We start from the raw sequence: 57,671 nt of genomic DNA on the forward strand, positions 1-57,671 counted from the left end.
CCATTATCACTGGATTAATCCTTGTTAGTTTATCTTCAATACTTATCATCATAGAGTCACAATTTTACACGATTTTATTCATTAGAATATTTATGGCCATTGGTAATGGTCTAGTACTTATTGGCACTTTATCTTTAATTCATAATAAAACCACTAAAAATATGAAAGCTAAACTAATTGCTTATTGGAGTTTTTTTGCGGGGTTAGGGATGATTATCGCACCATTATTAACACCAATCCTTGTTGATGCAACTCACTGGAAAAGCATCTTTTTTATCACATCGTTAACTGCAATTATAACTGCATTATTACTTAAACTGACCCCTTCTATTTATAATCAAACAACTATAGTAAAAACTACAAAAGTAAATAATCTACTTTATCTAACTGTCTTTTTCTGGGCAATCATTTCACTGATAGTTTTAGCCTCATTGAAGCTTGGTTTTATATTAATAAACACCTATTTTATTATAATTATTCTATTTATAGTCACTATTTTCTTAACTGTTTTTTTATATAAAATAGTAAAAAAATATACAAAAGATTACCCTATATCGTACTTTATTGCTATTTTTATTGGTAGCTTTGGCTACTTTGCAGGCGGTGTAAGTATTGCTAGTTGCTCTTTATGTTTTTGGATGATTAGTATTGATGGCTATAGTCTTAATAAAACAAGTACAATAATGCTTGCATTTACATTAGCTTATACGCTGTCACCTATTATATCAGCTAAATTTTTAAGATACTTAAGTATAAAACAATTCGTCTATATCGGCCTTAGCTTACTCCTATTTGGTATGGTTAGTTTTTTCATCCTAAGCACCATAAAATCTTCAGCCTACTATTACATGATTAGCTATGTATTTTTAGGTAGTGGCTGTGGTTTAGTTAATCCATATTCAGCAGCATTAGCACTCGAAAAAATTGGCCATTTAACAACAGGCGGTGCTTCAGGAATGCTATTGACATGTAAATGGCTATCTTCTGCGATGGGTGTTGCAATTACTTCAATTATTTGGACAAGTTTTTCAAACCCTATTTTACCTTTATTAGTAATGTTTATTTTCTTATTTTGTATCTCTATTTATTTATTGAAAAAGCTATCTTAAAACCTAAGCTATAATAGTTACTTTCTATGGAAATTTAAAATTTTGGTTAGTAGTAAACCCTAAAACTTTATTTTCAGTCAATTCAAGCTCTTCCTCTTCAATTAACTCCAAACCTTTCTCCTTAGCAAACAAGATTTTTGGTTCCAATAATTTTAGTTTCTGTTTTTTTAGATCAAACTCATCATATTTATTTACCTTAAATTCATTTTTTATCTTATCTTGTATCCACCCTGGTGCAATCTTATCAAATGCAATTATTAATAAGCTAACATCTGCATCTGCTTGAGACATTGTTCTTGCTTTTGTAATATTCCCATTATTCTCTAATATGCTAAACATTGGCTCACCCAAAACCTCTGGTCTATCACCCTCTTTATCTCTCTGAAAATCAATAAAACAAATTTTACCATTTTCATCTTTTTGCCCATATATCCAATGTGTACTCATTAAAGATGAAATTGCAACAGCAAGTGATGTACTATCCTTAAACTGATTCATCATGCTACCTAGCTTATTCTTAGCATCATATAGTTCATTTTTATTAAGTTTTTCATTAATTACTTTAACTACTTTAGGGCTACTTTCGTACTCTTTGCTTAAATCGTGAAAATATTTTTTAATACCTTGTGCTTGATCATCACAACTAGGAAAAGGTATATAGTTATCTTTTGATCCTATAGTTACAAAATACTCACTTGCTTTTGTTTGAGGATAAATATCATACCTGGCTTGCAAATTTTTTTTAAGGTTACTTACAGGAAGGCCTAATATAGCTGATACTGTAACTAAAGAGCAGTTTATTTTTTCTTCAGTTTCATCATCGTGCTTATTAACAATCTCACCATTATCATTTTTCCATATTGATAAGCGATGCTGATTTATATTTTCTTTAATATCATAATTAATAAATTGAACCATATTAATTTCTCCATATTATAGTTAATATGAAAAAATTAACATAAGTTGTTGTTTATAAATTATTTAAAATAGTTATTTGGTGTATCATTATTAATGATAACTATTAACTACAGAATTATCCTTATTTATATTTTTTTCTGAATATTCTTCTGGCATAAATATAAAATTTTCACTCTGTTCATGTTTAGAACTAATTAAGTCCAAAATATGGTAAAATTTTAATTTAGCAACTCTTTCATTTTTTAAGTGATCTAATTGATTTAACGTATGTTTATTTTTATTGATAAATCGGCCGTTTTCCTTTACTAAAAAGCTATATTGATATTGACTTTCTTCATGAGAAAAATTCTTTTTTATTAGTACGTAATAATTATCAGGCTTTAAAAAAACTTCATTCGTTAATTTTTCTGGTGCTTGATATAAATTATTAATATAGTCTAGTAAATAAATATTTTCATTTAGCGCATTTTTATCATCTAAGTTTAGTAATTTATTTAAGTCAATTTTTTCTGAAATATCAACTTTATCAGAAAACAAAATCTCTGGTATTGAGTTTAATACATTTTGTAAATCGCTTTTAGATGCATATTCTATGAAAGAATAGATTGTTTTTTGATCTATTTTTGCATTCCTTTGACTATTTATTAATTCACCCTCTATTGATTCACCCTCTATTGATTCACCCTCTATTGATTCACCCTCTATTGATTCACCCTCTATTGATTCATCCTCTATTGATTCATCCTCTATTAAAAATAATCCCTTATCACTTTTTTCAAGCTCAGTTTCAAGATACTCATACGGTTTATTTTCATCCTTAAGCTTCTTAATTTTCTTAACTAACTCTTCTCTTTGATGATCTTTTTTATCTAAATCATTCTTTATTTCTTTTTTCCTTTTAAAAAATGTTAGCATCTCATTTTTTTTGATTTTTCTCATTTCTGGATCTAATGTCTCAAACCTCTGTTCGCTAGCCCAAAAGTCTGAATTATAAACATATCTAATTCTGGAATTGTCGTTTAAATTTGAAGATGGACTAAATAACCCATAACCTTCAACCCATTTAACCATCTCTTCTTTAATATTTTCAGAAGTTATATTATGTAAATTTAATATATTTTTAATAAATGTTACTGTCTGCTTACGGCCATTTTCTCCATGCTCTTTTTTGTCTTTTGAGTCGCTATAGTAATCAAATGCTAATCTCAAAGCTTTTTGAATATTAATATTTTCAAGTTTTTGCCAATGACTTTCTGTCAATAATATATCTGCTTCTTTTAATGCTAATATTGCAACTTGACAATCTGAGCTTGCTTCTAAAGTTAACCATTGTTTTAAATTTAATTCTTGTATATATTTTAAACTTTCTGTGAGTAGCTCATTATTTTTAATAAAATCAGGTAGTTTTTTAAGTTTATAATCACTTCCTATAATTTTAGGCAAATACAAATTATTATCACTTAAAGATAAATTTTTTAATACAATATGTGCATCTAAGTTTATATACTTTCTAGGAATTATTATGGCTAGGTCATTAGTGAAAATGATACCTTTTAATTGTAATTTATTATTAGCTAAATCATCTAAATATTCACAAAAAAGGGGTATTGGATAATCTCTAGTAATAATCACAGTTTTTTCATCAAAATGACATTTTTTATATTTAGCGCCTGTTATCACATCATGCAAGATTTGTATTTCATCAATTAAACTCCACAAGTTATATTTTTCAGATAAAGCTAACTCAATTAAATAACATTTTAATTGAAACTCAGAAATTAAATTATTAACCCCATTTTGCAAGTTATAGTTACGCTTTTCTTCAAATTTAGTATATTCACTTTTATACAATTGACTAATATACTGTGCATATTTATTAGATTCTAACTTAATTAACTCTAGTAGTTTTTCATCTTGAATATTAATTTGATAGCTTTCTGATGGAATATAATTATCTATAAAATTAAATGATTCTATATTTTTACATATTTTATTATATAAAATTTCCGGAATTTTATATGAATTAGGATTAAATTTTAACTTATGAATTATTGATAAATCATCCTTTATTAGCTTAAGCATATGTTCTACTGTTAGTTTTTCTAATGCAGGAACCAAAAATTCTTGTATTTCAATAATGTCTTTTTCATCTAACCATTTATCTGATTTAACTATTTGTTTTAAATTATATCTATGATCTTCATGTATAATTTTTAATTGATCTATAGGATGATTAAACTCATTGAAATTCTGATTTTTTAAGTATAAAACATAAGAAATAGCATAATTTAAATAAGCTTGATTAATTAATTTATCATTATAAATCATACAGAAACTCCTACAATTAACAATTACCCAAAAATATTCATATTACTTAAATGACTTGAAACTCCCTTTTTAGCTACAATCCAAGGACATACTGAATCAGAAGAGCTCACTTGTTGACATGAAAAAACAATATTATCATCCTTCGAGACAAACCCTATATTATTAGGGCAAGTAATTAATCCCTTATAGATATGGCACTTTTCAGCTGTTTTAGAAAATTTAACGATATATTGTTTCGATATATCTAAATCTACTCTTTGTGAAGATGAAGATATCTGATTAATTTTATTACCATACCCATCTGTAAGGCAAGCATCCCCTAGCCCTAAAGTCTTTAGCTCATACCCTTTTACATAGTTACCTACATCAATCGTTATAGAAAGATTAGCATCACCAGTTTGCTTAATTGACGGGTAGTTTTTACATTCAATTCCATTACAAGTAGCATGAGTTAGAATAAATGGCTCGGCATTATAAGTTTCAATTACACTATGCCACCCATCATCTTGGGAACTATGATAATATTTAAAGCTAAGATTGTAATCTTTTCCTTGATATTTTGCTATTGCATTAAAAGCTATATATTTTGGATTATTAAAGCAATGAGTAAATGCAGTATTAGAATCACTAAAACTAATTTTAATGCTCTTTTTAGGTTCTATTTTATCTGGAATTTCAGATACATCATTAATACAATCCATTTCTCCTTTAGAAATAGAGACTGGAAAATTAGTTACATTATGAATTGTAAATGTATAATTCGCAGAGCCAAACACTATATTAGATGATAAAAATAAAAAAAATATTATTGTTATAATTTGATAGTTCATTATAAATTAACCTTATTTAATATAAGTGCAACCCGATAGATTTTCATCTATATTTAATATATTTTTTATTTAAGTTTCATTTTAAGTATGATGTTTACTGTCAAATAAAAAATGTATAACTTATTATTTAATAAGATAACGGTAATTTGAAATTCAAATCATGAATATAAGATATAATGATTGAATATATCCTTATTAAACCCTAATTTAAGATAATGGTAGTTATTTAAAATACTTCTTTAAAATTATTATTAACAACTGATATTCAAAGCCTTAATTGACTTATCATTAAATTAAAAACAATGCAATACCCTTTACTATAACAAAATAAAATAGCAGGTATCATGATACAAAATACTCTATTTGTCTGATTATATTATATTATGATTTTTCTTGACGCTAAAAATAATAATAGTATAGGGGTTTACATTGAATATTAAAGATCTAAAAATACTAAAAACAATTATTGATGAAATGAGCATTTCAAAAGCAGCTGATAAAGTTCATTTAACACAACCAGCCGTTAGTAATATTGTCAAAAAATTACGTTATGAGTTAAATGATGAATTATTTATTAGAAGTGGAAACCAATTATTAATTACCAGCAAAGCAAGAGAAATTTATTCAAAATTAGAAGTCATAGTCGAAAACTATCATTCAATCCTTGAAAAGGATAAATTATTTGATCCCTATAATGAGGATTTTAAATTTAAAATTGCCTTTTCAAATCCATTTGCTGATTTTATATCTAAAGCAATGTTTGATGAAATTACTAAAAATAATTATAAAGTAAAAATTGAGCTTTCAATGCTGCCAATCATTAATAATTTTGATAGAAATGATCACTACTATGACTATATTTTTGCAACTAACTCTGCACCAGAAGATTATATTCAACGTCCCGTTAGTAAACATAAACTAGTTGTAGCACATAAAGGCGCTCTAGACCATGTAAAAGAAGGTCAGTCAATTACATTGGAAGAATACTGCCAACTTAAACATATTGCTTACTACACAGAAAAATATCCATCTTATTTAACGCAAATAATGGGAGGCGAGTCACGAAATATTGCATTTGCTGTTAACTCGCCAACAACAGCAATGCAATTATTAGATGAACATCACGTCATTAATATCTGCGAATCTTATGCAAAATATTTAAACTTAAAGTATGTTGATATACCTTTAAACATCCCAGAACTTACACTAAACTACTATATTCCTAGCTGGACTAGAAATTCAGCACCTCATAAATGGTTACACAATTTTATCAATCAAATAATAACTGAAACAGTTCCATGGCTTAAAGCTGGCAATGATAATACTAATGTTCTTTGTAACTAAATAATGACTTCAAATCAAAGTAGTATATAAGTAACTATTTAAGCTATAATTTATTGAAAGTAATTATAGATTTTATACCTTTGAACAATGAATATTAAAGATTTAATAATTTTAAAAAAAATAGTTGATGAGAAAAATATCAGCTTAGCTGCTGAAAAGATGCATATCACACAACCAGCTGCTAGCAATATTCTAAAACGTTTACGAGAAAAATTTAATGATGAATTAATCATTATTTCAGGCCAATCTTTTATTTTAACGCCGACAATGCAAGATATATATGCTCAAATATCTGTTATTATTGAGACATATGAACAAATGATTAATAAGCATTCTGACTTTGACCCTCACTTAAGTGATCTAACTTATAAAATTGGAACTATTTCACCATATCCTGAAATATTCTGTAAACCATTATTAAAAACACTGACAACTAATTACCCATCAATTAAAGTTGAGATTGATATCTTGCCTTTATTTTATAACTTTCATAAATATAGTACTGAGTATGATCTTATTATTGGCACCTATGAAGCTCCAGATAACTACATTAAAGAATTATTATTTGAAGATCAAATGGTCGTTGCACATAAAGGTGCCCTAGATCATACAGAAACATTAACACTTGATGAATATATGAACTTAAAACACTTAGTTGGCTTTATTAATGATGAAGAATCTTTTGTCACAAAAGTGTTAAAAAATAGTGATACCAGAGATATTAAATTTGCTATTAACTCACAAAGCCATGTAATAGATCTATTAGATGAGCATCATGTTGCAACCGTTTCTAAACTATATGCTAACTATTTACAACTTAAATATTTACCTTTCCCTCTAGAAGATGACCGAATTACATGCTGTATATATTACCCATATTGGTTCAAAAATTTACCAAGCAATATTTGGTTTAGAGAATTAACTAAGAACATTATAACTTCAGAAATTAAACAGTTTTTTGATAATTAAAAAACATAACCTATCAACTGATAGATTAATTAACCACTCATAACTGATATTCGCCTTAAAAGATGAATAAAAAGAAAGTTTAAAATGCCACAAATAACTCCAACTACGCTAGAACCTATTATAACTGAAGCTTTATTAATTAAATTAACAAATAAATATTAATAATACAATATATAATAGATTTAAATTATATTTAAATTGAATTTTAAAATACAATCTCTCTGAATCAATAAAACTAGAGGGTTGTAATATGGACTTATTTGAAATGTTAAAAGAATACTTTAATACTTATGCACTTTATGAAACAAAAGATCTTCGAGAAAATAATATTGACTATAATGAGAAACTAAAAAATATTACAATACATGATTTTCAGAAAGATGTTCAAGCCTTTTTTCATAAGTATGGCCTTGGCTCTAAAAAAATGAATTATCTTATTGATAATCCATCAAATAATATGAAACGCATTCAAGGATTACCTTTGAACGAAGAAAATTTAAAAAAGTTAGGTGATCTAGAAGATATTGAATTAAAGCCATTAAAACCAAAAAATGAAACATGGGGAGACTCTCTTGCCAATCACTTTCCAAAAAGAAGACATGCAGTAAAAATATTTTTTCCTTTTATCAGTGAATCTGAAAAAAGCATTAATGAAAATATAAATGATAAAATGAAAACTGCTTTACATGATATTGGTGAATAATTTAATTCAATCTATCTAACCTGTTATTAAAATAGTTATCTGACCTTGAATTAATCATTATCCTAACCTACCTTTATCAATGATTAACAGTAAAACAAGGATGTGGGATGATGAAAAAACTGAACCTAAAATCGACTTTTATTTTGACAAGCTTAAGTCTATCTATTGGCTTTCAAACCGCTTATGCAGTTCATGAAAATGGCGTTCCCTGTGGCGCTAAAGATTTAATGGAATACTTAGCATCTGAAAATGGTTATCAATCAGCAGAAGTGATGTATAAAGAAGCTTTATTTGCCAATGCAGATGGTGCCTGTAATAATCAAAAAACACAACATGGTGTTGATTGTAGCCATAAAGTTTATACTTATGACGGCTTCATTTCAGCAGCTAAATATTTTCCAACCTTTGCCTGTACTGGTACTTTAGAAGATAGAGTTCGCGACTTATCCGGGTTTTTTGCTAATGTTGCACAGGAAACCTATGGCGGTGATGGTACGCACTATGACCAAAATGGTGGACTTTATTGGCGGATAGAGAATGGTGGTCAACCACAAGCTCAGTATGATCCTAACCCTAATGTATTTTTTGCTGATAATGCCTTTACACCAACTGAGTTTTGCATGAACTCTGGAGAAGGCGCTTATAGTACTGGTGTTTATACATTTGATACAGCTATTGAACCACTTCGCTATAATGCTGTATGGCAAGCAAGTTGTCCTAGCCAATTAAATACACCGATGGTTGAAGCACTCGGTAGTGGTAACTGGATGGGCCATGGCGCCATTCAATTAACTGGTGATTCTATATTCTATGGTACGGCTGAATATAATACGATTACTGACAAAAGTATGTCAGTTAAAGATTTTGCCAACGGCCTATTAAACAATGATGAAATTACTTGGTTTTCAGCACTTTATTATTGGAATGAACCCAAAGCCAATCAAGTTACCCAAAATCCACCTGAATATTATATGATTAGTTCCAATGAGAACTGGGGCTTTGGTAATTCAATTTATTATGTTAATGGTGGATGCAATAATGCTGAACAGCGTTTAGCATTTTTTGAATACTTTAATGGCGTTTTAACTAAAAATGTTCCCCAAGCTAAAGACACTGAATCACAAGCACAGAAAACTTGTAGAGCACCATCTTAATTGGTATCAAAATAGTTTACTAATTATCTTTTAACTTCTATCCTAACAAGATTAGTAATAAAAAAATTATCAAACATGAAACTAAAATCTAGTCGCTTATTTAGCCTATTATTTATCGTGATATTATTTTTTCTATCAAATGCTTATGCCGTTAATAACCCCTTATTTTCCTTTGCATCAACAACAGCTCAACCACTAGCTAACTCAATCAATACAGAAAATAGTTTCTCATCTAGCTCACCTGATGTCAGTGTTAATGCCTTTTTCCAAAAAAAGGATATCTTGTTAATTTGGAATATACCGAAGGATGCTAAGCTATATCGTGACCGCATCTCAATAGAACTACTTGATGCAAATAATCTACGACTAGGAGTTGTACACTTTCCTAAAGCGCAAACATGGCAAGACCCTATATTAGGCCCACAACCTGTTTATACAAATCAATTAAGCTTAAAAATCCCGCTTTATGCTAAAAATAGCCAAGTTCCACAAGGTGCAAAATTACAAGTTATTTATCAAGCTTGCTTTAAAGAAAAATGCCTACCCTTCCAACGCCAAGTATTTAACATCCAAAATAAAGACGCCTATCCACTTGAAGAATTACCTAAAGAAGCAACACAGATTATTAAATCTAAACAAGCTTTGGCTTTAAATAATAAAAATAAAACAACTGATAGTCATAAAGCGCATTATAGCTTAAGCTCATTATTATCATTACTTGGGTTTGGCTTATTATTAAGCTTTACACCTTGTGTCTTACCAATGCTACCAATTATTTCAGGTGTTGTTTTAGGCCAAGGTGATACAAATAAACTAAAAGGCTTCTTACTCTCTGTTATTTATGTACTTGGCATGGCATTAACTTATACGATATTAGGTATTGCCATTGCGCTTGTTGGTGCAAGTTTTCAAAGTCTTTTTCAAATACCTATCGTATTAGTAATCACGTCCATCTTATTTTTATTATTAGCACTTTCAATGTTCGATTTATTTCATATTCGATTACCCCAGAAAGCGCAAAGCTTTATTCACTCTCTACAGGAAAAGCCAAAATCAGGCAGTATGCTAAGTGCTTTTTTCTTTGGTATTATCGCTTCATTAATTGTCTCTCCATGTACTAGCGCACCTTTAATTAGTGTCTTAAGCCTTATTGCACAATCTGGTGATTGGATATTTGGTGGCTTATCCTTATTTGTTTTATCTATTGGTATGGGAATACCGTTAATCTTAATTGGTACAGGACTTGGCTACTTTGTTCCTAAAACTGGTCCTTGGATGAATGACTTAAAATACTTGATTGGCGTTTTTATGTTATTAATCGCCATCTGGATTTTAGGGCGTATTTTACCAGGGCATATCACCTTAATTCTTTATGCTATTATCTTAGTTGGTTATGCAGTCTTTTTAGGCGCATTTGAATCATCAGAGTATCGATTTGATAAGATTAAACGCGCACTTGGCCTGGTATTATTCCTATATGGTGTTAGCTTATTTATTGGTGCGATGATGGGCAACAGCAATTTATTTAAACCACTAAGCCTTCAGAATGTACAAATTAATGGTCATGTAGAAACGCCCATATCAAATACAGAAATAAAAACCGTAACTAACCAAGATGAACTAAACAAAGCACTTGAAACTTACCAAAATGAAGATAAACAAGTTATTTTAGATTTTTATGCACGTTGGTGTGCTGAATGCCAACTAGTTAGCAAAATGCTGCAATCTGAAAAAGCACAGCAACTACTTCAACAAAATAATACTGTATTAATTAAAGTCGATGCTTCTGATTACTCAAATGAGATGAACCAAATACTTAAAAAATATCATATCATTGGTTTTCCAACATTAATTAGATTAAACTTAAATCAAACAGAAGTAAATCGCCACAGTGGTAATCTATCAATCACTCAATTTAAAAGCTTATTAAATTAAAATCCATTTGTTTGTTCTTGTTTATTTTTATCTCTATCAAAAATACCAGAATATATTGGCAAATCAGGACTACTAGCTTTTTCTTGGCGAATCTTTCTATTAACTTCACTAAATATGTTTTTTGCCTCATTTTTAACAAAATAAGGTGATTTTTTATATTCCTCTAACAATGGTTTATTTTCTTGTTTTGCTATTATTTTTCCATAAAGGCCATCTATTACTTTAGTATTAAATGAGTCAGTACCAACCACATAGCCCGCTACATTCCAACTTCCTTGAAGACCCAGTGCTGAAAAAGCATCATTGGTTTTATCTTTTGCTAATAAAAGCTTTATACTCTCGACACCCTTACTTCTTATTGAAAGATTACTTAAAGGATTATAATAACCTGTACCTAACCCCTCACTTGACACAAAAGATTCATCAACTGCTTGTTCAAAAAATGCTTTAAACTCAACTGGATTACTTATCCGATAATCATTTATAATTTTTGCACAACTATCTATTGATAATTTTGGCATGACTTCACTCCTTTGATTTAATTTTAGCTTTTTAGAATCTGATAACATAACCAACTCAAATGGGTCTTCATCTGGCTCATCCATTGATCGTTTTTTTTCTTCACTTTTTTTAACATCACCTAAATTTTTTGACCACTCACTTAAATCAGGTAAATCACCAAAACTTTTTACTCTTCTTATTGGCATTTCTTCAATTGGCTGTAAAAAAAGTATTTGAGCTTCTTTTTTTAGTGGTTCTATTGGTACTTCAATACTAGATTGTATTTGTTGTGGTATCATTTGAGTATCATCCTTTTCTCTTGGTGTCTTTGATAAAACAAATGATATATTTTCTGACTCTGGATAAATGCCATGAAGTGCATAATTATTAGCAGCTAAAATACCTGATTTTAATGTATCTGCATCACTATAATAGGCAGTTTTTCCGCCTAAGTAAGCCGTATAGGTTATATCTGATAAATTTTTACCTGCACCATATAATAAACCAATGCCACCACCAACTATCATACCAACTGGCACTGTAATTAAACCTGCTGGCCCCAATAAGAATCCGGTTGACCCATAAATTGAACCTTTATATACACCTTTAGCTGTTTTACCTAAAGTATCGACAATTGCCCAAGGTGTTGAAACAAGTATTCCATAAACAGATGAGGTCATAACCGCTGTTGTTTTAACAACTTTTTCACCTATCTCTTCTGGCATGATAATTCTCCTTACTAGTCACCTGTATAACTTGATGTTGATTGATGGCTGTCAAATTGGTTTCCTGTAGTAAAGAAGCTTGACCTTGGATATTGTGGTTGGTGATAGCTTGGTGTTTTTGTGCCACCTAAAACCTTAGTATAAAGATCAATCATTGAAGATGGTGGCTGTTGAGTTGTATGCATTTGAGGCTGATGTGAAGCATATTGTTGTACTGATTGATCAGACTTTTGCAGTTGATGGTATTGTGATTCATTGGATACTACCACTTCATCTATCTTAGATAGCTCTGCTTTTTTATAGGTATCAAATCCAATTTGCATGTAATCAGTAAATATTTTTTTTGATATACCAAATAGATCGCGTTTATTATCTGGTAAACTATTTATCTCTCTATATAATGAATAATCTTTTAATATGTTTAACTCCGGTAATTTGTCTGCTAAATGTTCAACTAAATAAACAACAAACATTGTGTTAAATGAATTATACATTGAACTTGGTTGGCTATTCCATTCACCTTCATCTGCAAGCAATCTAAATGCAGTTGCTGCACTAATCTCATTATTTCTTAGGCAAGTGATTATGTTACTGGTATTTCTAATACGATCTTCGTAATTATAAGTTTTTCTAATACCAAGCCCTTTAAAATCTGAATAAGCTCTATTTGCTGCTGCTAATACTGCATCTTTAAATAATTCTGAATAATCTGAGCCACTTAAAGCAACTAATAAATTAGCACACTCTTTTGAATTTAAAGCAACTTTATCAACTATCTGATAATTAGGAAACAATACATATTCATTAATAATAGATTGGTAAATATCTTTGGATTCTCGATCAATTCCTTTCGGGTCATCTTGCCATATATCATTTCTCATTTTGATATTATGACAATGCTCAATACAATAAAGTATAAAATATCGCATAGCTTTTGTATTAAATGAAGGTGTATAAATTACCCCACCTTCACTCCAATGGCCCTCCTGACCAATTTTCCAAAGACCCAGCATCGGTGAAATATTGCCGCTTTTTACATCATCTTTTATATCTGATGCGCTACTTAAACGACCTTTATGTGTTTCTGATGTCATCCAATCTTGTAATGGTTCATATTTTGAGACAAACCTAAATGCAGATACAGCCCACCCCCCAACAAAGCTTGATGATTGCGATGCTGTATTAGTGACACCTTTTGCCTGGTCATGATCCTTATAAGCATTTTCAATTGCATAAATAACTGCATTTTTAAGTGTTTCTTCATCTCGAATGACTTTACGAATTGCCTCTTTTGCAAATTCTTTATCAAACATAAGATACCTCCTCCATAAGGTCAATCTTTATGTCTGATTGTATAGTAATCGAATTATTTTAGATGCCTATCACTGAAGAAAAAAAATCAATTTAGAAACAATAAATTGGCTATTTTATGATAAATAAATGAATTATAAAATAATATTTTGAAATCAAATTTATGATAATTAGCTGTGACAACCACCACAGGCTTTTGCACCACCACATGTATTAAACTTGGGTTTATAAGAAATTCGTTTGCCTAAAAACTTCATAAAATATAAGACTGCCAATAAACCAATAGTCGTTATTAGCATTGTTATGACTGCTGAGTGAAAATCACTTGCTAATTGCGGAATTTGGTAAGCAAATACAGCTGCCACATACGCAATCGTTGTACTCCATAAAACAGAAAGCCAAGCCCAACTGTGACTAGCCTCCCGACTCATTGCACCAATGGTTGCTACACAAGGGACATATAAAAGTACAAACAATAAATAAGCAAATACTGCTGGCATCGAACTAAACTGTTTTACCATTTCACCCATTGAAGAATTAGAGATATCTTTATCCCCTTCATTAGCAATAAATGGATTTTTAAAACTTTCACCAATATTTGTCAAATTATCAACCGTACTAAAAGCCGTACCTTTCAATTCCTGCCAAAGATTAAAGTCATCCGTTTCAGAAGGTAGGTTATTACTATTTTGACTATAAAGCGTATTTAATGTACCAACAACGACCTCTTTGGCTAAAGTTCCCGTTATCAAACCAACGGTTGCAGGCCAATTAGCATCTGAGATGCCAATTGGATAAAATACAGGTGTAATCGTACGCCCTACCTCAGATAAGATAGAAGCTCTTGAACCATCCATATTAATTTTACCATCAGTTGTGATTGAATTAAGTGTTCCTATTAATATGCAAATTGGAATAATTACTTTACCTGCACGGATAACAAAGCCTTTTAATCGTCGCCAAGCATGAATAACAATGCTTTTTGCATTCGGCAAATGATAAACGGGTAACTCCATAATAAATGGCTGATTTTCACCTTTTAATATTAACCATTTAATTAATAAACCCGTAATAATTGCTGCAGCAATGCCTATGATATATAACAAAAAGACAATCAAACCACCACCTGATGGGAAAAATGCTGCGGCAAAAACCGCAAAAATTGCTAAACGCGCACCACAAGACATAAATGGTGCCATCATAATTGTTAATAGTCGATCTCGTCTTGATTCTAACGTACGTGATGCCATAACTGATGGGACATTACAGCCAAAGCCAACAATTAAAGGAACAAATGCCTTACCTGGTAGACCAATTGCTTGCATCAGCCGATCCATAACAAATGCAGCACGCGCCATATAGCCAGAATCTTCAAGAAAAGATAAAAATAAAAATAAACAGCCAATTTGAGGAATAAAGCCTAATACGGTATTAATGCCTAAACCAACACCATTAGCCAATACAGCAATAAGCCAACCAGGTAAACCTAGATAATTACCTAAATGTGCTGTACCTTGAACAAAAATAATTGCTGAAGCATCATCAAATAATGGATTAATTGCCGTTCCTAAACCAATTGAAAATTCAAACATCAAATACATAATAAAAAAGAATAATGGTAAGCCTAAATACTTATTCATTGCTATCTTATCAAACCACTCTGTTAAACGGTGACGTTTGATATCTCGATGTTGACTAATTGATTGGTATAGACTTTGTATCCAGCTATAACGTTCAGATGCTAAATTAATATTTAACTGTTTATCTAAAGTGTACGCTTTGAATGCATTTTTTTCATCTTCTGATAATTGCTCAACTGCATATAAGTCATTTTCTAATAATTTAAACCAAAACCATGGTTTGTTATTACTATGTTTAGGTAATAAAGCTTTTAGATGATCAATTGTATTATCAAGTTTTGGATAATTTAAACTAATTGCTTGAGCATCAGATTGATTATCAAACTTAGTTACTGCTGATTTTAATGCATCAATACCCACCTTTTTACGACCAATAACTGGTATTACTTGCGCATTAACCGTTTTTTCAAATTCATTATAGTCAATAACAATGTTTTTACTTTTAGCAACATCTATCATATTTGCTGTAATGACTAATGGCACATTTAATTCAAGTAACTGTGTTGTTAAATACAAATTACGTTCTAAATTAGCCACATCTACAACATTTATTACCAAATCAGGTTTTTCATTCAAAATAAATTCACAAGCAATTCGCTCATCAATTGAGCCTGAATCAGAAATAGTTAATGAATATAATCCTGGTAAATCAACTAATTCAAACGTTTCACCTGCAACTTCAAAAAAACCACTTTTTTTATCTACTGTTACGCCTGACCAGTTACCGACTTTTTGACGAGCACCTGTTAAAGCATTAAAAATAGTCGTTTTACCACAATTTGGATTACCTACAATTGCTATTTTTTTCATACTGCTTTAACCTGGATCAAATCAAGTTCTGACTTCCTTAATGACACTTTTACCCCTTGAATTTCAATTTCATATGGGTTGCCTAATGGTGCTATTCTTAATACATTAAACTTAGCACCTGGAATAAAACCAAATGCAAGTAATCGATGAATATAATTCATCGGACATTGATCTGAAAAACCTGTCACTTGATAGGCTTTATTAACTTCTATTTTAATATTTTCTTGATTTGTTATTTTCATCGACGGGCCTTAGAAATCGAGTATTTATAATCAATAAAATGCTTTAAATCGATTATAAGTTGGAATTGCTAAAAGTCAATAAATGAAAATGATTATCAAAAACAAATAAAGTCAACTTTGATTTATGTCAATATCACTTATAGTTCATATTTTATAGAAGGCATGTCACTACCATGAGTTAATTTATCATGATAACTAGCTGCTACATCGCCTGCTAAAACAAATAAATGATTAGGATTAGTTAATTTATAGCTAGCTCCTCCATGATGAATAAGACTTCTTATTGAGTCTGTCTGTTTATTTTTAGTAGCAAATTGTACTGGTGTTAATCCCTCATTATTAACTATATTTATATCAGCTCCTTTTTTTAATAAAAACTTAACCATTTCTTGGTTATTTTGACTAACTGCAAAATGTAATGGTGTACCAAAATGCTCATTTAACACATTTATATCTGCACCTTTATTTAATAATATTTCAGCCATCTCAAGATTGCCACACCTTACTGCATGGTGTAAAGCTGTACCCATATTATCAGAAGCATTAATATGAACTATATTTTCTAATGCCTTTTTAACACCTTCCATATCATTTATAGAAGCATAGTTTAATAAATCCATAGTACTTTTATGCGTTTTTCTCATTAAAGAAAAATTAGTGTCATCTGAAAATGATGCGAACTGTATGCTATTCAATTCAAACTCACTCAAATAACCTTCAGACAACGCATCATATAAATCTTCAAGATTTTCATATTCTTGATCTCCACTAGGACTATTGGAATCATATAAATAATATTTTCCTTCATGAAACCTAAGCGTTAAACCATGAAAAGCATTATCTCTTAAACGTCTTGCTCCCAATGTAATAATATTACTATCTATTCCACTTTCAATTATTTCGCAGAAAGTTGATTTATTTATACATATTTTTCCAATATCATTTACGTTATATTGAAGGCTTTTTTTAAGTGTAATCAATTTGTCATCTTTTGACAAAATTTCTAATAAACCTTTTTTTGCATTTAACAAATCACTTTGTTTATAAGACTTAAAAGATTCATAGTTATTTAAATCTTGATCACCATAATCTTTTAAAAAGTCAGTTACAAATTGAGCAAAACGAATATAATCTATTGCAATTTCAAAAAGTTCATCTAACGTCCTTGTTTGTTCTTGATCAATAAGTTGAACTTTTTCATTTAAACTTTTTTCACTACCGTCCCAACCACTTAAATGGTCTAATAAATCAAACCACCAAGATAATTTATCTAAATGCGCAAACACAGCATATACTGTTTTATAGCCACCACAAAGACCTGGTTTTTCCTTTTCTATAAAGCTATCAATATCCTCTTTATCATAATAAACATCCCCTTTGGGATCAAAGAAAGTTTTTTTAATTTCTAAGTATTGTATAAACTTACTATTGATTTGGGCCTGATCAATTCGATTTTTTACTTTGTATACCATTACAACACCCTTATATCATAACTCTGATAATAAAAAAATATTATATTTAATTTTTTAAATATTTACAATATTATAAATATTTTTATATTAAAACTGACATTGGATGCTGAACCGCTAACTGACTAAAGCGTTTAATCTGAGATCGACACGAATACCCACTAACTAAAATTTGTGATGGCTCTAGTTGTTCAATTTTTTCTTGCCAAGATAACTGATAAAGCTTTTTAGAATTGTCTCTATGCTCTTTTTCATGACCATAAGTACCAGCCATACCACAACAACCTACTTCAACTATCTCAAGTTTAAGATTTAATTTTTCAAATATCTTCTGCCATTGTATGCTTGATGTTAAAGCTAATGCTCGCTCTGTACAGTGAGAAAATAAATAATAACTTTGATGCTGAGTATTAATAGAAAGTTTAATTCTATCTATCTTTGATAATAACCATTCTTGTAATAAAGAAACCTTAAATTGAATTTGTTCTTTTGATAAAATTTTAACGTATTCATCTCGATAGCATAAAACCATTGTTGGCTCAATACCAACTAAATCAATACCTGTTTGTGCTACTTGATTTAAATAATGCGCATTTTTTAATGCTATGCGATTAAATTGCTTTAAAAACCCCTTAACATGAAGTCCTTTACCATTAGGATAATAAGGTAGAACATAAATGCTAAAGCCTAATTTAACTAAACCATCATAAACAGCTAATGCCACATCAACATCATAAAATGATGTAAATGCATCTTGGACTAAGCAAACAGATCGACGCTTTTCTTCATTTGATAAACATTTTAACTTTTCAAGTGACACTTCAGGTGCATTACGTTTTTTTAATTCTTTATCAAGCTTAAGTTGACTTAGTCTTGGTAAATCAACTAAGCCTATTTGCGTTTTTATCAATTTTGTTATCAATTTACTTTGTGTGACTAAATTGTAAATAATTGATAGTTTAGCGTTTATCGGTGTCATTTTCTCAAGATAACCAATAAAATAATCCTTAACTGGCCGTTTATAACGTTGATGATAATGATATAGAAATAATGACTTATTTTGCGGAATATCAACTTGAACTGGGCATGAACTGGCACATGCTTTACAGCCCAAGCATTTTTGCATAGATTCATAAACTTCATAAGAAAAGTCATTATTTTTGGAATTTCGCCATAGCTTTGGTAATGGATTACGCCATTCATTTGGCTTAAAATTAAACAAATTATAACCTTTTAATGATGCTAAACGTGCCCACTCTTTTAATAAAGTAGCACGCCCTTTAGGTGAATAAACCCAGTTATTAGATACTTTAGCTGATGGACACATAGAAAAATCATAATCTCGATTTAAACAACGTGCATTACCATTACAACTAAAAATATTCCCCCAATGTTGCCGAGATGCTTGCATAACCTGCGTATCAAAATAGCCTCGAAAAGGGCCATCGATTTTAACTAAACTTTCTTTAGAACCTTCTGGTAAGGTTATCTTACCTGGGTTTAATTGATTAAATGGATCAAATGCTTTTTTTATTTTTGCTAAATCTTTTGTTAAAACCTCATCAAAATAATCTTTTACTAATTCACTTCTAAAGCCTTTTCCATGCTCTGACCAGTAAATACCCCCGTATTTTAATACCAATTGATTTACTTTTTGAGTAATTTCAACTAGCCTTTTTTGATCCTCTTTATCTGTCATATCCAATGCTGGGCGCATATGCAAACAACCAACATCAACATGGCCAAACATACCATAACGTAATTGATAGCTATCTAAAATTTCTCGCAAATCTAATATAAAATCAGCTAAATACTCTGGCGAGACAACCGTATCTTCCATAAAAGGCACAGGTTTTTTTAAGCCTTCTAAATTTGCTAATAAGCCAACACTTTTTTTACGTAAATCCCATAATTGATTCATTTCGCTTGTATCACAAGTTACAAAAAATGAAATAATTTTATCATCTGATTGACTAACTAAAGCTAATTTCTCATTTACTTGATCTAATAATTTATTCAGTGAAATCTCATCTTCAGCGATAAACTCAACTAAATTAAGTCCTCTTGCAGTGATATCTGTTATTTTATTTCTTGATAATAGTGGCTCAATTTTATGATAAAACTCATCTTCCTTAGCTAAGGTTAAAATCATATCATCAACTGTTTCAATCGCTGATGGTTTAAACGGCAATAATTCCCTTGCAGCTCTTAATGCGCGATCAAATGATGTATATTGTATTACAAAAAGTGCTTTGTATTTTGGTAGTGGCGTTAGTCTTAAACGCAATTTACTAATATAAGCTAATGTACCTTCAGAGCCTGATAGTAAATAATTTAAATTAAACGATTCATCATCTTGATTATAAATCATTGCTAAATTATAACCTGTCATAAAGCGCTGTAACTTTGGAAAAACACGCTCGATTTCATCTTTGTGTGTAAATAGAATATCATCGACTGTTTTATAAATTGTACCCACATTTGAATCTAAAGATTTTAATTCATTTAAATGCTGCATATCAACTTCTTTAGTTACAATACAACTACCATTAACTAAAACACACTCTAATTCAATAATATTTTGTGAGGTTCGCCCATAACAACAAGAACCTTTACCGCAAGCATCTGTATTACACATGCCACCTAAAGTTGCTCGATCACTTGGAGAAATACTAATTGGAAAAAACAGCTGATACTGTTTTAAATACTGATTTAATTGATCTAATACAACACCAGGTTCAACTTCAATCCATTTTTCTTCTATATTAATTTGTCCAATTCGATTTAAATAACGTGAATGATCAATTAAAATACCTTTTGATAAGGATTGCCCATTTGTTCCAGTACCACCCCCACGGGGTGAAAAGCGAATTTCATGATAATGCGCTTGTGACGCTAAATGAAAAACTAACTCTATATCCTCTCTATTTTTAGGAAAAATAACAACTTGAGGTATCACTTGATAAACACTGTTATCAGTTGAAACAGTAAGCCTTGAGGCCATATCGGTATGAATATCACCTTTAAAACCATTTTTCCTTAATGCTTTTAAGTATTGCTTATATTTTATATCAAGCTGATGATATCGATTAAGTTTAGGTAATATTGCCATAAGATAAAATTTAAACCACTTATTAATATATCCATATCATTAACGATGGTACTATTGGCTATATAACAGTGCAAGTGCTAATTTTCTTATAAAAATCATTGAAAAAACCCAGACATATTATTTGAAGTATCTAAATTATAATAACTTTCATGAACTATTTTTCCCAATAAATAATGTAACCAATACAGACATTTTGCTAACAGCACATTAAAATAAGAAGCAAATTTTCAAACTAGAAAAGGAAACGCTTAAATGAAAAATCTGATTAAAGCGCTAATACTAACTATTTTATTCTATCCACTAGCATTTAGCTGCACAAATGTACCAATTAAAGCAAAGGATGGAACTGTTATTGTCGCAAGAACACTTGAGTTTGGTCCAAATCTAAAAAGTCGTATCATTAGCTCACCTAAAGGTAAGTTATTTAAAACATACCTGCCAAATGGTAACGCATCAATGAGTTGGCAAGCTAAGTATGGCTATGTTTTAATTGATTATTTTGGTACTGGCTACTCTGTTGATGGGTTAAATACAAAGGGGCTATCATTTGGTTATTTATACTTACCAGAATCTGAAGTTAAATATATGAATGTACCAAAATCTAAAGAGAAAAATGCATTACCATATACACAGTTTGGTGATTGGATTTTAAGTAATTTCTCAAGTACCGATGAAATCAAAAAAGCAATTCAAAATGTTTATATTTACACTGAAGCATTAAATTTAGGTAGTCATAAAAACGTTACTTTCCCACTTCATGCAGTGATCACAGATAGACAAGGTAAAAGTCTTATTATCGAATTTATTAATGGAAAATTACAACTTCATGATAGCCAAGCGGGTATTTTAACGAATGCCCCACGTTATGATTGGCAGATAACAAATTTAAGAAATTATGTAAATCTAACACCTTATTATATTAAACCTTTCAAATCTAAAGGCTTTGTATATGAATCAACTGGACAAGGTTCAGGTATGGTTGGTCTACCAGGTGATGCTTCACCTGTTTCTCGCTTTGTTAAAATATCTATGATGCAACAAACCGTATTGCCAGTTGACAATGCACAACAAGCATTAACCTTAGCACAACATATTATTAATAATGTTGATTTGCCTTATGGCTATGTAAGAGGTGCAAAAGATGAACCGTTAACATATGATAATATTGATAAAACTCAATGGGTAGTTTTTAAAGACCTAAAACATAATAAACTATATTTTAGATCCTATGATAACCCAACAATTCAATTAATTGACTTAAGTAAAATAAACCTCTCAAAAAATGCTAAACCTGTTAGTATGCCAATCAGTCAAGCAACTCAAGTAATACCAGATGTAACTAGCCAATTAAGTTAATAACTATGCATTTCTATGTTTAAAAATTTGATTACTTATCTCAACATATCGACTATATAATAAAAATAAAAGGAGTAAATAATGAAATTTGTTGCAATGGTAACAAGAACGCTAAAACCCGGTAAAATTTATGAAGATTATCGTAAAGCTTGGTTTCATACTACAGGCTTTGGCATATCTACAACCATGTATACTGTGATAAATGCATTTAATCAACGTGAAATTATTTCTATCGGTATTTTGGATGGTGAATTGATGGAACTATATTCTGCTTTACAAATCGATGTAAAAGACCGATTAGCCAATCCCCTAGATGAAGTTATCGAATCAACCATTGTCAGAAACTTTGGCGTAGTAGCTGCGATTGATGATTTTTCACCAAAAGGAGAGCTCACTTATAAACCAGCAACTGTTGATGAACTTCCAACAGATTATGACAATCTCGTTACTGCGTTAGAACAGATAGCTACAGAAATTAAAAAAGCAAGTAAGATGCGTGATCAGCTTAAAAAGACTTGATAAAACAGTACTATTTATATTTTTATTGTAAGATAACTTTATTTATACTCTACCCGTTTATGAAATACTTCAAACTCATCTTGATGAAAGCTTGCTAACATCAAATGTTTGTTTTCCGTTAAGAAAAAGCTATGTTCAGTATTTCCATCAATATAAAGCATATCACCTGCTGAAATATCTAATCGATATTTTTTGTTATTTAAATTAAATATGAAATAACCTTCCCCAGCTAAAAATATATGTAATTCATTACCATGATTAATATGTGGCTGTTCACTTTTTTGTAGTCGCTTTTGTAAATGTTCATTAATTGGTTTTTCAATTTTAGCAACAAGCGTTTCAATTAACTGATATCTTTTAGCTAATTCTATTACTTCAATAGGTAAGTTTTTATATATATCTTTTTGGTTAATTTCACTCATTGGCTTTAAAATTAAGTTATCTAAATATTGACTAAAAGAAAAAAAATCACAGATATTAGGAGCAATCAGAGCATTTATCTGATCCTTATCTATAAGTATTTGCTCAGACTCTACGGTTAATTTAGCCACGATTATTCCTTCGAATTCATTTAAAATTTTAATGCTCGTATGATAATAAAAAATTTGCTAAATATAAAAAGAAAGCACCTTTGAAATACATAGTTTCAAAGGTGCTTTAGTGGACAGTTTATCTTATAGTACGGTATCAGTTGCTGATACTTCCCATGCATTCCAGGTATTGGTGCGCTTAACCCAGCCTAACGTTCTTAGTTCTGTAACTAGCTTTTTAACATCAACATCAGTGATATCTGATTTTAGCTGAATGTCAAAATCCCAATCCCCAGTTCTTGAGATTACATTTTCAATAAATGGATATTTATTCCAAATTTCACCCCATGACCAGTTTTTCCATGCATTTGCATTTTCACCATCATTAATAGCAACAGATACATGCCATGTCTTATTACCAGTTGTTGTCATTTCAAATTTCCTCCTTAAAATTAATGAATTTTAACTATTCTATTTTAGAATAGTTAAAACGATCATAGTAGATTTTATATTAAAAGCAAATCCTGATAGTAACTAATTTTTATTTTCATAAAATTGAATTAAAAAACTCAATGTTTTATGAGCATTCTTTGTTATAATTAGCTTTTATTTTTATCTCAAATCAACTTAATTTTTAGTGAGCCGGATGGATACAATTACAATTAAAGGGGCTAGAACCCATAATCTTAAAAATATTGACCTTGAAATACCTAGAGACAAGCTTATTGTTATTACTGGCTTAAGCGGCTCTGGAAAATCGTCATTAGCATTTGATACACTTTATGCCGAAGGACAACGTCGCTATGTTGAATCACTTTCTGCCTATGCCAGACAATTTTTATCTTTAATGGAAAAACCAGATGTTGATCATATAGAAGGCTTATCACCGGCAATCTCAATTGAACAAAAAACCACATCACATAACCCACGTTCAACAGTTGGCACTGTGACTGAAATTTATGACTATCTTCGTGTCTTATATGCAAGATTAGGTGAACCAAAATGCCCTGAGCATCATATCACATTAAAAGCACAAACTATCTCTGAAATGGTTGATCAAACGCTTAGTTTTAAAGAAGATCGTAAATTTATGGTTTTAGCAACCGTTGTACATCATCGTAAAGGTGAGCATAAAGATCTATTTAAAAAACTTCAAGCTGAAGGCTTTTTAAGAGTCAGAGTAGATGGTGAGATCTATACACTAGATGATTTACCCACAATTGATAAAAATAAAAATCATACAGTTGATATTGTAGTTGATCGACTCAAAGTTAAGTCGTCTCAACGCCAACGTTTAACTGAATCATTTGAGACAGCATTGGATTTAGCAAAAGGTTTAGCTTCTGTTGTTTTTTTAGATGGTGATAATGAATCTCTTTTATTCTCATCAAAGCACGCATGCCCTAAGTGTAATTACAGTTTAAAAGAATTATCACCAAGGCTATTTTCATTTAATAATCCAATCGGTGCTTGTTCCCAATGTGATGGCATTGGTCATAAATCCTATTTTGATCCAGAAAAACTGATCTATAATGGACAAAAATCATTATCTGAAGGCGTAATTCGAGGCTGGGATAGACAACATAATTATTACTTTCAACAATTAGTTGCGCTATCTGAACATTATAAATTTAGCATGGATACACCTTTTAATGACTTAGATGAACAAGTTAAACAAATTATTCTTCATGGCGCTGGTGACACCTTAATTGAAATGACACTAGATAGCCATTTTAGTGGTAGAGAAACCCGATTAAGACGATTTGAAGGTGTTATCCCACACTTAGAACGCCGTTTCCGTGAAACAGACTCGGGCATGATTCGTGATGAATTAGATAAACTTAGAAGTAATCTACGTTGTCCAAGCTGTCATGGTGCTCGCCTAAATCAAGCAGCTCGTTGTGTTTATTTTAAAGACAAACCATTATTTGAATTAACTGAATTATCGATTGAAAGTGCATTTAACTGGCTTGACTCTCTTGAATTTCAAGGCCAACAACAAATCATTGCACATCGCTTATTAAAAGAAATTAAGCTACGCTTACAATTTTTAATTAATGTTGGGCTTAATTATCTTAATTTAAGTCGACGTGCTGATACTTTATCAGGTGGTGAGGCACAACGAATTCGTTTAGCAAGCCAAATTGGTGCAGGTTTAGTCGGTGTGATGTATGTTTTAGATGAACCATCTATTGGCTTGCATCAACGTGATAATCAACGCTTAATTGATACACTGATTCATCTAAGAGATCTTGGAAATACTGTCATTGTTGTTGAACATGATGAAGATGCGATACGTCATGGTGATTTTATTATTGATATTGGCCCAGGAGCTGGTGTTCATGGTGGTAATATTATTGCTTCTGGTTCACCAGATGAGATTATTAATAATGAGAAATCTTTAACTGCTGATTATTTATCTGGACGTAAGTTAATTGCGATACCTAAAAAACGTATGGCAATTGATAAGAAAAAAATGCTCAGTATTAAAGGGGCTAGTGGTAATAATTTAAAATCAGTTTCACTTAATTTACCACTTGGCTTACTTACCTGTGTAACGGGTGTATCTGGCTCTGGAAAATCGACATTAATCAATCAAACCTTATACCCTTTAGCCGCTAAACTCCTTAATAATGCAACGACTTTATCCCCCCAAGCTTACGATAAAATTACTGGTATTGAACATTTAGATAAAGTCATTGATATTGACCAAAGCCCTATTGGTAGAACACCACGCTCAAACCCTGCAACTTATACAGGGTTATTCTCTCCTATCCGTGAAATTTTTGCCAAAACCCAAGAAGCTAGAGCGAGGGGTTATAAACCTGGCCGCTTTAGTTTTAATGTTAAAGGCGGACGCTGTGAAGCCTGTCAAGGTGATGGTGTTATTAAAGTAGAAATGCACTTTTTAGCTGATATTTATGTCACTTGTGATATCTGTCAAGGCAAGCGTTATAATCGTGAAACTTTAGAAATTTTATATAAAGGTAAAAATATTAGTGATGTCTTAGAGATGACCGTTGAAGAAGCATTGGATTTTTTCAATGCAATCCCTCAAATTAAACGTAAACTTGAAACCTTAATGGAAGTAGGTCTCTCTTATATTCATCTAGGTCAAAATGCAACAACACTCTCTGGTGGTGAAGCACAACGTGTGAAACTTGCTAAAGAGTTATCCCGCCGCTCAACAGGTAAAACCCTTTATATCTTAGATGAACCAACCACAGGACTTCATTTTCATGATATTCAACAATTATTAAAAGTAATTCATACCTTACGTGACCAAGGCAATACAGTTGTAGTTATTGAACATAATTTAGATGTAGTAAAAACAGCCGACTGGATTATTGATCTAGGCCCTGAAGGTGGTTCAGGTGGCGGTCAAATTATTGCACAAGGTAAACCTGAAGCAATTGTTAAAATAAAAGAATCACATACTGGAACATTTTTGAAGCCTTTATTAGCTAAAAGTTAGTTATTAATTATTTTTAATATATTGAATATAGCATAATTTATATATATAATTAATATAAAAACGGGAGTTGCAACATGAATCTACAAGTGTACTTAGATCAATTGAAAAAAATTGAAGACATTGACAAAAAAGTCACATTTACATCAAATTCTATACTTGGAAACCCTAAAGTATTTAATGATTATTTTGACCAGCTATCAGTCAAAGGAAAGCGTGACTTTGTTCAAGGACTTTGCATTTTATCTAATGATAAACAAACAGGTCTAAGCTATATTATCACTAATAGCTTTATATCAACTGACAAGAAAAGTTTAAAGAGTTTATTAGATAAAGTTTTTAACTTTAATAACCAAGATACTTTTGACTCACAAAAATACTCATTTATCTTAAAGTCTCTATCAAGAACAAATAATCCTAAAGCATTATCCTCACTTATTTCATATGAACCTGAATACTTTAAAACACTTCTTTATTATGAAAATGATGATACTAAAAGCTTAATTCAGCAAGAGAGGCAATTTATTATGGACGCCCTTCTTATTAAAAATCAAAATCGAAACGCATTTAACATTATCGTTAACCAAACACCTGAAATACTTGAAAATTTATATGAACAGTTAGTTACAATACCAAATGATCAAAGAAATAATGATTTATTTAAAAAAGCAATTGCAACATCAGAAAATGCAATTGAATTACTAATTGAAAACAGACCTGAATTTCTATTAAGCCTACTTGAAGATGATAAAAAATTGTTAAATTATATTACGTTAAATAATACTAAGAGTTTTGACCAAGTTGTGAATTTTCTTATATCATATGAACCACCACAGTACGACCTCATTAATAAGAAATTTAATGAACTCTATCAAACAATTGATAATTTAAAAATCGTTATAAGTGAGTCTCCTGAAGTTTTACTCTCTCTTGTAAAGCTTGCAAATTACCTTGTTATTAATCAACCAGAAAATCAACAATATACGGAACATTTTCCTGAATATCCGTTAGTAGAGTTACTTACTGATTTATATAATGAAAATACAGATATTTTTGAGATAAAAGATTTAGATGCATTTATTGATACATTAATTCAGCCTATTAATGAAAGTAAATTAAATACCATTACATTAATAGCAGCCTTTAATCCTGCAGCTATTGCATATATTTATGAAGCACTTGTTGAGAGAATAACATCTGAAGAAGGTAATCTTTGCTTAAATCAATTAGCTGATGCATTAAGAGTACCTTTTGATAATACTATTTACTCTAATAATCAATCAAATCTAAAAACGGGGCTTACTTTACTTCGTGACATGCTTCCTAATCTATATGAAAATCTTAAAGACTATGGGCAATGTAGAGATGAAAACCCTTTCAATCAACCTAGACCCCTATTTTATAACGATAATTATTTATCTGAATTTGCTTGTAATCAAAGTTGGCAAAATGATTAACTAAAATTTTAATTATAAGTCCTGCTCCAACAAAACATAGATCTTTCAAAGAATAGCTATATAATTTTTTATTGTTATTTTTATGGTAATAAATCTAAGAAATATTTTCTAATTTAACCATACTACTTAACGTACTAGATTTGATATTTAAATACGGGCACATAGGACTTTCATTTGATGTCTGAGTACATATAAAAGTAACCTTACGATCTATATTTACAAAAGAAACCCCATTTGGACATTTAATAACACCATTTACTGCTGAGCATACAGCTAATGACTTTGAAAAATGAAAAAATAGTTTATCTAACTGAGTAACTGCTATAGCGTTTCTAAAAGGAGACAATTTAACTAGTTTTCCATAACCATTGGTTACAGAGACTTTACCTAAACCAAGTGTTTGTAATGAAATTGTGCCATCAGGCATCGGTGCCAGATTAATACCTATATCAAATACTCCTCCATAACCATCAGCTTCTTGCCCTCCTGTAGGATTTAAACCATATGTATCTGACTGAGTTACTTCAGTATGCAAATTCTGGTTAAAAAAACCACTAGTCCAGTGCTGCCAAGTCATTGTAGTCGTATACTTTTGATAATTAGACACAACAACCAGAAACGAAACTTTCTTAGTTTCATTAGAAATAGCACTATTACAGTCAAAGCCATGATTGTAAGCATAGAATTTAACCATAGAACTACTTTTTGGAGGAATATGAATAGGAAGTGATGTATAAATTTTTCCTATACAATTCTCTGATCCTGGTACTAAACTTACTGTAATAGATTGCTTTGTAAGATTATTTACAAAATTTACATGTCCATACCCACCTGCAAAAACATTACTTATAAAAATATTAAACAAAACTAATAACTGTAAAAATATTTTCATTATTCCAACCACCTAACTATATTATAATTAAAGTAAACTTTTAACCCATAATCGCCTCAGCTGCCATCTTAGCCGCACCTGATGCATCCTGCCCAATAGCACTATTACGAGCTGAAGTTTTTTGCGATACATCAGCTTTACCTTGCGTGTAGGTTTGAGTAACATTTTTTTCTGACTCAATACCTTGTTGCAATGTTTGCCCTCCTGCTTGAGAAGCTCCTTGCGCATTTTGAGTACCAGCATTTTTAAATTCTTGAATTTCAGATTCACCAGCATGCTCACTACGATTATTACCAATCCACTGTAATACTTTATCTGGAATGACATAAATCAATGAAAAGCACTTCATAAATGCCATCGAAAGAAATGTTGCATATAAAAAAATAATCATACAAGCAAAAATACCTCTTGCAAAACTAGCGGCATTGGTGCCATCTGATACCGGCATTAAATTTAATAGTGAATTAGTAATAATATGAAAGCCATTAGCAGAGTAATGTATAACGACATAAGTTAATCCAATACCAAAAATCATCCCTAAAATCATAAAAACAGGCCTTAATATTAGATTAAGGCAAATCTGAATACCTGGCTCAGCTTTTCCAAATATTTCATGACCTTCTGGGTAAACTAATGCAAGTGCAACAAATGGAGCAGCAACCATTGCTTCTATCACTAATAATAGCCAAGCCGTTTTACCAGCCCAAAAAAGTATATAAGGTGTTAAAGGGATAATTAGTGCAAAAGATATTCCTATACTAAAAATTGTTGTTAATACAAATAAAACCAATGGTAACCAAATTAAACTCAATGAAAATGTTGCTAACTGCATTGTTATATTAAACATTACTTTTGCATATTCTAAAGAAATTTGTGCAGAAGAAGTATTTCCAATTAATCCTAGAGATAGAGAGCTAGCTACTGTCCATCCTGTTGCATCACCCTCTGCTGATTTTAATTGACTATCAGCATCTGTTTTAATTTGATTTAATTTATCTTTTGCATGATTAAAAATACCCATCATACTATCAACTGTACCCTCAATGAGAGCCATACCAACTGACTGTACATTTTGAATCATGCTCATATTTTGTTGAGCAAAATTTATATTTTTATCATTTTTTTGTATATTTCCAATTCTATAGATTTTTGCTAGTAATCCTCCTGGTTCAGTAGAGTTAGCATTGGTGCCTAATTTTTGAAAAATATCATGTAGAATTTTTTGTGCTGGTGTCGTTACTTTTGAAGTATCTACATTATTACTTTGGCTGCCAAAGTTAATACCGTTTTCGTTAAAGAAATTAAATAAATTAAGTACTGGTATAATAATATGAGACACTAAATAGGAAGTTTGTTTTGAATTATTTTGTAGATATATTGAACTATCGTTTATATGCATTGAGTTAGCAGATTTCACTAATGAATAGATAATGTATAGATACTTCGCATACTGATACTCCATTCCATCAGATAATAATGAATTTACTTGATTCACACGTTGTATTTTATCAATCTGTGAGAGATTAGAATTAATAATCATTTTTTTAAACAATTTTCTAACATTTACTAAAGAAGTAGAAAATGTACGACTATTTTTTACCTTTTTGAGATATTGACTAGGTATAACTGTTAATGCTGAATGAGAAGCTGTCTCTATTGGTTTTAAAGTTGGTGTTACTTTTGAACTTAATAAGTTACTTATTGAATTTTTATACAGCAAATAAAATAAATAAATTTTATTATATTTTATCTTCATTTCTGATTTATTTTCAACATGATCCGCCTCAGTAGAAAAATTAATAAAATTTGCATATAAATTCTGTAAATTTTCACTTAAAACTTTGTCAAATCTCAGATATAGCTGATCTGCTTCCCACCAACCTTTAGTCCTTGCTATATGGCATATATTTGAATCAGAATCATCACAACCTGCTGTAAGCGCAGTTGAGTGCTTTTCTAAATAATCAATAATTTGATTAGATGTATGATTAATAGTAGTACCATTATAGGTACCTAAAGCCTGAGGGTTTTTAATTAAATTTACGAATAAATAATTAATATCATTACCTTGATAAACATCATACTTACTTAAAAGATTTGTAAGTTGATCTTTACTTTCCTGACCAATTAACTGATTAACTTTAAAAGTCCCAAACCAGACTAAATCAGTCATCTTAACTTGAATATAGTTATCATTTTTTACCACAGAGAAGTGAGTCAATCCCTTATCTAATAAGGCGGGTACAAAAGCAAAAGTTCCAGTATATTTAATTGGTTGGGCATAAGACTTTACAAATCCACTTGTAACAGGTGTAGTATATTCTATTTTACAAGTAAATTGCTTTACCATTTGAGTTTTATTCTTATAAATTACTCCTGCAATTGCTGAGTTAGCTGATGAATTATCATTAACCATTTTATACTCTACTTTTGGAGATTGATAAGTAACAGGAACATAATCATAAGTGCAAGGTGGAGCAGCATTCTTATTTACATTTTGACTATTATTAGGAATAAATGATGAATCACTGAATATAGGGTCATTAAGTACATCTTTCGTAAAATTACTCATCATAAATACAGATAAATCTGTATTTATTTTATTAGATACCTCTGAGCTAACAATTGCTGGAACATGATTTTTAACAGTTTCTCCAACCACATTACTCCAAACATAATCAGCAAATGCAATACCAAACATAACCATTAATAAAATTAAGTACTGCGCGAGACAATAGCCTGTTTTGACAGGAATAGCACAAATTGAGCCAAATATTACTCTAAGGGAAATCCAGTGTCCACTCCAATTTTTACCTAGAAATTGTCCATCTCTAGCTGTATTTATAGTTCCTATGATAATTATAAATGCATAGATAACAACAGCAATACTAAGAAGAGCCGTATTAAAATATCGAAAAGTTACACTAAACAAACTTGTATGTACGCTTGTTAATATTGTACTATAATTTCCTCCAAATACCTCACTTAATATAGATTTTGATCTATCATCAATTGGCACCAACCCCAAAAAATTATCTGGAAGAAGCATCGTTGGTGAGTTCATGAACAATCCCTAATTCTATTATTCTTTAGAAATTAAATTATATTTAATGTATATGCTATATTCAATATATATTTTATTCAGCTAATATTAAACAACTTTAAATTCTAAAAAAGAACAAATAGATGATTAATTACATATTTTTATTTTTTTAATTATCCATTAGCCATCAATAACTCTAAAGCATCATCACACCAGGCAAGTTCTGCTTCTGCAAAGCGTATACCTTTAAATGTTGGTAATAATCTATAAATTCCACGATCTAAATTTTCTTGTTTATCCAAATCTACTTTTATTTTCCTGAATTTTTTAAGCCTTTGAGAAACTAATTCCTTTCTATTTTGAATCTGTTTAATTATTTCCTCTTTAGGCACATTAAAACCATAATAAATTTTTAACAAAAACTCATCTCGAATAACTTCTTGATCAGGATTCTGCACTAGCCATTTAGCCAATAATTCTCGACCTTTTTCAGTAATATGAAATACTCGACGCATACCAACTTTATCAGCGGCTTCTTCCACAAATGTTACATACTCTTCTTGGCTTAATTTTTTTAAATTTGGATAAAGCTGTGCTTCATATTCAACCCAAAAGTTTCCAGTTGTACGCTGCATAAACATTTTAATGCCATAAGCTGACATTGGCTCAACTGTTAAAGCCCCTAAAATTGCATAGCGTGTTTTATTTGTTCTTGCCATAATTATAAACCATCAATTAATACTTATTTAAATTAAATATTTTATATCTATATATTATATTGTATAGAATGAAATTTAACCCAAGTCCATGATTATACATATAAAATTTAAAATGAAAATTATTCCTTCAGTATATAATTTATAAAGACAGAAAATGAATCATCATAGATTTCTATAATACTATATTGAATATAGTATATTATATTGCTATAATGTTTCTTTTGACTAATATTATGTCAAAAGAACTTTATAGATGATCAAGGGGTTACAACATGAAAAAAAATATAATTATATCGATTATTCTATCTGGATTTTCTATCAATATTTATGCAAATGAAAGTCACTTACAAACTAAAACTATTGACTCAAGCTATAGTATTAAATTCAAATATATAAATAATAATTATTTAAATAAGAAAAAATTAATAAACCTAAATTCATATCTTCAAAAAAGTAAAGGTGAAGTCTATATCTTTAAATCTATTAACTTAGGTAAAATTAAATTAACACATAAAAATACAAGCACTCAAATAAAGCATTTCAAAAATATATACTATTTAAATAAAAAATCAGATTATCAAATTAGCTTTAATCGCATATATAAAGACTGTTTACTTAAAAATGGTACTATTAGCTGTCCATCATCTATTTATCATAAAGATATTAAAATCAAAAGTATGAAATATGAAACAATTTTTTTATGTCATCATACAACATTAAGTACTCCAAGATGCCCTAGAATTACTCTAACTTAAAGAGTAAAATAAACTAGTGCCTGTTGACAATTCACATAGGTAACCACATCCAGCTACAGGTGATCTGTCAACCTTTTACTAGACACTTGGCTATGGGATATTGTGGTTGATTAAAATAATTTCTTTCAAACTCCTCTGGTGATAAATAGTTTAACGTTGAGTGCATCCTTTGGCGGTTATAAAAAACTTCAACATATTCAAAGATACAGCGCATTGCTTGATTCCTAGTTTGGTATTTCTGATCATGTACAACTGCTAATTTCAAAGTATGGAAAAAACTTTCAGCTACAGCATTGTCATAGCAGTTACCCGTACTACTCATGCTTAATCTAATTCGATGCTTTTTAGTTAATTGATGATAAACTCGGCTTGTATATTGAGATCCCCTATCAGAGTGTAATATCAACCCTGAATCAGGCTGTCGCCTTTTAACTGCTTGATTAACTGCCCTTAAAACTAAATCAGCTGTAATACGCTGACTCATAGCCAAGCCAACAACTTTCCTTGAAAATAAGTCAACAACAGTTGCTAAATATAACCATCCTTCATTAGTTGGCACATAAGTGATATCACTCACCCATACCTCATTAGGAGCTTCTACCATGAATTTTTGTTTTAACAAATTAGGTGCAACATAATAAGGTCTTTTACTTTGATTGGTGGTTACCTTAAACTTTCTTCTTGCTTTAGCATAAAGCCCCAATTCTTTCATTAGCTTAGCAATACGTTTACGACCGACATAGATATCTAGTCGTCTAAGTAAAAGCTGTAACCGCCTTGTGCCATATTCTCCCTTTGAGTTTATGAATGCTTTGATTAACAGAGGGCGTAACTGGCTATTTATTATCTCTTTCTTAGACAAGTTACCACGACTGTACTGATAGTAAGCGCTACGACTAACACCAAAAATCTTTGCCATTCTCTCAATTGAGAAATCTCGCCGATACAAATTAATAAATTCATAAAGCTCGGCTCTTTTTACTTTTTCTTTGAGAAAATGGTTAACGCCTTTTTTAATATATCACGCTCCATGCTAACATCAGCTAATTGCTTTTTAAGCGCAAGTAATTCTTTTTCTTGTGCCGAGAGTTCTTTGGGTTTAAAGCTTTCATCTCCTCGTTGACAATACTCACTAACCCAGTTGTATAAAGTAGATTCTGCTACTCCTAATTGCTTTGTTAATTCTGATAAGCTTTTTTTACCATTAACATATAACGATGCTGCATTACGTTTAAATTCAGCATCATAAGAATGACGTTTTCTAGTTGTCATAAAGTTCTCCTGGTTTGTTGATAAGATGATAATTCATCCCATAACAAAGTGTCTACCTAATGGTAACCAGATCAATGTTGATGGGCTTTCACAATGCTACCATCAATAAACTCCCACTCTAAATCAGGGTGTTTAACCAATGTTTTAAATATTTTCATTAGCTTGCCTTTTGATGACCAATGGTTAAATTGCCGATAAACTGAATTCCATAAACCAAATTTTTCAGGTAAGTCACGCCAAGGTAATCCTGTTCTCATACGGTATAAAATACCTTCTACAGTATTTCGTAAATTAGGCTTGTCATAAATTCCGTATTCGTGCATGATAATCCTTAGTTTTAACCAGTACTCGTTTGTGAGCATTAGTCGAATCATTAGCAAGCTCGTTTGTTGTGTTGTGTTGTGTTGTGTTGTGTTGTGTTGTGTTGTGTTGTGTTGTGTTGTGTTGTGTTGTGTTGTGAGAATCATAATTTTACGAGTTTGCTTTTTAAAATCAATATCTTAAAATAAAATTTCAACAAGCCCTAGGATAATTATCTCAAAATAATCAATCAGATGATAACCATGGACATTGACTATTACCAGATTTAACACTTTGGCAAGCAAAAACAATTTGCTTATCATCAATTATTGTATAACCAATTTCACTATTATCACACACTATATCTTTCACTTTTGATTTAAGATTACCATCGGTATACAGTACGATATGACAACTGGATTGAGAGCGTTCCGGAAAAACTCTAATAACATTATTTTCCTTAGCAGAATCACATGATAAATACAATTGCCCGTCATTAACAAAATCAAGATCGAGACCTGCATCTTCCAATAATTTTGCATTCATCACACGTTTTCCACAAGCATACAAATTTAGATGACCTAACCCTAAAGACTTTATATCATAGTCAAATGGTGGAGGCTGATAAGAATTAATATAAATTGTAGCAACTGCATAATCAGCTTCTTTATTAGTCTCACAATTTGGAATACAAGCCTGACCACGAAAACATGTTGGCTTTCCACATACTTTGTCTTCTTTTGGATCACCCCATATGTATTCACCCCCAGGCCCTTTTGGAGCAGAATACTCTAAAGAAAAATATTCAGGGTATGGTCCATTTTGAGTAATATTGGCAAACAATTCATCTCCATTATCTCTCGAAGAGATATCAACATTGAAATTTACCGTAAAAGAAAAACCACTAGCATTTGAAAAATCTATTCTTCCTGATGCTCTTGTATTCTGACTACCAAAAATGTTACCACGGCTACCTTTAGTTTCAAAAGCAAAAGTCATTGTTTTTCCACTATTTAAAGTTTTTTTTAAACCAACTCCCTCAACATATGGAGTCGGACGCTGAAGCCAATTACTTTCATCAAATGTAACAGCATTATCAAAAGTAAAATCCATATTAGTATTATTTACAACCCTTAGTAAATAATCTGGTTCTCCATATAGAGCTGTTATAGATAAAAAACTTATAAAAACAAAATTTATGATTCTTATTTTCATTTAATTACATCCCCTAAAAACATAAAATAATAACTTATAATTCAGATAACTAAATCTGTAACCCTTGCCTTTGTCCAGCTGCTTTAATTGCAGTTTCTGTTGTCTTAGCAGCATCTTGAGCAATAGCACTATTACGCTGTGATGTTGCCTTTGATACATCAGCCGTACCTTGGTTATGCGATTGCGTATAGGATTTCTCAGCTTCAATTCCTTGTGTCAGTGATTGACCACCTGACTGACCTGCGCCTTGAGCATATTGTGTGCCAGCACCTTTAAACTCTTGAATTTCGGCTTCACCAGCACGCTCACCACGTGTATTACCTATCCATTGCAAGACTTTATCTGGAAGTACATATATTAAAGAGAAGCATTTCATAAATGCCATGGTAATAAACGTGGCATAAAGAAAAATAATCATACATGCAAATGTACCTCTAGCATAGGTTCCAGCATCTGTCCCATTTGAAGCTGGCATTAAATTTAATAATGAATCAACTACAGCATGAAAACCCCTAGCAGAATAACCAATTATGATATAAGTTAAACCAATAGCACATATCATGCCAACAATCATAAATGCTGGCCTTAATACTAAGTTCATAGCAATTTGAATCGCTGGTTCTGACTTACCAAAAACTTCATGACCTTCAGGATAAATTAAACCAAGCGCAACAAATGGAGCAGCCACCATGGCTTCAATAACTAACAATAACCAGGCTGTTTTACCTGCCCAGAATAAAATATAAGGTGTTAATGGTATGATTAAAGAGAAGGTTATAGCAATACTAAATATTGAAGATAATACAAATAAAACTAATGGTAGCCACATTAAACTTAACGAAAATGTAGCTAATTTCATGGTTACATCAAACATTACTTCTGCATACTCAAGATTAGTTTGAGCTTGAAAAGTACCTTGCCATAAAGGAAGTATTGCACCACCAATACCATATCCAAGTGCATTATCTTCAGCATTACTTGTCTTTACTTCTGCATAATCTTGAATCTTTTCTAGTTCAGATTGAGCATGAGAAAAAACACCAAGCATGCTATTAATACTTCCTTCAAGTAATGACATGCCAACGGCCTGTACATTTTGTATCATACTAAAATTTTTAGCTGCAAAATCATCTGTACCAACTTTAGTTGTATGATCAGGTACTTCTCCAATATGATAAATAGAATAAAGCATTGTACCAGGTTCAGCTGAACTTGTATTAGTACCCAATTTATCAAATATAGTTGTTAATAGTTGTTTCGCTGGATCTGTTACCCTCTTTGTATCAACACTAGATTTATCTAAACCAAAATGAACGTTATTACTATTAAAAAACTCAAGTAAATTAATCACTGGCATAATTATTTTTTTTATTAAAATATCATTACTAATACCGGCATCTCTAGCAGCATTAGCTATAGAGTAAATAATATATAGATATTTTGTATATTGAAACTTCATACCATCAACTAATAAAAAATCAACTTTTTTTCTCAAATCTTTGTTATTATTACCTGATTCACTAAGAATTAAATTAAATAGATCTCGCATTGATTCCATTGATGTTGTAAACGAACCTATATTATTTAATTCATCTTCATTAGTTAAATCTATTTTAGCAGTTGCCTTATGGTCTTTTGGTTTATCAAATGAGATTTTTATATTATCTTCATTAAGCTCATATTTTTTAAGCAAATCTTTAATGTTATGATCTTTCCTAGTATAATTTATATTAATTTCTGAGTAATTTATAGGAAGTGATCTTTTACCAGAAACATTATTAGCTGCTTCGGAAAACTTAGCAAAATTAACGTATAAATTTTGTAAATTTTTAGACAACGTATTATCAAAGTCTAAATATAATTCATCTGCATACCACCAGCCATAATTTTTAGCTTTAAAACAAATATCTTTTTCTTCTAAATAATCATCATCATTCTTTGTTTGATTATCACTACACCGACCAGAAATGGTAGCTGATTTTGATTCTAACCAATGAATAATATCAGTAGCTGTGCCTTCCATTGCCATATCTGAATATGACTTTAGTGCATTATAATTTTCAACTAAATTTACAGTTAAATATGATGGCTTATGATTTCCATAATCAATTGGTTTGATCTGTGAGTCTGCTGATGGTGGGCTTGGGTCTGATACTGGGGTATCTAAACTATATTTACTTATAATTTCATTAATATGATTTTTATTTGGTTGATCTATCATCTGATTAAGAGTTAAATTACCTATCCAATCAGCTGTATTTAATTGATACTGAACATAAGTATCACCATTGATCTTTGATAAATAAGGTAAACCTTGCCCTAATGCACCCGCATAATTCTCAAATGGGAATTTACCATTACTCTCTGCTTGTGCCAGTTTTTTATAATAAGCTTTAACAAAGCTACTACTAATTCTGGTATTGAACTTCATTTGACACATAACTTTATTTTCAGATGTTAACATACATGGCATATCAACATCTGAAGGTGAAGGCGGTCCAGCAGGCCTAATAAACTCCCCATCAGCTATTAAATCGGTTGTAAGGTTACTCAGCATATAGGTAGCAAGAAAATTCTTAATATTGCTTGAAACTTCAGTACTCACAACTGGTGGTATCTTATTCTCAACAACATCACTAACTATATTGCTCCATAGATAATCTGCAAATGAGACTCCTGCTAAAACAAGATAAAGAATTAAATATTGGGCAATACAGTAACCTGTTTTAAATGGAATAGCAGCAAGTGTTCCAAATATAGCTCTAAGTGAAATCCAATGGCCACTCCATTGTTTACCTAAAAACTGGCCATCCCTTGCTGTGTTAATTGTACCAACAATTATAATAAAAGCATAAAGAATAAAGGCAATAGCCAATAATCCACTATTAAAACTCTTAAATAATGAACTAAATAATGGCAATGGTCCTGAATAACTTAACATATTATGAATATCAACACCAAAGATAGATTGTAGAATATCTTGTGACCTATCTATAGATGGTCCTGAAGCCAAGGGTGATCCTAAAACCGAGTCATGAACCGACTGAGAATGAGTCTCTGATAGCCATGCATTATCAGCTATTTTTTCCCATAATGAACTGAAAAAATTATTTTCTGAACTCATATTCTACATCTCTCTAGTCAACTTAATATAATTATATTATATACTACATTAAATATACTATATAATATATTATGATGAGTTTCAAATATAATTTATACATATAATAAATAAAAAATGATTAACATCTTATAAAATATTATATTTAATAGAGAATTTACTTCAGAATCAAACTACTTCGCCACTCATAGTGGCAAACATTATCTATTTAGCTTTATAGCACATGCTAGGATTATTTTGACAATATATTTTAAATACTAAACCCAAACAAATTAGCAAAAAAAACAAATAAAGGTAATGCAACAAATAAACTATCTAGGCGATCTAGTAATCCACCATGGCCTGGTAGAATATTACCACTGTCTTTAATGCCTACTTCACGCTTAATCATGCTTTCAAATAAATCGCCAAATAAGGCAAAAAATACAACTAAAACACCAAGTACAATTAATAAGAAGTATTCCATTGCACTATCAAAGCGTAATGCTAATGCAAAAATCACACTGCCAATAACACTAAAAAAGATTCCACCAGCAAGCCCTTCCCAAGTCTTTTTAGGACTAATCACAGGCGCTAATTTATGCTTACCACAGAAACGACCAACAAAATAAGCACCACTATCTGCTAAAGCAACTGCTAGGATAACAAAAATCAAAAATAGTGAATTATCTCTTTTTAAAATAATAATTGCCACCCACGCTGGTAAAATAACTAAAAATCCCATAAAAAATTTAGCAACAACATGAATTTTTTTAATAATGCCCGCAGAATAAAGCCGAATAATGATCAATGCAACTAGCCACCATAAAACAGATACTGCTAATATTATTTGATGAGACTGTGGATATATCCAAATTAAATAAGCAAAAATTAAAGTCAGTGCAACATAGGCTACTCGTTTATACCAAGCTTTAGCACTTAAAAACGCTGTCACCCATTCCAATGAAACTAATAATAAAACAATACAAATTACAATCCCAAATACATGTAAAGAAAAACTTAAAATTGCCCACAGCGCTAATATTGCTAATACAACACCGGTAATAATCCGTTCTTTCACATCAACCTCATATATTCTTTAATTAGCAAATCGATTATATTATTTGCTCTGATGTTTTACCAAAACGTCTTTGTCTGGATACAAATGATCTAATTGCATCATCTAAATCATCTCGTGAAAAATCAGGCCAAAGTACATCACTAAAATATAACTCACTATAAGATAACTGCCACAGCATAAAATTACTAATGCGCTTTTCACCACTGGTTCTAATAAATAAATCAGGATCAATGACAAAATTGGTTTGTAATCTCTCTGAAATCATAACCTCTGAAATATCATTGATATCATCAATTTTTAACTTCCCTGATTGAATATCCTTTACTATTAGTTTAACTGCATCTGTTAAATCCCAACGACCGCTATAATCAATTGCAACTTGAAGCTTTAAGCCTTTATTATTAGCTGTTAATGCTTCTGCATCAGCAATTAAAAGTTGTATTTTAGGATCTAATCTTAAGCGATCACCAATGATTCGAACATTAACATTATTTTCATTAAGCTTTTTAATTTCTTGCAGTAACATCTTCGTAAATAAGCTCATCAAAGCTGAGACTTCTTCTTTTGGACGAGCCCAATTTTCACGACCAAATGCAAATAATGTTAATGCCTCAATTTTAAGTTCACCACAATAGGCTATAATATCGCGCACACGTTTAATCGCTAGTTTATGACCTACTGTACGAGGCAAGAAACGCTTCTTTGCCCAGCGACCATTACCATCCATAATAATTGCAATATGCCGAGGCAATTTTTCATGACTAATTTCAACTTGATTAGCTGAGTTTTTAAATAAATTCATGAAAAATTAGACTATATAGACATTAAGTCTTTTTCTTTCTGTTCTGATAAGTTATCAACTTCCGCAACCAACTTATCCGTAATTTTTTGTACTGACTCTTCTGCTTTGTGTGCCTGATCTTCAGTAACTTCTTTTTCCTTTAATAAATCTTTGATCATAGAGTTAGCATCACGTCTAACATTTCTAATCGCAATACGACCTTTTTCCGCTTCATTACGAACAAGCTTTGTCATCTCACGGCGACGCTCTTCTGTTAGAGGCGGTAAAGGTATACGCAATGTATCACCTAAATTGACCGGATTTAGTCCTAAATCAGAACTAATAATTGCCTTCTCTACTTGGCCAATAATTCCTTTTTCCCAAGGCGTAACACTTAAGGTACGCGCATCTAAAATATTGACATTGGCTAATTGATTTAGCGGTGTAGCAGCGCCATAATACTCAACTGACACATGCGCTAATAAGTCAGGATGCGCTCTTCCTGTTTTAATTTTTGCTAAATCTTGCTTAAGTACTTCTATACTCTTAGCCATACGTGACTCTGCGTCATTTAATATATCTTCAACCATTATGAACTACTCCTAATGACCCACGTACCTTCAGACTCACCTAAAAGTACCTGATTTAATCCACCATTTTTAAATAAATCAAATACACAAATTGCAATGTTATAATCTCTACATTGAGCAAATGCGCCAAGATCCATTACTTTCAATTCTTTTTTTAATACTTCATCAAAAGTTATTGTTTGATAACGCCTTGCATCTGGATAAATATTTGGATCCTTATCATATACGCCATCGACTGTCGTTGCTTTCAATAATGCATCCGCTTGAATTTCTATAGCACGTAAACTTGCTGTAGAATCAGTTGTTACAAAAGGATTACCCGTACCACCTGCATAGATAACGACATAACCTTCATTGAGTAATGTTCTAGCTTTTTGAATATTTGATGTTTCAAGCACACCGTCAACTGAACGCGCTGATAATACATAAGCTTTTTGACCTAACGATAATAAACCATCTCTAAGCGCTAAAGCATTAATCATCGTTGCAAGCATTCCCATTTGATCGGCTGTAGCTCGATCAATGACATTATCACAGTCTAACTGCGAGCCACGGATATAATTACCACCACCGATAACAACGGCCACTTGTACTTGAGACTTAACTGCTTGAATAATTGAATTTGAGATAGAAACGACTGCTTTAGGTGAAATACCTAAAGCATCCTTTTCTGAAAGCGACTCTCCACTTAATTTAAGTAAAACTCGCTTATATGATATGGTCATAATAGATTATGCTCCACGTACTTGACTCATAACCTCTTCTGCAAAGTTTGTTTCTTCTTTTTCGATACCTTCACCGACTGCATATCGAATAAAGCCAGTAACTGTTGCACCTTTTGCTTTCAATAATGCAGAGACTTTTTGATTTGGATCTTTAACAAAAGGTTGGCCAGTTAAGCTAACTTCATCAAGAAACTTACGTACACGCCCTTCAACCATTTTTTCAATAATTGCTTCAGGTTTTCCAGATTCTTTTGCTTGTGCTGAAAAAATTTCTTTTTCTTTTTCAACCAATTCAGCTGGCACTTCAGATGGGTCAACTACCGTTGGATTTGACGCAGCAACATGCATTGCTAGATCTTTTGCTAATTCTTGATCACCATTTTCAACTGTAACAACAACACCAATACGTCCACTATGACTGTATGTACCTAAAACACCTGTTGCAGTTTCAACGAATTTAACACGACGAACACTAATATTTTCACCAATTTTAGAAATTAAATTCTTACGTGCTGTTTCAATATCTTCACCAGTAACTAATTTAAGGTCTGCTAATTTAGCTACTTCAGTTTCTTTAGAAACAAGCACTGCTTGAGCAACATTATTCGCAAATTGTGTAAAGTTCTCATCACGTGCAACGAAGTCAGTTTCACAGTTAATTTCAACTAAAGCTGCTTCTTTACCATTAGCAGATGTCGCAATAACAATCACACCTTCAGCAGTTGTGCGTGATGCTTTTTTATCAGCCTTAGCCTGGCCAGCTTTACGCATCATTTCAACTGCTTTTTCCATATCACCATTAGTTTCAGTTAATGCTTTTTTACACTCCATCATACCAGCGCCTGTACGCTCGCGAAGTTCTTTTACCATTTGAGCTGTAATTGCCATTGTAATTAATCCTCTTTATCTTTATTTTCAGACTCTGATTCTACTTCTTGAGTATCTGCTTGGTCAGCTTCTTTTACTTCTTCAGCTACAGTTACTTCTTCAATTTCATCTATTACAGCTTCTTCTAAATCTGCTGTTGCTTTGGCTTGGCGCGCATCTAAAATTGCATCAGCAAAGCTAGAAAGATAAAAACGAATGGCGCGTACGGCATCATCATTACCTGGAATCAAATAATCAATACCATCTGGATTAGAGTTTGTATCAACAATTCCAATGACTGGAATGCCTAAACGATTAGCTTCTTGAATTGCAATACGCTCTTCATTACTATCCACAATAACGATCGCATCAGGTAAACCACCCATATTTTTAATACCACCTAAGCTTAGCTCAAGTTTTTCAATTTCACGTGTTGTTTTTAATGCTTCTTTTTTAGTTAAACGCTCAAGAAAACCATCTTCACGCATTTTTTCTAAATCACGTAAGCGCTTAATTGATTGACGAATTGTTTTATAGTTTGTCAGCATACCACCTAACCAGCGGTGATTAACATAAGGCATACCTGAACGTATGGCTTCTTCTTTTACAATGTTTTGTGCTGAACGTTTTGTACCAACAAATAAAATTTTACTTTTGTTACGAGATGCAACTCTGCCAACTGCATTTAATGCATCTTTGAACATTGGTAATGTTTTTTCAAGATTGATGATATGAATACCATGATTAGTACCAAAAATGTAGTTTTCCATTTTTGGATTCCAATAACGCTTATGGTGACCAAAATGTACACCAGCTTTCATCATATTTTTCATTGTAACCATTTTTATTACCTCGTATTGTTGGGTTACTCCTCCATAACTCCCACCGATCAACCCTTTATTGACATGATAGAACATCAATTAAAGAGCACCCGATACGGTGTGCCGAATTATGTGCGTTTTTACTAAACTTTTCGTTTTTAATTGCTAAATAAGCATAGGCTTTATACCATATTCACAACAAATTAACAATCATACTGTTTGAAAAAACTAAAAAAACAAAGGAAACTCAATGTCAAAAGCAATCATTAAAACAAACGACGAAATTGAAAAAATGCGCATTGCAGGAAAGCTTGCAGCTGAAGTATTAACTTTAATTGGTGATTATGTCAAAGCTGGTGTTACAACAGATGAGCTAAATAGTATTTGTCATCAACACATTACAGAAGTACAACAAGCAATACCAGCCCCTTTAAATTATCATGGTTTTCCTAAATCAATTTGCACCTCAATTAATCATGTCGTCTGTCATGGTATACCAGGGCCGAAAAAATTAAAAAAAGGTGATATTCTTAATATTGATGTTACTGTTCTTAAAGATGGCTATCATGGAGATACGAGCAAAATGTTCTTTGTTGGTGAATCGAGCATTATGGCCAAACGCTTAGTTGAAGTAACACATGAATGTTTATGGCGAGGTATTGAAAATGTTAAACCAGGCGCAACTTTAGGTGAAATCGCCAAACCAATTGAAGCTTATGCACACAAGCATAATTTTTCAGTGGTAGAAGACTTCTGTGGTCATGGCATTGGCAAAGGTTTTCATGAAGACCCACAAGTGCTTCATTACTATGATCCGCGTAATGCTAATATGAATACGGTATTAGAAGAAGGAATGATATTTACAATTGAGCCAATGATTAATGTAGGTGGTAAAAAAGTAACTATACTTAAAGATAAATGGACTGCCATCACAAAGGATCGTTCATTATCTGCCCAATGGGAACATACCATATTAGTAACTAAAAACGGCCATGAAGTCTTAACATTAAGGGATGAAGAAAAACAATGACAATTAAGATATCGCAATCTGAAGTAAATAAAGCATGTGAACTGTTACAACAAGAAAGCAAAAGTATTACCATATCGCATGTTAGAAATGTACTAGGCAAAGGTACCCACTCACAACTTGTTGATCCTGTCCTTAGATATAAGAGCAGTGAAAGTGAAGCGAAAGCATATGCAAAAGATGAACTTGAGATTGCTTTATCAGAAAATAGTGACACCTCATCACCTAAATTGAATAAAAAGAAAAAAAACCTAAAAAAACATAGTCTAATTGATCAATTAAAACTCTATACTAAAGAACACACTTTAGTGATACCAGAAGAACACTTAATTAAACTTGCACAACTAGCAGATAAATATTTTCAAACATCTAAAGATAAGCTTAATCAAAAGCACAGAAAAGAGCTACAGCAATTAAAAATACAAATTGATCACTTAGAAACTCGAATCTATAGTGCAAATGAACAGCTTGATAAAAACAAAGCAATTATTGAGCATCTAAACCAACAACAGCTACTTATAAGTAAAAAGGATATACCCAAACATGACTTTAAGAGCACATTAAAGACAACAAAAGCTGAAAAGACCAAAGTAACTACGAATAAAATTAAAGGTCCAAGTGTAGAAGAGCAATTACAACCTATTCACTCAGCACGAGTTGCAGCTTATGATTTTTCAACTGGCAATATCGTCTTAAAAGCAAATGATTTTAATGGTCCATTATTAAAAATTTTACGCCTTAATCAAAAAGAAGTTATCTCTGCAAATGTATTTTATGAGTATAAAACTAGATTTTATCATTTATCAAATTGCACTTCAGAAACAATCACATTTTTAAATGACTATCACTTTACCTTTAGTAGCGCACTGACAAGCCAGGTTAATAAAATATTCAACCATTAAGACTATCGCTTTAACTCTGAAACCGCTAAAATAGCGATTAATTCAATTTTTATAGAATTATCAAAAGGAGTTATTCATGCCATTTTTGGTCACTGAATCGTGTATTAAGTGTAAATTTGGTGACTGTGTCGAGGTCTGCCCAGTTGACTGTTTTTATGAAGGACCTAATATGCTTGTTATCAATCCAGATGAATGTATTGACTGTGCACTATGTGAGCCTGAATGCCCAGTAGAAGCAATCGTATCTGAAGATGAAATCCCTGAAGGTCAAGAATCTTTTATCGAACTTAACCGAGAACTTTCAGAAGTTTGGCCAAATATCACAGAAAAATGTGACCCACCTGAAGATGCAGATGATTGGAAAGAGGTTAAGAATAAACTCCAATACTTGGAAAAGTAGGCTCATTGTTTTTATCAGCATTCATCAAAGATGGTGGATTTTGAGGCGACACTTTCTTAGCATTATTTTTGTTTATTTCATCTCCAATATAATTAACAACATACTCACCTGTAAAAGTATTACCATATTGCCCCTGATAACTATTACTTAGACCAGATTTCTGATGCCAAAGTTCATGATATGGTGAACTTGAATCTTTTTTTCCATTATTTATTGATTGAATTAAATTCGTTAAATATGAAGCATCATTATTCTGTTGAACATTTTGTTTAATTTTATAAACAATTTCTTCTTTTTTAAGTTCAACTGGACGCTTTTTTTCACACCAAGTTTTAATACTTATAGTATTGCTATTATCGCCAAGATGACTGTATCGATCATTATCTATATTAGAGCCTTGATAAATAGCATTACAAAGAAACTTTTCATGATGATTAAGGCCACGCCCCTTAACTTCTATTGGTGCTGCATGAAGCCCTTTATTGATAAACTCTGAGTTTGTTAATTTTTTTCCTAAAGATACAGCTTTATTTACATTATAATATAATGATGCCACACCACCACGATCGATCGCATCTTTACATGACATATTAAATGTGTGTGGCTGTAATTTATCAAGAATAAAGTTTGGTAACTCATATTTAAAAAAGTGAAAATAAACTGCTTGAAACTCCGTTTTTGTTAGATTCTCTCTATTTTGAAACTGGAAATGTTCTAAACTTTTATTCCATAATAATTCAACTTTATTTTTCCATTGATCTTCAAAATCATCTGCATTGTCAAATAATACTTCTCTAACTTTTTCACTGATACAGAAGTCATCTTTTTTACCTGGATTAGTAACTTTATTAATTACTTTATCTTTTAATGATTGAAGTTTTCCAGCATCTTCATAAGTTATATAGTCAGCTTTTAAAATTTCATCATCTGCAGGTAGTGTAATCACAGCTATATTTGAGTGATTTTTTTCTAGTTGATGTAATTGTTCGCTTAAAGCTGCTTCCTTATCTCTTTCATAACCACCTTGTGCATATTTTAATAAATTAAAATAGACATGTGTTATTTTACTTGGATTAGATTTATCTTTCTGTTCATCAATAAAGTGCTTAAATAACGGTGATATTCGAGCCTGCCCATTATGAAACTGTGCTTGAGTACCAAATCTTAGCTCTGTTGGTAATTCTTTGTCTGAGTTTGATTTATACGCATAAGTTTTTATTTGAGGAATACTTGTTTCAAGCATCGGTTTAAAGTCACCTCCAATGCTTGAAGCAACCGTATTAACAAAACGCCCTAGAGGCGAACCAGCATTTTCTGGCGTTATATCATTAAGTTGAGAATAAAAAACTGATTGGGATAGCTTATCCTGTATAATGTGTTCTGCTCTATCAATATTACCTTCTGTTAACCAATTTTTAGCTTTTAAAACTGCCTCAACATACTCTAATGATTTATTGTTATTTAAATATATTAGATGATATTTATTACTAAAATTAACATTTTTATTATCTACATCTAGTCCCCTTAAGAATAAAGCATAACGATTACCATATGGATAATTTTCTTTATACCTTTCTAGTTCTTCTTTCTTTTCTAAACTTTGATCACTGCTTTTCTGACCAATATAGACCTCTCGTAGGTATAAAAAGCAACAAACATTAAATAACTGATCTGAGTTTTCAATTGAACTAGGTTTAGGTATATGATAATCGTTTACTAGCTTATCTATGTTATTATTATCTGGCATAGCTCCCCCTCCAAAAACTAAAAACGCACTGCGTTTATTAAATAGCCATTATATCATTTTAGCAAGAAATGTATATTATAATGTTCTTAAATTATATTTAAAATTAATAGAAGGTAAAGTAGAAAAATGTTAAAGATACGCTATATAGATTATAAAAAAAGCATTCTATTTGCTATAAATCTGTTAAATTTTGCAATTCAACAGAATAAGGTTCAAGACCAGTTAACTCATTGAATGGCGTAGGCGGTGTAGTAGGCGAAGCTAATTCTTTTTTAAATATCTCTGATAAACTACTGCTTCTTCTAATCTTTTTTTCAGAGTCAGTTAATTCAGGACGAAATATTGATTTACGTTTACTATGCGCTGTTAAACTATCAAATAAATCACTAGAATCTAGTGAACCTGATAGGTACTTAGCATCTTCTAATACCTTCAATAAGCGAGACTTAATATAACTAAGTACTTCTCTTGCAGTTGTAGTATCTCCATATGTACCTCTATACCTAGGTGGGATTCCAGTTTCCTGATGCCATAATTCACGATATGGTTTATTATCATGGGTTTTAGCCTTATGTACTTCTTCTAACAAATCAGAAAGCATTTTTTGATCTTTTGTATTATCTACTAAGTTTTTTAAATCATGAAATAGTTCAGTTTTATATGATTTTTCTGAACTATCTGATAAGCTAAGTTTATTATCATCTCGCCATGCCACTAGCCACTTTGGAATTTCAACTGCTTCCTTATTTGCCTCTATATATTGATCAATCACATTAGCAATTAATTTAACATGATGATTCATACCACGCCCTTTAACCATTGCAGGTGCTGCATGAAGCCCACGATAAAATTCATCTTCACTTAAAGGGTTACCTAATTCAATCGATTTAATCAAGTTAAAATATAAAGAAGAAACACCGCCACGATCAATGGCATCTTTACATGATGTATTAAATGATAAAGGTTTTAAATTCTCTAAAACAAAATTGGTAAACTCATATTTTAAAAAATGAAAATAAAGTGCCTGGGTTTCAGCCTGTGTTAAGTTAGGCCTACCTGCCAAGCCTAATGTTTTAAGGCTTTTATCTAATAACGCATTTAAAACTAATGTTTCAGCATTTTTATCATAGGCTGACAATCCATCCTTACTTTGACCATATAATAATGCTTTAATACGATCACTAATAAAAAAGTCATAGCCATTATTAGCGACAATATCAAGCATACGCTGTGCTATAACATTAGTTTGACCTGCTTGAACACTGGTTAAAAACTTTTTATCTAAGAAATTACCATCAGCTGGAATAGAAATAACAGCCAAGTTGTCACACTCATCCTCTAGCTCATGTAATTTTAATGAAAGTGCTCTTTCTTTATCTCTTTCTGAACCCCCGCCTGTATATTTTAAATTATTAAAGTATACATGGGTAATGGGCTGAGCTTTTAAGTCTCTACCTAATTCAGCTGCATGGCTTTTTTGATAATGGACAAACTCTTTAAATAACGGATTATAACGCGAGTTTCCATCATCTCTTTCACCTTGTGTACCAAACCTAAATTCAAGTGGTAATGCTAGGCCCGTTTTATAATCATATAACCTGATTTGTGGAATGCTAGTTGTTAACATTGGTTTAAAATCATCTGCAAAATGTGCTTTTGCACGACCAAATTTTGAACCCTGCTTCTCTGGTGATGTCTCATTAATAGGTGATTTTAATACACTTCGACTTAATAGTTTAGCTACGGCTTCTTCTGTCTCAGTAATATTTTTTGTATTTTTAACAGCAGTATCTATGACTAACTCTGTATATTCTAATGCTAGATTACGATTAAAATACAAAGCATGAACTAGTGGCCGCAATAAGCCTAATTGTTTTTTTGCTAAATCACTAATTTCTGAACTAGGGTCAATCTCTTCTTTATGAAGCTTAGATATTACCTCTTGCAGTTGAGCTAAAAAATCAGAGTATAAATTACCATATGGAATTTTTTCATCATATATCTTACTACTTTTACAGTGATGCTCAACAAACTTAGCTGTAGGAATATCACTTAGATCTTCCGCCTTATATTTCTCTGATATAATAGAAGCAACTTCTCTTAAATAGAGAAAGCTATTTACATTTCTTAGTTGGTCTGAGTTTTCAATCGTACTTGGCTCTGGGATAATTTTTTTAGCAATTAATCCTTTAATAGCAACTGGTTCTGAACTGGAAGCCTCCTCTTTAGGATCAAAGCTAGAGGGGTGTAGCATTTCTATTTCTTCTTCAAACATAGCAACCACCTTAATATTGATATGAATAACTTACCTATAAAAATTATCACATATAACAATACCAAATACAATTAAGCTTTTATTACATAACTTTAATTCTCTAAAAAATTTAAATTAAAAAATAAATCAATAAAATACAAATAAATAACAAAAACACAAATAATCAAACATAACAAAAAATATAAATTTCTGCGCTCTATTGTTACAATATATAACTTTAAATTTTCTCAAAAATTAAAGATTCGCCTTTACGATGCACTTTGATTGTTTCATTAGGTAAAAACTTACCTTCTAACAATTCATATGCCAATGGGTTTTCAATTTCCTGTTGGATTGAACGTTTTAATGGCCTTGCACCATAAACTGGGTCATAGCCCACTTCTGTAATTAGTTTCATCGCTTCAGGGGTTAATTCAATATTTAAATCTTTTTCTTTTAGGCGTTGACGCAGTCGATCTAGTTGAATATCAGCAATTTTTTCAATCATTTTTTCATCTAGTGGCTTAAAGACGACTGTTTCATCAATACGGTTGATAAACTCAGGTCTAAAATGTTGACCAACAACCTCCATAACCGCTAGCTTCATTTCTTCATAACCACCTTTTAGTGCCATCTCCTGAATCAAATGAGAGCCTAAATTAGATGTCATAATAATCACTGTATTCCGGAAATCAACCGTACGGCCATGGCCGTCAGTCAAACGACCATCATCTAAAACCTGCAATAATATATTAAATACATCAGGGTGTGCCTTTTCAACCTCATCTAACAGTATGACAGAGTATGGCTTTCGTCTAACATACTCTGTCATATAACCACCTTGTTCATAGCCCACATAGCCTGGAGGTGCACCAATTAGACGTGAAACAGAGTGTTTTTCCATAAATTCAGACATATCCACTCGCAACATTGCCGTTTCATCATCAAATAAAAACTCAGCCAATGCTTTTGTTAATTCTGTTTTACCAACGCCCGTTGGCCCTAAGAATAAAAATGAACCAATCGGGCGATTTGGATCTGAAAGACCAGAACGTGAACGCCTAACTGCATTTGCAACAGCACTAACTGCTTCATTTTGTCCAACAACACGTTTTTCTAATTCACCCTCTAGTCGCAGAAGTTTTTCTTTTTCTCCTTCCATCATTCTTGAAACAGGAATGCCGGTTGCTCTTGAAACAACTTCAGCAATTTGCTCTTCTGTTACAGCATTATGAACCAATTGAGGTTGATGAGAATTTGCTTGCGTTTCTTTTTCAGCTTCATTAATTGACTGTAGCTGTTCTTCTAATTCAGGAATTTTACCATATTGTAGTTCAGCCATTCGCTGTAAGTCACCGGCTCGTCTTGCTGATTCCATATCAAGTTTTGCTCGCTCTAATGCTTCTTTAATATGCTGACTTCCTTGTAACTGTGCTTTTTCAGACTTCCACACTTCTTCTAAATCTGCATACTCTTTTTCTAACTCTTTAATATCTTCTTCTAATAATTCAAGGCGTTTTTTAGATGCCTGGTCATCTTCTTTTACTAACGCTTCTCGTTGCATTTTTAATTGAATAATTCTACGATCTAATCGATCCATACTCTCTGGCTTAGAGTCAATTTCCATACGGATATGACTTGCAGCCTCATCAATCAAATCAATTGCTTTATCTGGTAGATTACGATCGGTAATATAACGGTTAGATAATGTTGCTGCAGCAACAATGGCAGGATCTGTAATATCTACACCATGATGGACTTCATAACGTTCTTTTAAACCTCTTAAAATGGCAATAGTATCCTCAGCTGATGGCTCACTAACTAAAACTTTTTGAAAACGTCGCTCTAATGCAGCATCCTTTTCAATATTTTCACGATATTCATTTAAGGTTGTTGCACCTACACAGCGTAATTCCCCTCTGGCTAGTGCTGGTTTTAACATATTACCCGCATCCATGGAACCTTCAGCTTTACCAGCACCTACCATCGTATGAATTTCATCAATAAATAAAATAATTTGCCCTTCTTGTTTGGCCAAATCATTTAAAACAGCTTTAAGTCGCTCCTCAAATTCGCCTCTAAATTTAGCACCAGCAATTAAAGCACCCATATCAAGCGCTAATAGACGTTTATTACGCATACCTTCTGGCACTTCATGATTAACAATACGCTGTGCTAATCCTTCAACAATTGCAGTTTTACCTACACCTGGTTCACCAATTAAAACTGGGTTATTTTTAGTACGTCTTTGTAAAACTTGTATGGTACGACGAATTTCATCATCACGCCCAATCACAGGGTCAAGTTTACCTTGCTCAGCTCTTTCAGTTAAATCAACGGTATATTTTTCTAATGCACCTCTTAACTCTTCAGCATTGGCATCATTAACTGTCTCACCACCACGTATTTCATCGATCGCAGACTGAATTTTCTTTTCAGTTAAATTTTGTTCTTTATAAATCTTATCAACTGTGCCATCTTCAAATGCAGCTTGTACAAAAAGTTCACTTGAAACAAATTGATCTTTTCGCTCTTGTGCAAGTTTCTCAGTTTTTTGGAACACTCTCATTAAATTATTAGAAGGTTGAACTTGTGTATAACCTTCAGTTGTTGCAAGATCATCTAATGCCTTAGATAAAGCTGATCTAAATTGATTAATATTCGCACCTGCCTTAGATAATACAGCACGAATACTACTGCCTTGTTGATCTAATAATGCCATCATTACATGGACAGTTTCAATCATCGTATTATTTCTTGATAATGCTAACGACTGTGCATCTGAAATAGCCTGTTGAAATTTGGTAGTTAATTTATCAAATCGCATAAATCTTATACTCCTTAAGTGTGTTTAAAGATTATATGGCGTCATTTAATTTAAATATCAAGTATTAAAAGATTTATAATTAAATCACTTCTTTTGAAGCTACTTTTTTTAAGTCAATAAGATCAAGCTTAGGTTGAACTTTATTCTGCCAAAACTCAAGCCATAATTTTAATTGTGGATAGTCTTCTGCAACAGATACAACATATTGCACTACTGTTGGAATATGCTCTAAATAATTAGGTCTACCATCTCGAATAAACAAACAAGAAAATATACCTAAGCATTTGATATGTCTTTGCATACCAACCCAATCAAACCAATGTTTAAATTCACTTAGTGATATTTCCTCTCCAATAACATTATGAGATTTTAGCATCTGAAAATAAACTTCAACCCAGTAGTTAACTACCTGTTTAGGCCATGAAATATAACAATCTCTTAATAATGAAACTAAATCATAAACTACAGGACCACATACCGCATCTTGATAATCTATAACACCAAGACTTTGTGAACCTAGCATCATAATATTTTTACTATGATAATCTCTGTGTAATGTTGTTTGAGGCTGCATCTTTGCAACTTCTGCTAATTGACTAAATAATCTAGATAGCATCTCTTTATCTTTTGATGATACTTTAAGTTTAATCCACTCAAAAAACCATTCATTCATCCTACCTGCTTCTTCAATTAATTTTTCATAACTATACTCTGGAACTTCATGCCCATTAATCTGATTTATTTTAATTAGTTCATCCAAACAGTAGCGATAATAATTATTTTCTTTTTCTTCAGAAAACATATCAAAAAGCAGCCTATCTCCAAAGTCACTTAATAAACATAAACCCTCATCAATATCTACATGTACTATTTCAGGTGTTTTCACACCTTCACTTCTAAAAAGATTTCCAATAGATATAAATTGAATCAGCTTATCTTTTTCAGAAGATGCATCCATTAAAACATATGTTTTCGATTCTTTTTTAATCCTATAATATCTTCTTGAACTTGCATCTCCAGCAAGAAAGTCAATCTTGATTTTTTTATCTCCATAATACCCTTCTACCCACTCTTTTAATCTACTTCGTTGAAATGTCATACATAAATCCTAGCCATCCACTGATAAAAACGCTAAACTTTGTCTCTGAAATTCTAGCTTAATTTTAAAACAAAAATCGAGGTTATTTTTTATAATGGTGCAACAATCTGCTTTAGGGAAAAAAAAGATTTTAGCAATCACCCTACTTTCACTACTTGCACCAGGGTTTAGCATAGCAAAAATATCTGGAGAAAATCCATTACAAAAAAGCTGGGAATGCCAAGTAAAAAATGGAAAATGGCTATGTCTTGAAATCAATAATGATGCACAAGCCTTATTTCAAAAAAACTTAGATATTTCAGAAAAACAAATTGTACTTGCCAAAGCTCTGGGATGGGTACCAACAAATGACCCTAAAAATATTTGTGGAGGTTATTATTATCAACCTCCAACTTATGACCCATCAAAGCCTATTGATCAAAATACACGCTTAAATGCGCAACAAGCCAATTATACTGTTGAAGGTAGTATTTCAGCTGAAGGTAATGTAGAGGTACAAAAAGGGGTTCAAACATTAACGGCAAACCAAGCAACTGTAAGTCCAAACCCGAAAACTCAAAAATTACAAAATATTGAAGCTTCTGGTAATGTTAGTCTCAGACAACCTGGCCAATTAGTTATCTCTCAAAAAGGCAAAGCAAATTTAAATGCAAATACGGCCGTACTAACAGATACTTATTATTTAATTCATGTCAGTGAAAACCCTCAAAGTAGTGATGGTTTATTGACATCACCTACAAACCAACCAACCAACTGTAAATATACGCACTTTACTGGTTATGGTAGAGGTCATGCGGATGTAGTCCATCAACTAAGTAAAACAAAATATTCACTAAAAAATGCTTCCTATACAACAGCCCCGCCAACTTCTGACACATGGACGATTACTGGTACTACCATTGATCTTAATAAAGAAACAGGCAGAGGTGAAGCCTACAATAGCGTCTTATGGGTTGAAGACCTTCCAATCTTCTATAGCCCTTATTTCAATTTCCCAATTGATAATCGTCGCCAAACTGGTTTTTTATACCCAATGGCTGGCTATAACAATGAAAGTGGTTATTATATTACCACACCATTTTATGCCAACCTTGCACCTAATTATGATTTATTAATTACACCAACGCTCTATAATCACCGTGGTTTAATGATTAATAACAACCTTAGATTTTTAACTGAAACACAAAGCGGTCAAATTAGTCTTTCTTATATGCCCCATGATGATATTGATGATATGAGTAGAACTGCATTAGATACTACCATTCATGGTACTTATAGCAAAAACCTTACGAGCTACTTTGACTATCACTATGTTGGCGATGATCAGTTTGTTAATGATTTTAATAGTAACGATATTATCTCTGCTAACCAAACCTTATTAAATCGTGAGTTTCAACTACAATATGCTGACCCAACATGGAATATCACAGGTACATTACTAGATTATAATGTTATTGACCCAACTTTATCATTAGCAAATAGGCCTTACGCAACTTTACCGCAAATTAGTGCTAATATAACACCCCAAAGTGACTATACTTGGCTTAAATATGGTGCTAACACTCAATTTACTTACTTTTATAAATCGCCACTAGATGGTGTAGAACAAGTTAATGGCCAAAGACTCTATCTTGCACCCTATTTATCAACACCATTAACAGCAACTTGGGGTTACTTTACACCAACTTTAACATTTACAAATACCGACTATTGGTTACAAAATAGAGAACAAAATAGCGTTCAAGACCCAGGTTTTCCCGATACACCAATTAGCAGAAACCTACCAATATTTAATATTGATACAGCACTTTATTTTGATCGTGACTTTAACTTTAATGGCTCAGGTTATAAACAAACCTTAGAGCCTCGATTATTTTATACTTATATTCCATATACAGATCAAAATGATATTCCCGTGTTTGATTCTTCATTTAGAAGCTTTTCTTATTCTTCTTTATTTCAAACAAACCGATTTACTGGTTATGACCGTATCAACAATGCTAATCAAATATCTTATGCATTACAAACAAGCATTGATACAGATAAAGGCAAGCCACTATTTGAAGGTGGTATTGGTCAAATTCACTATTTTAGCAATAGAAAAGTATCTATATGTAGAACTGATGGCTGTATTGCTACTGAAAACCCAACCTATCAAGATAATTTCTCTGATGTTGCGGGATTTACTAGCATTCATTTTTTGGATGCTTGGACATTTAAGGCTGATATGACTTATAATATAGGTGATAAGCATGTAGACAGTCAAAATTACTCCTTACAATACAAACCAAATCCTGGCCTTATTTTAAATGCAGCATATAATAATAATGCTAATGATTATTCACTACTAAGTACTGAAGACCTACTTGATGGTGCATCACCGCCTAGCATCTCTAGTATTACCTTATCAGGTCTTTATAAATTAACAGAACATTGGTCAATTATTGGGTTATGGAACTACTCTTTCAATTATAATCGCTCACTAAATATGTTTGCTGGTATCTCGTATGATGCTTGTAGTTGGGCTGCAAGATTTGTTTATCAACGCTATATTTCAAATAGTTTTGGTAGTAATATTAATGATCCAGCAGAAGTCTCTGGACCATTATCGACTGCTTTAGTATTCCAAATTGAACTAAAAGGCTTAGGTGGTTCTAGCGCTAATCAATTAAATGACCTTTTAACACAAATTGATGGCTATAAACCAGATTCACCTTTTTAAACCTTGTTGATTGCTTTAAAATGCATATAATAAATTAACTACATGTAAAAGTTAAAAAAATTGACTCAACAGGATATCTATGTCTAATAAATTCTTTA

The 57,671-nt window shown here is 31.5% G+C and carries 44 protein-coding genes and 1 pseudogene (2 of these 45 only partly in view); 16 read left to right on the top strand and 29 right to left on the bottom strand.

The genetic code is table 11. From position 1 onward, the window contains the following. Window positions 1–1,109, top strand: the 3' portion of a protein-coding gene (locus KFE69_10290; protein UTW41888.1) for an MFS transporter. Its footprint begins 211 nt before the window's first position; the window shows 1,109 of its 1,320 coding nt (coding positions 212–1,320); the start codon falls outside the window, past its left edge; it ends in the stop codon at window positions 1,107–1,109. 24 nt (window positions 1,110–1,133) lie between these two features. Here KFE69_10290 and KFE69_10295 read toward each other — a convergent pair whose 3' ends face one another. From KFE69_10295 to KFE69_10305, 3 genes are all read right to left on the bottom strand, one after another. Continuing rightward, window positions 1,134–2,027: a hypothetical protein gene (locus KFE69_10295; GenBank protein UTW41889.1), complete on the bottom strand. Its 894-nt coding sequence runs from the start codon at window positions 2,025–2,027 to the stop codon at window positions 1,134–1,136. A 90-nt stretch (window positions 2,028–2,117) separates the two neighbouring features. Next, window positions 2,118–4,355, bottom strand: coding sequence for a hypothetical protein (locus tag KFE69_10300; GenBank protein UTW41890.1), 2,238 nt, complete (start codon window positions 4,353–4,355; stop codon window positions 2,118–2,120). 23 nt (window positions 4,356–4,378) lie between these two features. Then, window positions 4,379–5,185, bottom strand: a complete 807-nt coding sequence (locus KFE69_10305) for a hypothetical protein (GenBank protein ID UTW41891.1) — start codon at window positions 5,183–5,185, stop codon at window positions 4,379–4,381. Window positions 5,186–5,614: 429 nt separating this feature from the next. Between KFE69_10305 and KFE69_10310 the strand changes: the two genes are divergently transcribed. From KFE69_10310 to dsbD, 5 genes are all read left to right on the top strand, one after another. Continuing rightward, window positions 5,615–6,529, top strand: a complete 915-nt coding sequence (locus KFE69_10310) for a LysR family transcriptional regulator (GenBank protein UTW41892.1) — start codon at window positions 5,615–5,617, stop codon at window positions 6,527–6,529. A gap of 87 nt (window positions 6,530–6,616) precedes the next feature. Beyond that, on the top strand, window positions 6,617–7,498 hold the full coding sequence (locus tag KFE69_10315) for a LysR family transcriptional regulator (protein ID UTW41893.1): 882 nt from the start codon (window positions 6,617–6,619) through the stop codon (window positions 7,496–7,498). A gap of 250 nt (window positions 7,499–7,748) precedes the next feature. After that, window positions 7,749–8,201 carry a hypothetical protein gene (locus KFE69_10320; GenBank protein UTW41894.1) on the top strand — a complete coding sequence of 151 codons (453 nt, stop codon included), beginning with the start codon at window positions 7,749–7,751 and terminating at the stop codon, window positions 8,199–8,201. 110 nt (window positions 8,202–8,311) lie between these two features. Next, window positions 8,312–9,355 (top strand): hypothetical protein, encoded by a 1,044-nt coding sequence (locus tag KFE69_10325; protein ID UTW41895.1) that lies wholly within the window; start codon window positions 8,312–8,314, stop codon window positions 9,353–9,355. 75 nt (window positions 9,356–9,430) lie between these two features. Continuing rightward, window positions 9,431–11,290: a protein-disulfide reductase DsbD gene (gene dsbD, locus KFE69_10330; protein UTW41896.1), complete on the top strand. Its 1,860-nt coding sequence runs from the start codon at window positions 9,431–9,433 to the stop codon at window positions 11,288–11,290. On the opposite strand, the gene KFE69_10335 is transcribed toward dsbD, so the two are convergent. From KFE69_10335 to KFE69_10360, 6 genes are all read right to left on the bottom strand, one after another. Next, a complete protein-coding gene (locus KFE69_10335; protein UTW41897.1) occupies window positions 11,287–12,516 on the bottom strand; it encodes a hypothetical protein in 1,230 nt (409 codons plus the stop codon). The genes dsbD and KFE69_10335 overlap by 4 nt on opposite strands. Window positions 12,517–12,530: 14 nt before the next feature. Next, entirely contained in the window at window positions 12,531–13,829 is a 1,299-nt protein-coding gene (locus tag KFE69_10340; GenBank protein ID UTW41898.1) for a hypothetical protein, read from the bottom strand. 168 nt (window positions 13,830–13,997) lie between these two features. Beyond that, window positions 13,998–16,277 carry a Fe(2+) transporter permease subunit FeoB gene (gene feoB, locus KFE69_10345; protein ID UTW41899.1) on the bottom strand — a complete coding sequence of 760 codons (2,280 nt, stop codon included), beginning with the start codon at window positions 16,275–16,277 and terminating at the stop codon, window positions 13,998–14,000. Beyond that, the gene (locus tag KFE69_10350) at window positions 16,274–16,519 is read right to left on the bottom strand and encodes a FeoA domain-containing protein (protein UTW41900.1); all 246 of its coding nucleotides are present in this window, start codon (window positions 16,517–16,519) and stop codon (window positions 16,274–16,276) included. The genes feoB and KFE69_10350 overlap by 4 nt, the downstream gene beginning before the upstream one ends. A gap of 137 nt (window positions 16,520–16,656) precedes the next feature. After that, window positions 16,657–17,991: an ankyrin repeat domain-containing protein gene (locus KFE69_10355; protein ID UTW41901.1), complete on the bottom strand. Its 1,335-nt coding sequence runs from the start codon at window positions 17,989–17,991 to the stop codon at window positions 16,657–16,659. A gap of 82 nt (window positions 17,992–18,073) precedes the next feature. Then, a complete protein-coding gene (locus KFE69_10360) occupies window positions 18,074–21,100 on the bottom strand; it encodes an FAD-binding oxidoreductase (protein ID UTW41902.1) in 3,027 nt (1,008 codons plus the stop codon). A 252-nt stretch (window positions 21,101–21,352) separates the two neighbouring features. On the opposite strand from KFE69_10360, the gene KFE69_10365 reads away from it, so the two are divergent. Continuing rightward, the gene (locus tag KFE69_10365) at window positions 21,353–22,456 is read left to right on the top strand and encodes a linear amide C-N hydrolase (protein ID UTW41903.1); all 1,104 of its coding nucleotides are present in this window, start codon (window positions 21,353–21,355) and stop codon (window positions 22,454–22,456) included. A gap of 81 nt (window positions 22,457–22,537) precedes the next feature. Beyond that, window positions 22,538–22,975, top strand: a complete 438-nt coding sequence (locus KFE69_10370) for an ROK family protein (protein ID UTW41904.1) — start codon at window positions 22,538–22,540, stop codon at window positions 22,973–22,975. 38 nt (window positions 22,976–23,013) lie between these two features. On the opposite strand, the gene KFE69_10375 is transcribed toward KFE69_10370, so the two are convergent. Both KFE69_10375 and KFE69_10380 read right to left on the bottom strand, forming a co-directional pair. Continuing rightward, window positions 23,014–23,526 (bottom strand): cupin domain-containing protein, encoded by a 513-nt coding sequence (locus KFE69_10375; protein UTW41905.1) that lies wholly within the window; start codon window positions 23,524–23,526, stop codon window positions 23,014–23,016. Window positions 23,527–23,649: 123 nt separating this feature from the next. Then, on the bottom strand, window positions 23,650–23,937 hold the full coding sequence (locus KFE69_10380) for a hypothetical protein (GenBank protein ID UTW41906.1): 288 nt from the start codon (window positions 23,935–23,937) through the stop codon (window positions 23,650–23,652). A 214-nt stretch (window positions 23,938–24,151) separates the two neighbouring features. On the opposite strand from KFE69_10380, the gene uvrA reads away from it, so the two are divergent. Both uvrA and KFE69_10390 read left to right on the top strand, forming a co-directional pair. Then, window positions 24,152–26,980: an excinuclease ABC subunit UvrA gene (gene uvrA, locus KFE69_10385; protein ID UTW41907.1), complete on the top strand. Its 2,829-nt coding sequence runs from the start codon at window positions 24,152–24,154 to the stop codon at window positions 26,978–26,980. A 74-nt stretch (window positions 26,981–27,054) separates the two neighbouring features. Next, window positions 27,055–28,434 (top strand): hypothetical protein, encoded by a 1,380-nt coding sequence (locus KFE69_10390; protein ID UTW41908.1) that lies wholly within the window; start codon window positions 27,055–27,057, stop codon window positions 28,432–28,434. A gap of 94 nt (window positions 28,435–28,528) precedes the next feature. On the opposite strand, the gene KFE69_10395 is transcribed toward KFE69_10390, so the two are convergent. From KFE69_10395 to KFE69_10405, 3 genes are all read right to left on the bottom strand, one after another. After that, a complete protein-coding gene (locus KFE69_10395) occupies window positions 28,529–29,128 on the bottom strand; it encodes a hypothetical protein (GenBank protein UTW41909.1) in 600 nt (199 codons plus the stop codon). A 238-nt stretch (window positions 29,129–29,366) separates the two neighbouring features. Further along, a complete protein-coding gene (locus KFE69_10400; GenBank protein UTW41910.1) occupies window positions 29,367–32,390 on the bottom strand; it encodes a DotA/TraY family protein in 3,024 nt (1,007 codons plus the stop codon). 152 nt (window positions 32,391–32,542) lie between these two features. Further along, a complete protein-coding gene (locus KFE69_10405; protein ID UTW41911.1) occupies window positions 32,543–33,088 on the bottom strand; it encodes a PadR family transcriptional regulator in 546 nt (181 codons plus the stop codon). A gap of 272 nt (window positions 33,089–33,360) precedes the next feature. Between KFE69_10405 and KFE69_10410 the strand changes: the two genes are divergently transcribed. Then, a complete protein-coding gene (locus tag KFE69_10410; protein UTW41912.1) occupies window positions 33,361–33,843 on the top strand; it encodes a hypothetical protein in 483 nt (160 codons plus the stop codon). 67 nt (window positions 33,844–33,910) lie between these two features. Here KFE69_10410 and KFE69_10415 read toward each other — a convergent pair whose 3' ends face one another. The 11 genes and pseudogenes from KFE69_10415 to rpsB form a co-directional block, all read right to left on the bottom strand. Then, window positions 33,911–34,861 (bottom strand): IS3 family transposase, encoded by a 951-nt coding sequence (locus KFE69_10415; protein UTW44053.1) that lies wholly within the window; start codon window positions 34,859–34,861, stop codon window positions 33,911–33,913. Further along, window positions 34,822–35,115: a transposase gene (locus KFE69_10420; GenBank protein ID UTW41913.1), complete on the bottom strand. Its 294-nt coding sequence runs from the start codon at window positions 35,113–35,115 to the stop codon at window positions 34,822–34,824. The genes KFE69_10415 and KFE69_10420 overlap by 40 nt, the downstream gene beginning before the upstream one ends. 74 nt (window positions 35,116–35,189) lie before the next feature. Continuing rightward, window positions 35,190–35,489: pseudogene (locus tag KFE69_10425) on the bottom strand (transposase). A gap of 172 nt (window positions 35,490–35,661) precedes the next feature. Beyond that, window positions 35,662–36,630, bottom strand: coding sequence for a hypothetical protein (locus tag KFE69_10430; protein ID UTW41914.1), 969 nt, complete (start codon window positions 36,628–36,630; stop codon window positions 35,662–35,664). A gap of 49 nt (window positions 36,631–36,679) precedes the next feature. Further along, on the bottom strand, window positions 36,680–39,754 hold the full coding sequence (locus KFE69_10435) for a DotA/TraY family protein (protein UTW41915.1): 3,075 nt from the start codon (window positions 39,752–39,754) through the stop codon (window positions 36,680–36,682). Window positions 39,755–40,001: 247 nt separating this feature from the next. After that, window positions 40,002–40,811, bottom strand: a complete 810-nt coding sequence (locus KFE69_10440) for a phosphatidate cytidylyltransferase (protein UTW41916.1) — start codon at window positions 40,809–40,811, stop codon at window positions 40,002–40,004. A gap of 34 nt (window positions 40,812–40,845) precedes the next feature. Beyond that, complete coding sequence (locus KFE69_10445) at window positions 40,846–41,613, bottom strand: isoprenyl transferase (protein UTW41917.1); 768 nt, start codon at window positions 41,611–41,613, stop codon at window positions 40,846–40,848. Between the two features lie 11 nt (window positions 41,614–41,624). Beyond that, window positions 41,625–42,182, bottom strand: a complete 558-nt coding sequence (gene frr / locus KFE69_10450) for a ribosome recycling factor (protein ID UTW41918.1) — start codon at window positions 42,180–42,182, stop codon at window positions 41,625–41,627. Then, window positions 42,182–42,907, bottom strand: coding sequence for a UMP kinase (locus KFE69_10455; GenBank protein UTW41919.1), 726 nt, complete (start codon window positions 42,905–42,907; stop codon window positions 42,182–42,184). Before KFE69_10455 ends, frr begins: the two co-directional genes overlap by 1 nt. A gap of 6 nt (window positions 42,908–42,913) precedes the next feature. Then, window positions 42,914–43,795 (bottom strand): elongation factor Ts, encoded by an 882-nt coding sequence (locus KFE69_10460; protein ID UTW41920.1) that lies wholly within the window; start codon window positions 43,793–43,795, stop codon window positions 42,914–42,916. Window positions 43,796–43,800: 5 nt separating this feature from the next. After that, on the bottom strand, window positions 43,801–44,616 hold the full coding sequence (gene rpsB, locus KFE69_10465) for a 30S ribosomal protein S2 (protein ID UTW41921.1): 816 nt from the start codon (window positions 44,614–44,616) through the stop codon (window positions 43,801–43,803). 229 nt (window positions 44,617–44,845) lie between these two features. On the opposite strand from rpsB, the gene map reads away from it, so the two are divergent. The 3 genes from map to KFE69_10480 all read left to right on the top strand — a co-directional run bounded on the left by map (window position 44,846) and on the right by KFE69_10480 (window position 46,924). Next, entirely contained in the window at window positions 44,846–45,625 is a 780-nt protein-coding gene (map, locus tag KFE69_10470) for a type I methionyl aminopeptidase (GenBank protein ID UTW41922.1), read from the top strand. Then, window positions 45,622–46,524 (top strand): hypothetical protein, encoded by a 903-nt coding sequence (locus KFE69_10475; GenBank protein UTW41923.1) that lies wholly within the window; start codon window positions 45,622–45,624, stop codon window positions 46,522–46,524. The genes map and KFE69_10475 overlap by 4 nt, the downstream gene beginning before the upstream one ends. 76 nt (window positions 46,525–46,600) lie before the next feature. Further along, entirely contained in the window at window positions 46,601–46,924 is a 324-nt protein-coding gene (locus KFE69_10480; protein ID UTW41924.1) for a ferredoxin family protein, read from the top strand. On the opposite strand, the gene KFE69_10485 is transcribed toward KFE69_10480, so the two are convergent. From KFE69_10485 to KFE69_10500, 4 genes are all read right to left on the bottom strand, one after another. Continuing rightward, on the bottom strand, window positions 46,893–48,671 hold the full coding sequence (locus KFE69_10485) for a hypothetical protein (GenBank protein UTW41925.1): 1,779 nt from the start codon (window positions 48,669–48,671) through the stop codon (window positions 46,893–46,895). The genes KFE69_10480 and KFE69_10485 overlap by 32 nt on opposite strands. Window positions 48,672–48,843: 172 nt before the next feature. Then, window positions 48,844–50,946: a hypothetical protein gene (locus tag KFE69_10490; GenBank protein UTW41926.1), complete on the bottom strand. Its 2,103-nt coding sequence runs from the start codon at window positions 50,944–50,946 to the stop codon at window positions 48,844–48,846. 217 nt (window positions 50,947–51,163) lie between these two features. Continuing rightward, on the bottom strand, window positions 51,164–53,752 hold the full coding sequence (clpB, locus tag KFE69_10495; GenBank protein ID UTW41927.1) for an ATP-dependent chaperone ClpB: 2,589 nt from the start codon (window positions 53,750–53,752) through the stop codon (window positions 51,164–51,166). A gap of 79 nt (window positions 53,753–53,831) precedes the next feature. Beyond that, window positions 53,832–54,851, bottom strand: a complete 1,020-nt coding sequence (locus KFE69_10500) for a phosphotransferase (protein ID UTW41928.1) — start codon at window positions 54,849–54,851, stop codon at window positions 53,832–53,834. Window positions 54,852–54,945: 94 nt separating this feature from the next. Between KFE69_10500 and KFE69_10505 the strand changes: the two genes are divergently transcribed. Further along, entirely contained in the window at window positions 54,946–57,573 is a 2,628-nt protein-coding gene (locus KFE69_10505; GenBank protein ID UTW41929.1) for an LPS-assembly protein LptD, read from the top strand. 79 nt (window positions 57,574–57,652) lie between these two features. Further along, window positions 57,653–57,671, top strand: partial view of a peptidylprolyl isomerase gene (locus KFE69_10510; GenBank protein ID UTW41930.1) — the beginning only. It continues 1,400 nt past the right edge of the window; the window shows 19 of its 1,419 coding nt (coding positions 1–19); it begins with the start codon at window positions 57,653–57,655; its stop codon lies beyond the right edge, outside the window.

The organism is bacterium SCSIO 12844, from assembly GCA_024397935.1.
Lineage (GTDB): Bacteria > Pseudomonadota > Gammaproteobacteria > Francisellales > Francisellaceae > M0027.

Bases quoted from the DNA above. Each gene is read 5' to 3' on its own strand.
- KFE69_10305 (UTW41891.1), bottom strand. From the start codon at position 5,185: ATGAACTATCAAATTATAACAATAATATTTTTTTTATTTTTATCATCT.
- feoB (UTW41899.1), bottom strand. From the start codon at position 16,277: ATGAAAAAAATAGCAATTGTAGGTAATCCAAATTGTGGTAAAACGACT.
- KFE69_10460 (UTW41920.1), bottom strand. From the start codon at position 43,795: ATGGCAATTACAGCTCAAATGGTAAAAGAACTTCGCGAGCGTACAGGC.
- KFE69_10390 (UTW41908.1), top strand. From the start codon at position 27,055: ATGAATCTACAAGTGTACTTAGATCAATTGAAAAAAATTGAAGACATT.
- frr (UTW41918.1), bottom strand. From the start codon at position 42,182: ATGGTTGAAGATATATTAAATGACGCAGAGTCACGTATGGCTAAGAGT.
- rpsB (UTW41921.1), bottom strand. From the start codon at position 44,616: ATGGTTACAATGAAAAATATGATGAAAGCTGGTGTACATTTTGGTCAC.
- uvrA (UTW41907.1), top strand. From the start codon at position 24,152: ATGGATACAATTACAATTAAAGGGGCTAGAACCCATAATCTTAAAAAT.
- KFE69_10335 (UTW41897.1), bottom strand. From the start codon at position 12,516: ATGCCAGAAGAGATAGGTGAAAAAGTTGTTAAAACAACAGCGGTTATG.
- KFE69_10420 (UTW41913.1), bottom strand. From the start codon at position 35,115: ATGACAACTAGAAAACGTCATTCTTATGATGCTGAATTTAAACGTAAT.
- KFE69_10435 (UTW41915.1), bottom strand. From the start codon at position 39,754: ATGAGTTCAGAAAATAATTTTTTCAGTTCATTATGGGAAAAAATAGCT.
- KFE69_10405 (UTW41911.1), bottom strand. From the start codon at position 33,088: ATGGCAAGAACAAATAAAACACGCTATGCAATTTTAGGGGCTTTAACA.
- dsbD (UTW41896.1), top strand. From the start codon at position 9,431: ATGAAACTAAAATCTAGTCGCTTATTTAGCCTATTATTTATCGTGATA.
- KFE69_10320 (UTW41894.1), top strand. From the start codon at position 7,749: ATGGACTTATTTGAAATGTTAAAAGAATACTTTAATACTTATGCACTT.
- KFE69_10300 (UTW41890.1), bottom strand. From the start codon at position 4,355: ATGATTTATAATGATAAATTAATTAATCAAGCTTATTTAAATTATGCT.
- KFE69_10295 (UTW41889.1), bottom strand. From the start codon at position 2,027: ATGGTTCAATTTATTAATTATGATATTAAAGAAAATATAAATCAGCAT.
- KFE69_10395 (UTW41909.1), bottom strand. From the start codon at position 29,128: ATGGTTAAATTCTATGCTTACAATCATGGCTTTGACTGTAATAGTGCT.
- KFE69_10355 (UTW41901.1), bottom strand. From the start codon at position 17,991: ATGGTATACAAAGTAAAAAATCGAATTGATCAGGCCCAAATCAATAGT.
- KFE69_10350 (UTW41900.1), bottom strand. From the start codon at position 16,519: ATGAAAATAACAAATCAAGAAAATATTAAAATAGAAGTTAATAAAGCC.
- KFE69_10380 (UTW41906.1), bottom strand. From the start codon at position 23,937: ATGACAACAACTGGTAATAAGACATGGCATGTATCTGTTGCTATTAAT.
- KFE69_10455 (UTW41919.1), bottom strand. From the start codon at position 42,907: ATGACCATATCATATAAGCGAGTTTTACTTAAATTAAGTGGAGAGTCG.
- KFE69_10475 (UTW41923.1), top strand. From the start codon at position 45,622: ATGACAATTAAGATATCGCAATCTGAAGTAAATAAAGCATGTGAACTG.
- KFE69_10340 (UTW41898.1), bottom strand. From the start codon at position 13,829: ATGTTTGATAAAGAATTTGCAAAAGAGGCAATTCGTAAAGTCATTCGA.
- KFE69_10410 (UTW41912.1), top strand. From the start codon at position 33,361: ATGAAAAAAAATATAATTATATCGATTATTCTATCTGGATTTTCTATC.
- KFE69_10360 (UTW41902.1), bottom strand. From the start codon at position 21,100: ATGGCAATATTACCTAAACTTAATCGATATCATCAGCTTGATATAAAA.
- map (UTW41922.1), top strand. From the start codon at position 44,846: ATGTCAAAAGCAATCATTAAAACAAACGACGAAATTGAAAAAATGCGC.
- KFE69_10445 (UTW41917.1), bottom strand. From the start codon at position 41,613: ATGAATTTATTTAAAAACTCAGCTAATCAAGTTGAAATTAGTCATGAA.
- KFE69_10485 (UTW41925.1), bottom strand. From the start codon at position 48,671: ATGCCAGATAATAATAACATAGATAAGCTAGTAAACGATTATCATATA.
- KFE69_10370 (UTW41904.1), top strand. From the start codon at position 22,538: ATGAAATTTGTTGCAATGGTAACAAGAACGCTAAAACCCGGTAAAATT.
- KFE69_10365 (UTW41903.1), top strand. From the start codon at position 21,353: ATGAAAAATCTGATTAAAGCGCTAATACTAACTATTTTATTCTATCCA.
- clpB (UTW41927.1), bottom strand. From the start codon at position 53,752: ATGCGATTTGATAAATTAACTACCAAATTTCAACAGGCTATTTCAGAT.
- KFE69_10505 (UTW41929.1), top strand. From the start codon at position 54,946: ATGGTGCAACAATCTGCTTTAGGGAAAAAAAAGATTTTAGCAATCACC.
- KFE69_10490 (UTW41926.1), bottom strand. From the start codon at position 50,946: ATGTTTGAAGAAGAAATAGAAATGCTACACCCCTCTAGCTTTGATCCT.
- KFE69_10480 (UTW41924.1), top strand. From the start codon at position 46,601: ATGCCATTTTTGGTCACTGAATCGTGTATTAAGTGTAAATTTGGTGAC.
- KFE69_10315 (UTW41893.1), top strand. From the start codon at position 6,617: ATGAATATTAAAGATTTAATAATTTTAAAAAAAATAGTTGATGAGAAA.
- KFE69_10500 (UTW41928.1), bottom strand. From the start codon at position 54,851: ATGACATTTCAACGAAGTAGATTAAAAGAGTGGGTAGAAGGGTATTAT.
- KFE69_10430 (UTW41914.1), bottom strand. From the start codon at position 36,630: ATGAAAATAAGAATCATAAATTTTGTTTTTATAAGTTTTTTATCTATA.
- KFE69_10325 (UTW41895.1), top strand. From the start codon at position 8,312: ATGAAAAAACTGAACCTAAAATCGACTTTTATTTTGACAAGCTTAAGT.
- KFE69_10400 (UTW41910.1), bottom strand. From the start codon at position 32,390: ATGAACTCACCAACGATGCTTCTTCCAGATAATTTTTTGGGGTTGGTG.